This window comes from Helicobacter sp. (genome assembly GCF_022511165.1).
Classification (GTDB): Bacteria; Campylobacterota; Campylobacteria; order Campylobacterales; family Helicobacteraceae; genus Helicobacter_C.
Genome location: NZ_JAFLSB010000005.1, coordinates 1 through 50009, shown reverse-complemented (window position 1 = coordinate 50009; position 50009 = coordinate 1). Strand labels below are relative to the sequence as shown.

Annotated in this window: 47 protein-coding genes, 1 tRNA gene and 1 pseudogene; 20 read left to right on the top strand and 29 right to left on the bottom strand. The window is 38.7% G+C overall.

The window, feature by feature from the left end; all coding sequences use genetic code 11:
- From J1E28_RS01490 to J1E28_RS01480, 3 genes and pseudogenes are all read right to left on the bottom strand, one after another.
- Positions 1-146 (bottom strand): annotated as a pseudogene (locus tag J1E28_RS01490) (aminoacyl-tRNA hydrolase); the annotation flags it as partial.
- A complete protein-coding gene (locus tag J1E28_RS01485; RefSeq protein ID WP_291026166.1) occupies positions 146-682 on the bottom strand; it encodes a 50S ribosomal protein L25/general stress protein Ctc in 537 nt (178 codons plus the stop codon). The gene J1E28_RS01485 and the pseudogene J1E28_RS01490, both read right to left, overlap by 1 nt.
- Positions 683-745: 63 nt before the next feature.
- Positions 746-2029 carry a citrate synthase gene (locus J1E28_RS01480; protein ID WP_291026165.1) on the bottom strand — a complete coding sequence of 428 codons (1284 nt, stop codon included), beginning with the start codon at positions 2027-2029 and terminating at the stop codon, positions 746-748.
- A gap of 222 nt (positions 2030-2251) precedes the next feature.
- Between J1E28_RS01480 and J1E28_RS01475 the strand changes: the two genes are divergently transcribed.
- Complete coding sequence (locus tag J1E28_RS01475; RefSeq protein WP_291026164.1) at positions 2252-2596, top strand: hypothetical protein; 345 nt, start codon at positions 2252-2254, stop codon at positions 2594-2596.
- 60 nt (positions 2597-2656) lie between these two features.
- Here the strand turns inward: J1E28_RS01475 and J1E28_RS01470 are convergent, their stop codons facing one another.
- The 10 genes from J1E28_RS01470 to J1E28_RS01425 all read right to left on the bottom strand — a co-directional run bounded on the left by J1E28_RS01470 (position 2657) and on the right by J1E28_RS01425 (position 13919).
- Complete coding sequence (locus tag J1E28_RS01470; protein WP_291026163.1) at positions 2657-3253, bottom strand: YqiA/YcfP family alpha/beta fold hydrolase; 597 nt, start codon at positions 3251-3253, stop codon at positions 2657-2659.
- 19 nt (positions 3254-3272) lie between these two features.
- Positions 3273-6338, bottom strand: coding sequence for an efflux RND transporter permease subunit (locus J1E28_RS01465; RefSeq protein WP_291026162.1), 3066 nt, complete (start codon positions 6336-6338; stop codon positions 3273-3275).
- Entirely contained in the window at positions 6338-7426 is a 1089-nt protein-coding gene (locus J1E28_RS01460) for an efflux RND transporter periplasmic adaptor subunit (RefSeq protein WP_291026161.1), read from the bottom strand. The genes J1E28_RS01465 and J1E28_RS01460 overlap by 1 nt, the downstream gene beginning before the upstream one ends.
- Entirely contained in the window at positions 7423-8721 is a 1299-nt protein-coding gene (locus J1E28_RS01455; RefSeq protein ID WP_291026160.1) for a TolC family protein, read from the bottom strand. Before J1E28_RS01455 ends, J1E28_RS01460 begins: the two co-directional genes overlap by 4 nt.
- Before the next feature lie 80 nt (positions 8722-8801).
- Entirely contained in the window at positions 8802-9791 is a 990-nt protein-coding gene (locus tag J1E28_RS01450) for a hypothetical protein (RefSeq protein WP_291026159.1), read from the bottom strand.
- Positions 9788-10936, bottom strand: coding sequence for a dihydropteroate synthase (gene folP / locus J1E28_RS01445; protein ID WP_291026158.1), 1149 nt, complete (start codon positions 10934-10936; stop codon positions 9788-9790). The genes J1E28_RS01450 and folP overlap by 4 nt, the downstream gene beginning before the upstream one ends.
- Positions 10933-11553: a DNA polymerase III subunit delta' gene (locus J1E28_RS01440; protein ID WP_291026157.1), complete on the bottom strand. Its 621-nt coding sequence runs from the start codon at positions 11551-11553 to the stop codon at positions 10933-10935. The genes folP and J1E28_RS01440 overlap by 4 nt, the downstream gene beginning before the upstream one ends.
- A gap of 7 nt (positions 11554-11560) precedes the next feature.
- Complete coding sequence (locus J1E28_RS01435; protein WP_291026156.1) at positions 11561-12106, bottom strand: HobA family DNA replication regulator; 546 nt, start codon at positions 12104-12106, stop codon at positions 11561-11563.
- 15 nt (positions 12107-12121) lie between these two features.
- A complete protein-coding gene (locus tag J1E28_RS01430; RefSeq protein ID WP_291026155.1) occupies positions 12122-13327 on the bottom strand; it encodes an aspartate kinase in 1206 nt (401 codons plus the stop codon).
- Positions 13328-13409: 82 nt separating this feature from the next.
- On the bottom strand, positions 13410-13919 hold the full coding sequence (locus J1E28_RS01425) for an RNA pyrophosphohydrolase (RefSeq protein ID WP_291026154.1): 510 nt from the start codon (positions 13917-13919) through the stop codon (positions 13410-13412).
- A 95-nt stretch (positions 13920-14014) separates the two neighbouring features.
- Between J1E28_RS01425 and hemW the strand changes: the two genes are divergently transcribed.
- Complete coding sequence (gene hemW, locus J1E28_RS01420; protein WP_291026153.1) at positions 14015-15121, top strand: radical SAM family heme chaperone HemW; 1107 nt, start codon at positions 14015-14017, stop codon at positions 15119-15121.
- A gap of 216 nt (positions 15122-15337) precedes the next feature.
- Here the strand turns inward: hemW and pyrC are convergent, their stop codons facing one another.
- Together pyrC and J1E28_RS01410 are read right to left on the bottom strand one after the other, a co-directional pair.
- Positions 15338-16357 (bottom strand): dihydroorotase, encoded by a 1020-nt coding sequence (gene pyrC / locus J1E28_RS01415; RefSeq protein ID WP_291026152.1) that lies wholly within the window; start codon positions 16355-16357, stop codon positions 15338-15340.
- A 2-nt stretch (positions 16358-16359) separates the two neighbouring features.
- On the bottom strand, positions 16360-17781 hold the full coding sequence (locus J1E28_RS01410) for a phosphomannomutase/phosphoglucomutase (protein WP_291026151.1): 1422 nt from the start codon (positions 17779-17781) through the stop codon (positions 16360-16362).
- A gap of 353 nt (positions 17782-18134) precedes the next feature.
- On the opposite strand from J1E28_RS01410, the gene hisC reads away from it, so the two are divergent.
- From hisC to truA, 12 genes are all read left to right on the top strand, one after another.
- Positions 18135-19250, top strand: coding sequence for a histidinol-phosphate transaminase (gene hisC / locus J1E28_RS01405; RefSeq protein WP_291026150.1), 1116 nt, complete (start codon positions 18135-18137; stop codon positions 19248-19250).
- A gap of 8 nt (positions 19251-19258) precedes the next feature.
- Positions 19259-20980 (top strand): flagellar basal-body MS-ring/collar protein FliF, encoded by a 1722-nt coding sequence (gene fliF / locus J1E28_RS01400; RefSeq protein WP_291026149.1) that lies wholly within the window; start codon positions 19259-19261, stop codon positions 20978-20980.
- Positions 20981-20989: 9 nt separating this feature from the next.
- The gene (gene fliG, locus J1E28_RS01395; RefSeq protein ID WP_291026148.1) at positions 20990-22021 is read left to right on the top strand and encodes a flagellar motor switch protein FliG; all 1032 of its coding nucleotides are present in this window, start codon (positions 20990-20992) and stop codon (positions 22019-22021) included.
- Entirely contained in the window at positions 22008-22838 is an 831-nt protein-coding gene (gene fliH, locus J1E28_RS01390) for a flagellar assembly protein FliH (RefSeq protein ID WP_291026147.1), read from the top strand. Before fliG ends, fliH begins: the two co-directional genes overlap by 14 nt.
- The gene (gene dxs / locus J1E28_RS01385) at positions 22774-24720 is read left to right on the top strand and encodes a 1-deoxy-D-xylulose-5-phosphate synthase (protein ID WP_291026146.1); all 1947 of its coding nucleotides are present in this window, start codon (positions 22774-22776) and stop codon (positions 24718-24720) included. The genes fliH and dxs overlap by 65 nt, the downstream gene beginning before the upstream one ends.
- Before the next feature lie 44 nt (positions 24721-24764).
- Positions 24765-24849, top strand: a tRNA-Leu gene (locus J1E28_RS01380).
- Positions 24850-25055: 206 nt separating this feature from the next.
- Complete coding sequence (locus tag J1E28_RS01375) at positions 25056-26102, top strand: ribonucleotide-diphosphate reductase subunit beta (RefSeq protein ID WP_291026145.1); 1047 nt, start codon at positions 25056-25058, stop codon at positions 26100-26102.
- A complete protein-coding gene (locus J1E28_RS01370) occupies positions 26092-26835 on the top strand; it encodes a carbon-nitrogen hydrolase family protein (RefSeq protein WP_291026144.1) in 744 nt (247 codons plus the stop codon). The genes J1E28_RS01375 and J1E28_RS01370 overlap by 11 nt, the downstream gene beginning before the upstream one ends.
- Positions 26836-26851: 16 nt before the next feature.
- Complete coding sequence (locus J1E28_RS01365; RefSeq protein WP_291026168.1) at positions 26852-27463, top strand: protein-L-isoaspartate(D-aspartate) O-methyltransferase; 612 nt, start codon at positions 26852-26854, stop codon at positions 27461-27463.
- An 8-nt stretch (positions 27464-27471) separates the two neighbouring features.
- The gene (locus tag J1E28_RS01360; RefSeq protein ID WP_291026143.1) at positions 27472-28137 is read left to right on the top strand and encodes a prepilin peptidase; all 666 of its coding nucleotides are present in this window, start codon (positions 27472-27474) and stop codon (positions 28135-28137) included.
- Positions 28130-29149 (top strand): LptF/LptG family permease, encoded by a 1020-nt coding sequence (locus J1E28_RS01355; protein ID WP_291026142.1) that lies wholly within the window; start codon positions 28130-28132, stop codon positions 29147-29149. Before J1E28_RS01360 ends, J1E28_RS01355 begins: the two co-directional genes overlap by 8 nt.
- Complete coding sequence (gene truA, locus J1E28_RS01350; protein WP_291026141.1) at positions 29149-29877, top strand: tRNA pseudouridine(38-40) synthase TruA; 729 nt, start codon at positions 29149-29151, stop codon at positions 29875-29877. The genes J1E28_RS01355 and truA overlap by 1 nt, the downstream gene beginning before the upstream one ends.
- Before the next feature lie 96 nt (positions 29878-29973).
- On the opposite strand, the gene traF is transcribed toward truA, so the two are convergent.
- From traF to selA, 6 genes are read right to left on the bottom strand one after another with little or no spacing between them, the layout of a single operon-like run.
- Positions 29974-31614, bottom strand: a complete 1641-nt coding sequence (traF, locus tag J1E28_RS01345; RefSeq protein WP_291026140.1) for a conjugal transfer protein TraF — start codon at positions 31612-31614, stop codon at positions 29974-29976.
- A gap of 9 nt (positions 31615-31623) precedes the next feature.
- Positions 31624-32040, bottom strand: coding sequence for a universal stress protein (locus J1E28_RS01340; RefSeq protein WP_291026139.1), 417 nt, complete (start codon positions 32038-32040; stop codon positions 31624-31626).
- 14 nt (positions 32041-32054) lie between these two features.
- Positions 32055-33287, bottom strand: coding sequence for a molybdopterin molybdotransferase MoeA (locus J1E28_RS01335; RefSeq protein ID WP_291026138.1), 1233 nt, complete (start codon positions 33285-33287; stop codon positions 32055-32057).
- Positions 33288-33314: 27 nt separating this feature from the next.
- Positions 33315-34409, bottom strand: a complete 1095-nt coding sequence (locus tag J1E28_RS01330) for a cysteine desulfurase (RefSeq protein ID WP_291026137.1) — start codon at positions 34407-34409, stop codon at positions 33315-33317.
- The gene (gene selB, locus J1E28_RS01325) at positions 34409-36289 is read right to left on the bottom strand and encodes a selenocysteine-specific translation elongation factor (RefSeq protein WP_291026136.1); all 1881 of its coding nucleotides are present in this window, start codon (positions 36287-36289) and stop codon (positions 34409-34411) included. Before selB ends, J1E28_RS01330 begins: the two co-directional genes overlap by 1 nt.
- The gene (gene selA / locus J1E28_RS01320; protein WP_291026135.1) at positions 36279-37673 is read right to left on the bottom strand and encodes an L-seryl-tRNA(Sec) selenium transferase; all 1395 of its coding nucleotides are present in this window, start codon (positions 37671-37673) and stop codon (positions 36279-36281) included. The genes selB and selA overlap by 11 nt, the downstream gene beginning before the upstream one ends.
- A 95-nt stretch (positions 37674-37768) precedes the next feature.
- Between selA and msrA the strand changes: the two genes are divergently transcribed.
- On the top strand, positions 37769-38269 hold the full coding sequence (msrA, locus tag J1E28_RS01315) for a peptide-methionine (S)-S-oxide reductase MsrA (protein ID WP_291026134.1): 501 nt from the start codon (positions 37769-37771) through the stop codon (positions 38267-38269).
- Positions 38270-38318: 49 nt separating this feature from the next.
- On the opposite strand, the gene yedE is transcribed toward msrA, so the two are convergent.
- The 8 genes from yedE to J1E28_RS01275 all read right to left on the bottom strand — a co-directional run bounded on the left by yedE (position 38319) and on the right by J1E28_RS01275 (position 45681).
- On the bottom strand, positions 38319-39374 hold the full coding sequence (gene yedE, locus J1E28_RS01310; protein WP_291026133.1) for a YedE family putative selenium transporter: 1056 nt from the start codon (positions 39372-39374) through the stop codon (positions 38319-38321).
- 58 nt (positions 39375-39432) lie between these two features.
- Positions 39433-39894, bottom strand: a complete 462-nt coding sequence (locus J1E28_RS01305; RefSeq protein WP_291026132.1) for a PaaI family thioesterase — start codon at positions 39892-39894, stop codon at positions 39433-39435.
- A 9-nt stretch (positions 39895-39903) separates the two neighbouring features.
- On the bottom strand, positions 39904-40830 hold the full coding sequence (gene cmoB / locus J1E28_RS01300) for a tRNA 5-methoxyuridine(34)/uridine 5-oxyacetic acid(34) synthase CmoB (protein WP_291026131.1): 927 nt from the start codon (positions 40828-40830) through the stop codon (positions 39904-39906).
- Complete coding sequence (locus J1E28_RS01295; RefSeq protein ID WP_291026130.1) at positions 40827-41855, bottom strand: hypothetical protein; 1029 nt, start codon at positions 41853-41855, stop codon at positions 40827-40829. The genes cmoB and J1E28_RS01295 overlap by 4 nt, the downstream gene beginning before the upstream one ends.
- Before the next feature lie 20 nt (positions 41856-41875).
- Positions 41876-43810, bottom strand: coding sequence for a methionine--tRNA ligase (gene metG / locus J1E28_RS01290; RefSeq protein ID WP_291026129.1), 1935 nt, complete (start codon positions 43808-43810; stop codon positions 41876-41878).
- A 72-nt stretch (positions 43811-43882) separates the two neighbouring features.
- A complete protein-coding gene (locus J1E28_RS01285) occupies positions 43883-44134 on the bottom strand; it encodes a hypothetical protein (RefSeq protein WP_291026169.1) in 252 nt (83 codons plus the stop codon).
- Positions 44127-44966: a class 1 fructose-bisphosphatase gene (locus J1E28_RS01280; protein ID WP_291026128.1), complete on the bottom strand. Its 840-nt coding sequence runs from the start codon at positions 44964-44966 to the stop codon at positions 44127-44129. Before J1E28_RS01280 ends, J1E28_RS01285 begins: the two co-directional genes overlap by 8 nt.
- A 46-nt stretch (positions 44967-45012) precedes the next feature.
- On the bottom strand, positions 45013-45681 hold the full coding sequence (locus J1E28_RS01275) for a hypothetical protein (RefSeq protein ID WP_291026127.1): 669 nt from the start codon (positions 45679-45681) through the stop codon (positions 45013-45015).
- A gap of 148 nt (positions 45682-45829) precedes the next feature.
- On the opposite strand from J1E28_RS01275, the gene rpe reads away from it, so the two are divergent.
- The 5 genes from rpe to J1E28_RS01250 all read left to right on the top strand — a co-directional run bounded on the left by rpe (position 45830) and on the right by J1E28_RS01250 (position 49943).
- A complete protein-coding gene (gene rpe, locus J1E28_RS01270) occupies positions 45830-46468 on the top strand; it encodes a ribulose-phosphate 3-epimerase (RefSeq protein WP_291026167.1) in 639 nt (212 codons plus the stop codon).
- 5 nt (positions 46469-46473) lie between these two features.
- Positions 46474-47238: a 3'-5' exonuclease gene (locus J1E28_RS01265; protein ID WP_291026126.1), complete on the top strand. Its 765-nt coding sequence runs from the start codon at positions 46474-46476 to the stop codon at positions 47236-47238.
- Between the two features lie 355 nt (positions 47239-47593).
- Positions 47594-47890, top strand: coding sequence for a hypothetical protein (locus J1E28_RS01260; protein ID WP_291026125.1), 297 nt, complete (start codon positions 47594-47596; stop codon positions 47888-47890).
- Positions 47890-48600: an SDR family oxidoreductase gene (locus J1E28_RS01255; RefSeq protein ID WP_291026124.1), complete on the top strand. Its 711-nt coding sequence runs from the start codon at positions 47890-47892 to the stop codon at positions 48598-48600. The genes J1E28_RS01260 and J1E28_RS01255 overlap by 1 nt, the downstream gene beginning before the upstream one ends.
- Complete coding sequence (locus J1E28_RS01250) at positions 48597-49943, top strand: fatty acid--CoA ligase family protein (protein ID WP_291026123.1); 1347 nt, start codon at positions 48597-48599, stop codon at positions 49941-49943. The genes J1E28_RS01255 and J1E28_RS01250 overlap by 4 nt, the downstream gene beginning before the upstream one ends.
- Positions 49944-50009: the final 66 nt, after the last annotated feature.

The window sequence follows — 50009 nt, the reverse complement described above, 5'->3', positions numbered from 1 at the left end:
ACTTGGGCATTAAATTTCTTATCAAAGTCAAATGCGAGCTGAAGCTTTTCTAACAGAAAATCAAGCACCATAAAGCCAACATTATGCCGAGTATTTGCGTAATTGACACCCGGATTGCCAAGCCCTGCGATAAGGAGGCAGGACATTACTTGGCTTTAATCACTCCAACAACTGCCACAGATGGGCGGTTAATGATACTTACGCCATTTATCTGTGGTAAATCACGCACGAGAATAGAATCTCCTACATCTAAATCGCTCACATCAAGCTCATAGACATTAGGAAGATTTTCAGGGCTACACTTTACGCTAATGCGTTTAGTAGAGACAAAAAGCACCCCTTTATTTTTTAAGCCCTTTGCGCTCCCTTTAACGCGTACAGGCACTTTATATTTACTGACTATACCTTTTTGAGCCAAAAGCAAATCCACGTGGATAAGCGTGTTTGTTACAGGATCTTTTTGATATTCTTGAATCACCACATCTAAGGTTTTATTGCCAACTTTTACAGGGAAAATCAAAGTATTTTTATGTTTGATTGTCTTTATAAAGTCATTGAGCTTAAAGGCGCAGTGGATATTCTCCTGCCCTTTGCCATAGATGTTTGCAATTAGATAACCATCATTCCTCAAAGCTTTTGCTTGAGATTTGGAAATACTCTCTCTAATTTGTCCTTCTAGCATTGTGTTTCCTTTTATCAAATTTAAGGGTGGCATTATAGCCAAAAACCCTTAAATACACTTGAGTTAGTCTCCTATATATACTTGTCTTGGTCGTGTGATTCTTGTTGTAGGATCTTTGATATGCTCTAAAAGCTGTGCGCACCAGCCGGGCATTCGTCCAATCACAAAAATAGGAGTGAAAAGCGATACAGGGATTTTAAGTGCAGTAAGAATAATGCCAGAGTAGAAATCCACATTTGGATAGAGATTTCTTTCTACAAAGTAGCTATCTTTGAGCGCTACCTCTTCTACTTTCTGCGCCAAATCGCTTAGGCGTGAATCCATTTTAATGCCTTTTTTATCCAAATCATCTTTGAGTCCTTTAAGAATCTTTGCGCGTGGGTCGTAGTTTTTATACTCACGATGTCCAAAGCCCATAAGTCTAAATGGATCATTTTTATCCTTTGCTTTGGCGATGAATTTATCTACATTTTTTACATCACCAATTTCATTGAGCATATCAAGCACCTTTTCGTTTGCTCCTCCGTGTGCAGCTCCCCATAGCGCATTTACCCCCGCACTTAAAGCTGCATAGGGGTGTGCGCCTGTGGAGGCAACATTACGCACGGTTGTAGTAGAGGCATTTTGTCCGTGGTCAGCGTGAAGTATGAAGATTTTATCCAAAGCTTCTACTTCTAGGGTTGTGATTTCAGCTTCGCCCTTAAGCGTATGTTTCATTTTACCGCCCGGATATGCACGAAGCATATAGAGGAAGTTTTCCACATAGCCGCGCGCTACATCAGGGTAGATGTAGGGAATCCCCAAAGAGTGGCGATAAGCAAAGGCTACAAGCGTAGTGATTTTACCTATTGCGCGTCTTGCCATTGTTTGTCGCTCATTCTCATCAGCCATATTCAAGTGATGAAAGTGGAAAGTTGAGAGCGCAGCAAGGGCTGCGGAGAGATTTGCCATAGGGTGAGCAGTATCAGGGAATGCTTTAAAAATATTTACAAGCCCCTCGTGTAAGAATCCACGATGTATTAACTCAAGCTCAAACTCCTTTGATTCTGTCTTGTTTTTTGGGGCTTTGCTTGTGAGGAGGAGCTTACATACATCGGTGAAGCAATATTTTTCTACAAGCTCTGCCACAGGAATGCCTTTATAGAGGAGCTTGCCCTCTTTACCATCGATGTAGCTAATTGTAGATTTGCACCCAGCTGTTGAGCCATAGCCTGGATCATAAGAAAAAATATTTGTGCGTTCAAAAAGCTTAGAAAAATTCACGGCTTTTGGTCCTCTATTACACTCAATGAGGTCAAAATCAAAGCTTTCTTTTGTCTCGTTGTTAGTTAGCGTGATGGTTGCCATACTTTCTCCTTTGAAATGTGATTATGGATTGATTATGGCACAAATCTACAAATGTTTTGTTAAATAAAGAAATTAAATTTTGAGTTAAAATGCATCTAAAAAGTGCTAAACAAGATTTAGTATTTTCAACGATATATCATTATATCTCTATGGTTATTTTTGTAATGGGCTGTTAAATAAAGAGCGTGTATAATAGGCGCATAATTATGTAAGGAGGAGACTATGCCAAAAAAGATAACTTTAACAGATAAAGACAGAGGGGAACTCGCACCACTGCTTCATCTCACAGAAGCCGAACGTGCTTTATTGCCCGAAGAAATCTTACAAAAGCTTGATCTCCTTACTAAAGAACAAAGTGAGGGAGACTTTAAGAGACTTGAAGAGATTATTGAGAAAAGCATACATTCTGTGAGATCTTTTGAGTTGAATAAGGCATCTGAATCAAAGCTTACGCGAAGTCACAAAAAAGAGTATTTATGGTGGGCGATGAACTATCGCTTTTTTCTTGCACAGCGTAAGGCTCAACGCGCTCGCCGCAAAAGCAAAAAGAGTAAAAAACACAAATAACTTAAGTTTCTACTCATCATTTTGTTTTATAAAATGATGAGATTTTTTAACTTAGCTTGACTAAGAATCCTCCAAAAATGGGCGTAAATGTGGATAGAGTGGCGCAAAGTCAGCAATAATATGCCCTCCTTGTATATGAAGAATCTCGCCATAATGTTGCCAATAAGCTTGTGAAATATCCCTATCAATACGTTCATCATTATGAGCTAAACATACGATTGTGCGTATTTTTGGCATAGGTGTGCGCAGGGCAAGGGCATAGCTTTGCCAATGTGCAAGACTAAGAGTAAAGGTGGCATTTGTATTGCTGATGTGTTGGGGTTTGTCAATATATTTTTTAAGCTGACTAAGGGGTTCAAAAACAGGATTAAAAAGCACAAATGTGTGAGGTAATGATAATTCAAGCTCGGAGCTATGGAGAATAAGCTGCCATAGATAGAAAGCCCCCAAAGAATTGCCAATAAAACCAAAGGGTGCAGAAGATAAGGTTTGTTTGTGCATTTTAAATTGCGTGGCTAGATTGTGTAGATTTGTTACAAAATTCCCTCCATTTTCATATATAAGTTCTAAAGGTGCTATCTGTAACCCCTTACATATACGCTCATAGCTCAAAGATTGTTTTGAAGAATGAAAGCCGTGAGAATAAAAAAACTCCATTCTTTTCTCCTTTATTTACTTACACCCCAAATTTTCGAACAACTATTCTAAAGAGCGGGGGGAGTATAAGGAGGGTAAGCATCGAAGATGTTACAAGTCCGCCAAGGACCACGATAGCAAGAGGTTTTTGCACCTCACTCCCCACTCCTGTGGATAAAAGCATAGGAATAAGCCCAAGTGCAGCAATAAATGCAGTCATTAATACAGGGCGCAATCGCCTTTTTGCCCCAATCACAATCGTATCATTAAGGCTATATCCCTCCTTGAGGAGTTGTAAAAAATATCCAATCATTACCACGCCATTAAGCACAGCAATACCAAAAAGTGTAATAAATCCCACAGAAGCAGGGACAGATATATATTCTCCTGATAGGAAAAGTGAAATAAGCCCACCCGTAACTGCAAAGGGGATATTAAGCAAAATCAGCAAAGAAAGAGGAATGGATTTAAAGGTAAAGAAAAGAATAAAAAAGATAGCAAGGATACTTAAGGGAATCACGGTGGAAAGTCGCGCATTGGCGCGTTGCTGATTCTCAAATTGCCCCCCATAGGTAATCGAATAGCCATCGGGCAATTCCACTTGTGCGGCGATTTTCTCCTTTGCTTCCTGCACAAAGCTCCCTAAATCTCGCCCCATCACATTACTGCGCACGACACTATATCGCTTTGATTGCTCTCTTTGAATTTGCACGGGACCATCGATTTCTTGAATATCAGCTATGGAGCTAATAGGCACGGAATTGCCATCTAAAGAGCTCATTTGTAGGCTTTTGAGCTTTGTAATATCAGAGGCAATATCATTATCTTGGCGGATAATCACGGGGATTCTCGCAAAGCCCTGCGGTATATAGCTTACGATGATACCCTCAAGGCTAGAGCGCATAAACTTTGTAAATTCATCACTTGAAATGCCTGTATTTGCCATAATAGAATGCCAAGGCGTTACATACAAATAATTCACACCCTTATTGAGCGTGGTGAAAACTTCGGTTGAGCCTTTAATATCTTTAAGAATCTCCACAATTTGCAAGCTTAAATCATTGAGTTTTTCTATCTCTAGTCCAAAAATTTTAATCGCCAAATCCCCGCGCACACCAGTAAGCATTTCGGAGATTCTCATATCAATAGGCTGCACAAGCGCGATATTCATACCCTTAAATTCACTCGCTACCTCGCGTATTTTATTCTCAATTTCTGCCATATTTTTTGCTTGCCATTCTTTTTTGGGTTTAAAGGACACAAACGCATCGCTTTGATTAAATCCTGCCGGATCAAGCCCCGCTTCATCTGCACCTGTGCGCGTAACTATACTTTTTATCTCTGGTACTCTAGCAAGCAGTTCTTTTTGCATAAGCAGCATTACATCGCGGCTTTGCTCAAGCGAAATAGAAGGGCTAGATTCAACATTAAGCACCAAATCTCCCTCCTGCAGGGTAGGCATAAAGGCGCTTCCTATGAGAGGAAAAAGTGAAAAACTTACAACTAAAAAGCCTATCGCCCCACACAGGAGTATTTTTGTCTTTGTCAGTGCAAAATGCAGCATCGGCTCATAGATTTTATGAAAAAACTTTGTAAGTCTTGTTTCGTGGTGCTGTGTGGCTTTAAGCACAAAGGAGCTAATCACGGGAATAACCGTCATAGAAAGAATGAGTGAGCCAAGCAAGGCAAATACAATCGTTTGTGCGAGGGGGATAAAGAATTTGCCCTCTAATCCCTCAAGTGTGAGGATAGGCACAAAGAAAATAATGATGATAATAATCCCGCTAAAAACAGAGGTGGAAATTTCCTTACACGCACGATAAATTGTGTGTAATTTTGGGGAGTTTTTAGCAAGACTAAGTTTCTCAAAGGCATTTTCGACATTGACAACTGCAGAATCCACTAAGATTCCAACTGCAATAGCTAAGCCCCCAAGACTCATTAAGTTTGCTGAAATATCATAATGGCGCATCATTATAAAGGCTACGGCAATTGCAAGGGGTAAAATCACGCTTACTGCTACCGCTGCACGCACATCTCCAAGGAATAAAAAAAGCAAAATAATAATAAGCACCACCGCTTCTGTGAGCGTTTTAATAACATTATTCACTGCTTTTTGTGTCAGCTCGGAACGATCATAAAATACGCGCAATTCCAAATTATCTGGCAATTCTGGCTTGAGCTCTTCCATTTTTAGCCTAATCTCTTTAATGGCATCGCGTGAATTTGCGCCTTTAAGAGAAAGCACCAATCCTAGAGCAGTCTCCCCTTTGCCATCAATTGTTGTAAGTCCAAGCCGCGTCATATGGCTCTCAATCACATCACAAAAATTTCGTATAGGCACATAACCAAATTTTGTAATCATAGAGATATTTTCAATTTCTTCTATGTTTGCTGCGCCTGTTTGCACCTTTACAAGGAAATTTTCATTATCGCGTGTTACGCGTCCTGCACCATCATTTTTAAGATTGGCATTGAGTACATCTTCTAAGTCGCTAATGGTGATGCCAAGTCTTGCCATATCATCAAAATCAGGTACGACTACGATTGCCCTCGCATATCCGCCTAAACGATTGACATCAGCCACTCCTTTGATATTACGCAAGGCAGGGCGTATTGTAAAATCAAGCAATTCTCTTTTTTGCACTTCTGATATGGAATTATCGCTACTTTCAAGAGTAAACATAAACATATCACTCAAAGGTGTTACAATCGGTGCAAGTCCGCCATTTACTTCCGCAGGTAAATCTCCCAAGGTGGTGGAGAGCTTTTCATTGACCATATTACGTGCAAGATAAATATCTGTGCCGTCATTAAAATCAATAGTAATATCAGCAAGTCCGTATTTTGAGAGGCTACGCAAACTCTTTTGATTAGGCAAACCAAGCAGTTCTAGCTCCAAAGGACGCACTACACGATTTTCTACTTCTTCTGGTGCCATACCCGGAGCTTTGAGGATAATTTTTACTTGCGTAGAGGAAACATCAGGGAAAGCATCAATGGGGATTGTAAAAAATGAATATACACCAAAGACAAAAAGCATAATCGCACTAAGCACGACTATCATTCGTTGCTTGAGGGAAAATTCTATGATTTTAGCTAGCATTATTCTCCCCCAAGCCCGTCCATCATACCTTTGAGACTAATAATGTTGCCTGTGGCGATTTTCATTTGATTATTTAGTCCTTTTGGGTCAATCACAAAGCTATTATCTCTCTCTTCAACCTTAATAATTTTGGTAGGCTTAAAGCCCTTAGCGCTTTGCACAAAGATGAAATAGTCATTGCCATTTTTAATCACTGCTGATGAGGGGATAAGAATCGTGCCTTTGGGCAATAAGCCATCGATATAGACTTCTATCATCTCGCCCACTTTGAGGTTTGTATTATAGATATTTGCGGTAGCAAGAATCGTATTTGAAGCCTTATCAATCACAACAGAAATAGTTTCAATCTCACCGATTTTATTGCCATCATCATCAAACACAGGCGCACCTTTTTGGATATTATGCGAGAGATGCAAAGGAATCTTAATGCGCCCTAAGAAATTATTTGTTTCATTTTCATTCATCTTTGAGATTCTCACATAGGGCGTAAAAGCTTCTATTTTTTCTCCACTGCGCCTTGGGGCAACAGACAAAATCCCCGAAGTTTTTGCCACTACGGGGAATCCAGACTTGCCTTGTGAGCCATTTTTAATGAAATTTGGATCAATGCCAAGTAAATCGAGCTTAGATTTAATCTCATTGAGCTTTAAATATAATTCATTCATTGCAAGATAGCTTAATTGATACTCTCGCCTTGAAATCACCCCTGCCTTATAGAGAGCCTTATCTTTGGCTTCATTTTCTCTTACAATTTTTAGTCGCTCTTGCGTGTTGGTAAGCTCAAAAAAAAGCTCACTCAACTCATTTGAACTAATATCACAAATCAAATCCCCCTCTTTCACGCTCTCTCCCTCACGCTTATAGATATTAACCACGATTGTCTCAAAGCTTGAGCTTTGTGTGCTTGAGCTTCTATCATCAAAGTCAATAAGGGCATTAAAAGGCACTCCCTTAGTGTTAAAAGCTTGATTAAGTGGGATAATTTTAATACCATTTTTTGCAATCTCTTCTTGTGAAATCACAATCTCATCGGCACAAAACACAAAATGAGCGTATATAAGGGGGATAAGCCACAGATATTTTTTCACGATTTTTCCTTTGCGGGTGGGATAGCAGGGAGATTCAAAACCGAAGCTAAAGTCTCTTCAAGTTTAGCAAGGGTTAAAACATAATCTCGTTTTGCCTGTGTGGTGGCAACCATCGCATCTAAGTGTTCATTTTTGACACTCAAATATTCAAATGCGCTTATTTTACCCGCCTCATATCCAATGCGTGATATTGAACTAAGCTGGGCGCGATTATCTTCATTGTCTTTAGCAAGAGCGATAATTTCTTTTTTACTTTCAAGTTGGTCAATATAGGATTGTGCATTCATAAGGAGCGAATCTTTTAAAATCTCACTCTCGCGGATTGCCCCACTTTGCAGGGCAAGATACATTGCTTTTTGGTTACCATATTTTGTAGTGAGCGGGAGAGGGATTCTGACTTTAAATATCACACCATTGTTTGATTCAGCCCTACTTATACCCCCACCAATCTCAATAGCGTCAAATCGGTTTTGAGAGGCGAGAGAGGCATTATAGTGATAATCTTTAATATCAAGGCTCACAATATCAAGGTAAAGATTTTCGCTTAAGGCTTTCTCAAGGCGTGTATTATCAAAATTTAAATATTCAAAACCTAGTCCATTGATACTTATATTGCTATCTTGTGCAGTAATGCCAAGTATGACTTTGAGGGCATTAAGCGTGTTTATAAGCTCTGTGTGTAAGGTTCTTAGGGCTACTTTTGTGGCTAAAAAATCACTTTTAAAAAAGAGATATTGGGATTTACTGATGCGTCCGGCTTCATATTGACTCTGTGAGATTTTTAGCTGGTCTTTGGCATTTTCATAGCGCGTTGTGTAAATGTCGTGTTGCTCGTTTAGAACAAGATAGTCTAAATACAATCTTTTTGCGCTAATAAGGGCTAATCGCCTTGTGAGCTCATAGATTTTCTCCTGTCTTAGAATCTTGTTTTTATAGATTTGTGAAAGCGTATAGCTTACCCACGGCAAACGAGGAGTGAGCATTAATAAAAGTGTGCTTTCAAGCTCACTGCCCCCGCTTGGAGACTTGATGCGATTAAGCTCTGCCTCAAAATATGAGCTATTCCACGCGCGATTTGCCTTGCCCTCATAGACAAGAGCTTGTGCCATTGCGCTTTCTTTAGCAAGGTTGATAGAATATTTTTCTACTCGTGCGATAAATTCATCAATATTTATCGTGTGCGTATTGCTTGGGGTGTGGATATGAAATTCCTCTTCAAGTTTATTAAAATCTATAAATTCAGAATTTCCATACATCACACTTACATAGAATATAAGAGGAGCAATATACCTCATTACCACTATCCTTAACTTTAGGGTCTTGCTAATTGTTTTGCCACATTTGTGTTGCTATTATAAGGGCATTTTTTAAGTTTTTACTTAATGTTTGCCTTAAAATCACGCACAAAGCTGTTAAATCGGGTAGAATACACAGGATTTTTTGTATTCATATATTCTGAAATCATAAGAATGAGCTTTTGATTGAGATTGGTGCAGATTTTTGTACATACTTCAGAAAATTCTTGTTCATCAGCACCAAACATCGCTTCATCAAGCATTTGGACATAATAATTGTAGATTTTTTGATTATGCTCATCTTGTTTTTTATCTTCAAGCATTTTTTCTCGTATTTCCTCAAGCTCCTCTATGGGGAGATTTTTGAGATAGTTTTTAGAATACATACCTGTGAGAGAGAGTACTTCAGAGACAAGAGCAAGTTTTTCTGGCGTATTATTTAAGTATTCTCTGTAAGTATCATTAAATATATCTTTGGGCATAAAATTTTTGACAATAAGGAGTTTTAAATGCGCCATATCTAGAATCTGCTCTCGTTTTACATCGCTTGAAAGCTTAGTGATAGTGCTTTGCAAACGTGCTATATCATTACGTTTTTTCTCATAATAATTCATTATGGTTTTATATTCTTCGATAGGCAAATTTTTAAGTTGTATAGAGATTTGATGAAGTAGTATCTCTTGAAACTCGTGATAAGCAATGCGCAAGATTCTTTGCATTTTGCGAGCAGAAAAATTTCTAATATTAAGCGTTAAGGTATCGACTATATCAGAATAGCTAAAATCACTAAAAGCATCTCGTATGATGCCTATGAGCAAAAGTGTGTCGTGTAGATTTTCTTGTACTTTGACTTTAAAATCATTTATATCTGCCTCATCAAGCGAGCTTACTACAAATTCATCTTTATTCATATAGTGCAAAAAGCCCAATGTCTCCTCTCGTGTAGATTTTTCATAGAGCTTTATCACACTTTCTCTATCAAGCTTTTCTAGTTCTTGCTCGGTATGTCCGTGTCGTAACAAAAATGCTTTAAGAGGCTTTAAATCTCTTCTTTCATCTTGTATATTCATTGCATCTCCTTATAGATTCTAAGTATATCAATATGCTCATCTTCATCGTGTATGCGCAAGATATTTGCTCCATTTTGCAGAGCATACAAATGCAGTGCCAAAGTCCCAGCAAGTCGCTCACAAGTAGGCTTATTTGTAATCTCACCAATAGTATTTTTGCGGCTAGCCCCCACAAGTAGGGGAAATCCAAAATGCTCAAAATGTGATAAATGCTTGATGAGTGCGATATTTTGTTCTCTATTTTTGGCAAACCCAAAACCAATATCAAGGATTATATCTTTTACTCCTGCTTGAGTAAGTTGAGTGATTTTATCGGCAAAAAATGTATCTATATCATTAAAAAGATGCGTATAGGTATGTGTGAGATTCTGCATTGTTTTTGGTGTGCCTTTTGTGTGCATTAAAATCACTTGAGCCTTATATTGTGCAGCGATTTCTATCATTGCAGGCGCAGAAAATCCACTCACATCATTTATTATTTTGAATCCGCGGGAGAGAGCATAATTGGCAGTTTTTGGATTATAGGTATCAATGCTAAAACACATTGTATCATAGAGTTTATGTGTGGCGATGTATTCTATTATAGGTTCAAGACGCGCCATTTCCTCATCGGCATTAATGTGCTCACTGCCCGGGCGAGAGCTTGCTGCACCAATATCAATGATTGCTACTTCTTTTTGCATAAGCGCGTGGATTCTATCAATCGCTCCTTGCGTATCTTGTCTTGATGGTGCATAAAAGCTATCGGGCGTGATATTAATAATTGCCATAATAGCTTTTTGATGTGCAAAGGCTAAAGAATGGGGAGAGGGAGCAAGATGAGATTGAAGTGCTTTATGTAATGCTTTTAAGCCAAAAGGTTGCATTATGAGTTTAGGAAGCATTTTTTCAAGCTGGCTTTGTGTGCCAAAAAGTAGGGCGATATGTTCGCCTTTGTGAGTAATGCACCCTTTGGGTGTAGCGCACTCTCCCCCTGCGCTCAAGGCAATTTGTTTTAAGATATTCATCGCTTCAAAGCTCAAATCTTTGATTTCAAAGCCAAAAATTTGTGTTTTTTTATTCATAATTTTTTGTCCCATATTTTCTACGCCAATAGACTGCATTGCGTGTGAAAGAGAGAGGGGATTAAGCCTTTGGACTTTCATTGTTGCTTCTTTTGTTTTTGGTAGATGCGCAAAAGCAGAGGGAGAAAGATGTAGTTTTGTTTTTCAGTAGCATCATTTTGGTTAAGAGCTATGGCTTTATCAAAGAGGGCGAGTTCTTTTTGCGTGAGCGGAATCTGTGCTTCATATAGAGCAAAAAGAAGAGATTGAATACGCATTTTAATCTCCTCTTTGCTCTGTGATGAGGCATCATTTTGTTTGCAAAAATTATAAATGGATTCAAGATTGAGTTTTTTTAGCTCAAGCTCAAAGGGTGGAATCTGTGTTTTGTGTTTATGGGTGATAAGGCGCATACGAGAGCGAATAGTAGGAAGGAGAGCATTTTTATTTTTAGCAATAATGATAAATTGCGCCATTTCTGGCGGTTCTTCTATGATTTTTAGTAGTGCATTTTGTGCGGCGATATTGTATTTATTAGCACAAATAATAAGAAGCATTTCTTGTTCATAAGTAAGATAACTTTGCGCAATCACCTCTTTAGCATCATCAATCTTAAAATCTTCTCTTTCAAAGATTTGATACTCTTGCTCATTGCGCCCCTCTTTAAGCTCATCTATCAAGTCTTTTGCAAAGGGCGTGATATGGATAATGCCTGTCATTTTACGCCTATATATCAAGTGAGATTTGATTAAACATCGCAGCTAGAAGCGCCCTCTCAAAAACTTTAAAGAGGATAAGCAATTTATAATCAAGATATTCATCTGTGGATTTAAGAATCTCATTTTCATCAAATATTAAATACCACCCTCTGCCGTGCTCTTTTGCAAAATTTGAGCCTATACTTTTTTTGCCTATATACCAAAATTGATAGTTTGAAGATATCATATCAAGCATATTATAAATAAATTTAGGGCTTTTTGTATTTTCTTGCGTGTTGGAACTTATCATATCCTGTAAGTGTGTAATTTGTATGATAGGAAAAAATGGGCGTCCTTTATGGGGTTGATTAATATGATGAATAATATATTCCCCAAACCATTTTCGCATATTATCTGTGAGTATAATAACACTTCCGCCTTGCAAGATATGTGCAATAGTTTGTGCCATTTGTGGCAGAATTAAAAAACGTTTTTCCTCTATCCATCCACTCATTACACCTTTTTTTTCATCTTCGCGTATGGTGGTTAAAAGCCAATCATTAATATTTTGCATCTCACTCCCTATACTCTAATGTTCTAGTTTATAGACGCTATGGAGCTTACGCACAGCGTCTTCGGCGAATTCTGCATTAATAATCATAGAAATTTTAATCTCACTTGTGCTTATCATCATAATATTAATATTATCCTGTGCTAATGCTTTAAAAGCAGTGCTTGCCACGCCAGAGTGAGACTTCATACCCACGCCCACAATGGATACTTTGGCGATATTATTATCATATTCTATATTGCCAAAATCTGCTTTAAACTTCTCAAGTACTTGTTGGGTAAGCTGCACTTCTGTTTTTGGAATCGTAAAGTCAATATCGGTTTTGCCATCGCGCCCGATAGTTTGCACAATCATATCTACATTGATATTATTATCTGCTAAAAGTCCAAAAATATCTGCAGCGATTCCCGGGCGATCAAGCACATCAGCAAGACTTACTCGAGCTTGATTCTTATCAAGTGCCACACCGCTCACAATTGGCTTTTCCATTATATCCTCCTCTTTAGTAATAAGTGTCCCTTCTACTTGGCTAAATGAACTTGCGCAGAGCAAACGGACATTGAGTTTTTTAGCAAGCTCCACCGAGCGATTAAGAAGCACTTTTGCCCCCATAGACGCAAGCTCTAGCATTTCATCATAGCTAATTTTATGCAATTTTCTTGCTTCTTTGACAATGCGCGGGTCGGTTGTATAGATACCATCAACATCACTATAAATCTCACATTGTATAGCATTGAGCGCCCCTGCTAGAGCCACTGCGGAGAGGTCGCTCCCCCCGCGCCCTAGAGTTGTAACTTCGCCTTTTGTGGAAATACCTTGGAATCCCGCCACAACCACCACATAGCCCTCATTAAGCAAATGAAAAATCTTTGTTGTATCAATGTATTCTATTCGTGCCTTTGTATGAAAGGTATCTGTAACAATCCCAGCACCCCTCCCGCTTAGCGAAATAGCTTTGATACCCATAGATTCTAGGGCAATCGCAAGGAGTGCTGCGCTCACGCGTTCACCCGCACTTAGCGCCATATCAACCTCGCGTGTATTAGGCAAGGGTGTGAAATGCTGTGTGAATTGGATAAGTTTATCCGTCTCTCCACTCATTGCTGATACGACGATAACAAGGCTATGTCCTTGAGCCTTGCTTTCTTTAACGCGTTTTGCGACATTGTGGATTCTCTCACAATCCCCCATACTTGTGCCACCATATTTTTGCACGATGAGCATAGCAATCCTTGATGTGAAGTTTAGAGGTTGCAATCATAGAATCTTCTTGCTTAAGATTCTATTCTTATTTGAGATATTGTGCTTAGAGATAACCTTCTTTTTTAAAATGCCCCAAAATTTGCTTATAGACTTCTTTTTTAAAATGCGTAACGCGCAAAAAAAGCTCCTCTGCACTCACAAAGGCGTATTCATCAAATTCAGGGATAGGCGTTTTGAGATTAATTTCAGATTCATTTTTCAATCGCACCAAGAAATATTTTTGAATCTGCCCTGCAAAGCCTCTATACATTTTCTTTGCCATTGTTTTGGGGAAGTCATATTGCACCCAATGAGGGCACTCGCTGATAATTTCTACATTATTTGTGCCTATTTCCTCTTTAAGTTCACGCAAAAGTGCATCTTTAGGGCTTTCTCCTGCATCAATCCCACCTTGTGGGAATTGCCACGCACCTTTAATATCAGAACGTTGAGCGATAAAAAAGCGACATTCCTTAGGATAAGCACTTGAGAGAATCACAGCGCCCACATTAGGGCGATATTTTTTTTCTTGCGTTGTATCCTGCGTTGGTAACATAGATTGTATCAAAGCCATATTCTGCCTTTAGATTCTAAGTTTTGCCATTATACGCTACAATATATAATATTTTATTTAGCCTTAAAAAGAAAAGCGACAAGGGATTTTGAGCGATGCGATTGTATATCCATATACCTTTTTGTGCGAGTAAATGTGGATATTGCGCCTTTACTTCTTTTGTGGGGGAGGAAGCAAATTTTGAATCCTACATAGAAGCGTTGTGTGTGGATTTAGAGCAGAGCTTAAAGGCAAAATATTATCATTTAAACTCCATTTTTATCGGTGGAGGCACCCCCAATCTTTTAGATTCTAAGTTTTATCAAAAAATTTTTACTCTCATAGAGCAATATGCACATATTGAGCAAGATTGTGAGATAAGCCTTGAGGCAAATGTAAATCTCCTCAATAAACAATGGTGCAAGGATTTACGCGCTTTGGGGGCAAATCGATTGAGTGTGGGAGTGCAGAGCTTTTATGAGCCAAAGTTAGCATTTTTAGAGCGTGATCACAGCGTAAAAGATATTGCTTATCGTATGGAGAGTGCTTATAATGCGGGCTTTAGCAATCTAAGTTGTGATCTCATTATCACGCCACTTGATACGAGAACGATTTTAGAATCTGAACTCGTTAATGCCCTCAAACTCCCTATACAGCATTTATCAGTGTATGCTCTAAGCATTGATGAGGGTTCGCGTTTTGCTATAAAAAAGGACATCAATGAAAAAATGAATGAAAATAATGAAGAGGAGCTAAGCTTTTTTGCAAGAGATTTGCTTGAAGCGAGAGGGTTTAGGCAATATGAAGTTTCAAATTATGCAAAAAATCATAATGGCAAAAATTGCACGAATGAATGTGCGCATAACATAGGCTATTGGCAGGGCGAGGAGTATGTGGGGGCAGGTTTGGGGGCAGTTGGGCGCATAGGGCAGACGCGATTGAGGGCTTATACACATCTTAAACAATACTTACAAAATCCAACAGGGCGGTATGTAGAGCATTTAGAATCCACGCATTTACGCACAGAGGCAATTATGCTCGGGCTTCGATGCGTGAGGGGATTTGACATAGCATTTTTAGGCAAAAATGCACAAGAGCTTATTGCTTTGCTCATACAAGGGGAAAAATGCCACATCAAAAAGGCGCAAGAGAAGACATTTTTGTGCGCAAACGAGCTTTTTTTGGGCGATGAGATTGCTTTATGGATTCTCTCCCGTCTTTAACTTTTTGTTGGCTTAGAGAAATAAAAAGAATCGAATATATAAATATCATTGCAAGGAGATTCTAGAATTTCTTTAATAGAATCTTTTGCGCTTTTATATTGAATGCGTCAAAATGATTCTTAAAACATAAATCTTAATTATTAGATTATAGATACCAAATAATAGGCTTTTTTATATTCTCTAGAGATTAATCTTGCAATTTTAAGGTATTTTAACTTATTTAATGCGCCACGAGAGAGACTCTCCTGCCAAAAATGGCACGATTGCTCCAAGTGGGCTATTAATGTGCTGTGGGATAGTAAAAGGAGCTTTTTCAAGTGTGATAGTTTTAGGTGCGTAATCTTGCAAATCATAAATTGCTATCGCTCTATCGCTCACAAAGCTTTGCAAATAATCAAGGGCATTGTGCGATTCAAAAAGCTCTGCAAGGGCAGGGAGGAGTGCGGGTGCGCTAAAAATCCCTGCTGCTCCTTTGTGTGAGAGTTTTGCGCTCTTTAAATGTGGCGCACTATCTGAACCAAAGCTAATTTTTGGGTGTGCTTTGAGTGCTGCTTCAAGCAAGGCTTGTTGGTCTTTTTTGGTTTTAAGCATTGGTTTGCAGAAATGATGAGGATTAAGCATTCCACCACAGAGGTCATCAAGGCTTAAAGTGATATGATGAAGTGTGAGCGTGGCAAAAAGATTATCATATTTTTCAAGTAGCGCGAGGCTGCGCCTATCGCTTAAATGCTCAATAATAATGCGAAGTTTTGGAAAATGCTCGGCAATATAGGCAAATATAGGCAAAAACTCGAACTCGCGCTCCATACAAAAGCCATTGCTCTCGCCGTGTATAGAGAGTATGAATCCTAGCTCTTCTGCTAAAGCAAAAACTTGCAGTGTTTTATCGCATAAAATATCCTTTACTCCACCCTCACTTCCTGTGGTTGCACCTTTTGGATAGAGTTTTAGAATCCGCACCCCTGCTTTTTTAGCCGATACTAATTCCTCTTTTGTGAGTTCGGGAGTGAGAAAAAGTGTTACTAAAGGTGTAAAATCACAAGTGCTCAAGGAGAGAATATGCTCTTTGTAGGCAATAGCTAAGGCTGTGGTGGTGATTGGGATTTTGAGATTTGGCATCACTACTGCTGCGCTAAAAGGCTTTGCGCTAAAGGGTAGCACGGCTTCTAGCATTTCCCCCTCGCGTAAATGTAAGTGCATATCCATTGGATTATGAAGTGTGATATTTAAAGACATTTCTATCCTTTTTGGCAGGTTTCAAGAAGATGGAGCAGATGTGTTTTGTAGTTTTGACAATCTTTTTCGCTCACGCTCTCAAAACGCGTAACAAGCACAGGCGTAGTATTACTTGCTCTTATTAAGCCCCAACCATTTTCAAATACTACGCGCAATCCATCAATATCAATAATTTCTTTAATAAGTGGAAAGTCTGCAGGTGGATTTTGCAACGCTTTTTTTAATGCACTAATGAGGGCAAATTTTTGCTCCTCTGTGGTTTTAATTTTCTCCTCATCGGTGCTATACAATCGTGGCAGGGCAGATATGGTGGATTCTAGCTCTTCTGGGGTATAATGCAAAAATAGCTCAAGGGCGCGGAAAGAGGCATAGATTGCATCATCATAGCCAAAGTAGCGGTCATTAAAAAAAAGATGCCCGCTCATTTCAGCGGCAAGATGAGCATTCAATTCTTTAAGCTTCACTTTAAGGTTACTATGCCCTGTTTTATACATTACCGCTTTGCCGATTTTATTAATCTCATCATACATCACTTGAGAGCATTTGACTTCGCCAATCACGATAGGGCTTAAAAAATGCGCTTTCATTTCTTTGGCAAATAAAATCGCTAATTCATCGCCTTTGTAAAGATAGTGACTTGTCAGCAGGGCTAATCTATCTGCATCTCCATCAAATGCTATGCCAATGGGGATTTGCTCTTGGCGCATTTGCGTTTTAAGGGCGTTAAGATTCTCCTCCTCGCTTGGGTCTGGGTGGTGATTAGGAAAATTTCCATCTGGCTCAAAAAAAAGCGGTGTGTAGGTGATATTGAGATTTTTTAGAATCTGCTCAATCGCCACTCCTGCCACGCCATTGCCACAATCATACACAACAGGATAAGGAAAGTCTTTGAGATGTTCAAAATGCTTTGTGAGAAAATCAATATAGGCTTGTTTTGCATTGAGATGAGGGAAATGTGCCGCATCTAGGGGTTGTGCTTTTTGCGAAGATTCCATAATAGAGGGGAGGGCTTGAGTGAGCTTTGCTCCCAATGTGCGGATTTGCTCCCCATAAAAAGGAGCGCGGTTAAGGGTGATTTTAAAGCCATTATATTGTGGGGGATTGTGAGAGCCTGTAATCATCACAGAATTTGGACAAGTGATAGAATCTATGCTATTAAAGGTTGCAAAATACGCCACTGGTGTAGGAATAAGCCCAAGTGCATATACTTCAATATCTACGCTTAAAAATCCCTCTGCAAGCCAAGCAAAAAGTGTGGGGGAATGAGTGCGTGCGTCATAGCCAATATGTATGCAAGGAGGGAAAGAAGAGTGTTTGATAAACTTACCGAGCTCTTGCCCGATACCAAAAACAACCTCGCGCGTGAGATCTTCTCCAAAAATGCCTCGAATATCATATTCACGAAAAATGTGTTCTATGCGCATATTTTGCCTTTGTTTAGTGTAAGATTAGGTGGGATTGTAGCAAAAATTATTATTAAGTTCGCTTGATTGCGTTGTATTTTATCTTAGGCGTAGATATAAAGGCAAAATGTTTTTTAAAGAATCTAGAATTTTATTTTTGCCAAAAAAGCGATGTGATTTTAGCTGTGTGCGGAATCTTTAAGTCATATTACATCTTAATTTGAGAAATGATAGGGAGTTTATTATGGATATAACTATAGAAACTCTTAAGTAAATTGTAAAAATTATAAAATTTTTAAGACTTTTGAGGTAAAATAAAGGATTTTTGGTAAGTAAGGTGTGAGGATAAACATTAAGAATTTTAAGGATAGGCGGTGTTTAGGAAGGCATTAGATAGGGTTGTAACCTATGAGGCAGGGAAGCCAATCGAGCTTGTAATGCGTGAATATGGCATTAAACAAGAAGATGTGATTAAACTAGGAAGTAATGAAAATCCCTATGGCACATCTCCTTTAGTCGTAGAATCTTTACAACACAATGCACATAAGGCGTTTTTGTATCCTGATGATTCTATGTATGAGCTTAAAGATGCCCTTGCTTTACGCTTTAATGTCCGCCCAAAAGAAATTATTATCGGCGCAGGGAGTGATCAAATCATTGAATTTTGTATGCAGGCTTTGGATCATAACAATGCGTGTGTGTTAATGGCAAAAACGACTTTTGCAATGTATGAAGTATATGCAAAACTCGTGGGTGTAGAGATTTGCAAGATTCAAGATGATTTTCATAATCTTGCTGAATTTTTACAACTTTATAAGAATGTAAAGGGTGCAGGCAAAAAGATAAGCGCTATTTTTCTTTGTGTGCCTAATAATCCTTTGGGCGAGTGCTTAGACGCGCAAGCAATAGAAGATTTTATACATCAAATCGATAAGGATACGCTTATAATCCTTGATGGGGCATATCAGGAATTTGCCGCGTATAAAGACAAGGCAAAGGCACTCAATCCCGCTGCCCTTATCAAAGAGTTTGAGAATGTTATTTATCTTGGGACATTTTCAAAAGTATATGGCTTAGGTGGTATGCGCGTGGGTTATGGAATCGCAAGTGAGCGCGTTATTTCTGCGCTCTATAAGGTGCGCCCACCCTTTAATGTAGGTGCATTAAGCCTTCAGGCTGCGCTTATAGCCCTAGGAGATAAGGTATTTGTGGAGCAGTGTATTCAAAATAATGCTGCACAAATGCTACGATATGAAGCTTATGCGAAGCAAAATGGGCTTGTTTTTATCCCTTCTTATGGGAATTTTATTACATTTTCACATAAGGATATAGAATCTTCGCATTTATGTGAATGGCTTTTGCAAAGAGGTGTGATTGTGCGTAATTTGCGTTCATATGGGCTTAATGCCTTTCGTATTACCATTGGCACAGATGCGCAAAATACACGAGTATTTGAGCTCATACAGACATATTTACAAACTCATAGTTAGGGGCAAATGTGGATTTAAAACTGATTTATGAACAAGTTTCAAAGATTTTAAATAAGCTCAATAAGAGACAGCAAATCATTATACTCACAACTATCATTGTGTTGATTAGCTTTTTGACTTATCTTATACTCTTTCGCGTAGAGACAAAAGATGAATATGAAAACTATGAGGTGCTTTTTAGCAACCTAAGCCCAGAGGATAGCGCGGCGATTTTACAGAGATTGCAACAAGAGAAAATCTCATATAAAATTCCACAAGATAATGTGATTCTTGTGCCAAAGGATAAAGTCTATGAGCAACGCATTAATATGGGTTCGCTTGGGTTACCAAAGGCAAGTAATGGTGTAGGCTTTGATATTTTGCTTGAAAATAATGTGGGAGAAACGCCCTTCACACAGGATATGAAATATCTTATCGCTAAGCAAAATGAACTTGCAAAAACCATTGAAAGCCTCAATCCCATTGATAAGGCGATTGTTAATATCTCTATGCCTAAAGAATCGCTTTTTGTGCAGGGGGGATACCCGCCTTCAGCTTCAGTAAAACTCACTGTGCGTGATAATATGTTTCTTACTCCTGAACAAGTCATAGGGATTAAATACCTCGTGGCAGCAGCGGTGGAGCGACTTGTCCCAGAATCTGTAAAGATTATTAACCAAGATGGAGAGCTTTTAGGCGAAGATGATGAGGCAGCCCAGCAGAGTGCGCGTGCAAGACAAGCAGCATTTCAACGCAAATTTCAACAAAATGCAGAAAATGCTATGGAGGCAAAGATTATTAAATTTTTGCAACCAAGTGTAGGCGATGGCGTTCAAGCACAAGTAACAATGGATTATGATTTTAGTGTGCGCAAATCCACACAAGAAGCATTTGATCAGAATCCTGTGGTGCGCGGTACGAGAGAATATGAGAAAGAGCGCAAAGGATTCCGTCCTCCTCAAATTGGTGGTGTGCCGGGCGTAGTAAGCAATATAGGTCCTGTGCAAGGCTTAAAAGAAGATGAAATGATGGAGTGGGAAAAAGAGAGTGAAGTTGTCATCAATAATGAGATTGGTAAAACCGTGAGTAATATTGATGAACATTATGGAGTGCTAAAACGCGTAAGTGCCTCTGTAATGATTGATGGCATTTATAAAGAGGTTGAGGGCGAAGATGGTGAACCACGTCTTGAGTATTCTCCGTGGCCACAAGAAGATATGGATAAATTTTTAGAAGGGGTAAAAAAAACCATTGGCTATAATGAAGCGCGTGGGGATCAAGTAGAGGTTATTAATATGCCCTTTAGAAGCACACAGCTTGATTATCGTCCAAAAGATGCCTTAGAGGAATTTTCAAGCAAAGTGGAGCGATACCTCAGTCCATTTATGCCATTGCTAAAATATGTGATTGTTGCAGTAATTTTGTTTGTTTTCTACAAGAAAATCGTTGCACCATTTGCAGAACGTATGCTTGAAGTGCAAGAAGAGGAAGATGATGAGATTGAATCTTTAATGCAGCTTGATGATGATGAAGAAGATGTGAATAAATTTAGCGAGTTGCGCAAACGCGTGGAGGATCAGCTCGGGCTTGGATCGGGGCTTGATGAGGATAATATCAAATATGAAGTGTTGCTTGAGAAGATGCGTAATGTGATTAGTGAGCGACCCCAAGAGATTGGTGCATTATTCCAAACGCTTATTCGAGATGAGCTTGATTTGACTGCAGGCGTTCAACATAATACATCAGCATAAGGAGTAGATATGGCAATTACACTTAGCCCGCGTCAAAGAGCGCAATATGATGAACTATCAATGTCAGAAAAAATCGCTATTTTGCTTGTGCAATTAGGCGATGAAATTACTTCAGAAATTTTCCACCACCTTGATGTTGATTCTATTACTGAAGTGAGTAAATATATTGCTCAAATGGGTGGTATGGATAAAAGTATTGGTGCGGCGGTTTTAGAGGAATTTTATGTTATTTTCCAATCTAATCAATATATCAATTCCGGTGGTATGGATTATGCGCGTGAATTGTTGATTAAATCATTAGGACCAGATGCAGCCAAGGCGATTTTAGATAAACTCGCCAAGACGATGCAATCTCAAAAGAATTTTGCCTATCTTTCAAAGATTCGTCCTCAACAGCTTGCAGACTTTATTATCAACGAACACCCTCAAACAATCGCACTTATTCTTGCGCATATGGACGCAAGTGGTGCAGCAGAGACTTTAGGATATTTTTCAGATGAATTGCGCGCAGAAGTGGCTATTCGTATGGCAAACCTCGGGGATATTTCGCCAAGTGTGGTTAAACGCGTGAGTGCAGTACTTGAAAATAAACTTGAATCGCTCACAAGTTACAAAGTCGAAGTGGGTGGAACGCGTTCTGTGGCAGAAATTTTCAACCGCTTGGGACAAAAAGCCGCCAAGGCAACCATTGCACAAATTGAGCAAATTGATTCACAATTAGCCATAGAAATTAAGGAAATGATGTTTACCTTTGAAGACATTACTAAGCTTGATAATAACGCTATTAGAGAGATTCTTAAAATCGCAGATAAAAAAGATCTTACCCTTGCGCTTAAATCTGCACCCGATGAGCTTAAGCAAAAATTTATGGGCAATATGTCTCAACGTGCGAGTGAGCAGTTTATGGAGGAAATGCAATTTTTGGGCGCAGTCAAGGTACGTGATGTGGAAAATGCACAAAGAAAAATCGTTGAAGTGGTGCAAACACTTGCAGAGCAGGGCTTAGTCCAGCTAGGAGAACAAGACGATGTCATTGCTTAACCAAGACAACATCATCGGGCAGGAGCGATTAAAGAATCATAATATTAAAAAATACGAGTTTAAGACTATTACTTCCGAGATGATAGAAAATAGCACAAACCATATAGAATCATCTCCTATTGTCGCTGAAACGCCCATAATTGATAAGCAAGAGGAGGCACAGGATATGAGTCTTGCAGAATCTAATGCACAAAAGATTGCAAGTTTAGAGCAAGAGTTGGTTGAAAAACTCCTTCAAAAGACAGATGAACTCTCAAGCTCCCTTGCTAAATTACAAATTCAGTTTGAAAAGTTGCAAGTTGAGAGTGAGCAGCGTGTGGTGAGCGCGAGAGATGAGGGCTATAAAGATGGCTTTAGAGAGGCACAAGAGAAAGCAAAAGATGAGTTATTTACCGAAGTGAATGGACAAAAAAAGGCATTAGTAGATTCTATTATTACACTTGAAAATACCTTAAAATCAAGCCAAAAGCATTTAGAGGAATTAGAAAAGGAATTGAGTGCTATTTCGGTGGATATTGCTAAGGAAGTGATTGTGAGTGAAGTAAGTGAAAATGCCCAAAAAATCGCTCTTAATCTCACGCGAGAATTACTTAAATCCATTATGGACGCAACAAATATTAAGATAAAAGTCAATCCTAATGATTATTTATATCTCAAAGAGCATTTAGCAGATAATACAAAAGTAGAAATCATTTCTGATAGTGCAGTATCGCTTGGTGGTGTGGTGATTGTGAGTGATAAGGGGAATATCGATGGCACCATTATGTCGCGCTATAAGAATCTCAAGCAATCTGTGCTTGAGAATATGCGTGAATGATAGGGGCTATATGACTTCCCAAGTGCCTAAAGTATATGATTTTGAGAGCTTAAGCACTCTTTCTTTAGCAGAGTTGAATGTACTCGCTGCGCGCATTAGGCAGAGAATTTTAGCGGTGGTAAGCTCAAATGGAGGACATTTAAGTTCAACACTTGGCGCGGTGGATTTGATTGTGGGAATGCACGCGGTATTTGATGTCAAAAAGCACCCTTTCATCTTTGATGTTTCTCATCAAGCTTATGCACATAAGCTCCTCACAGGAAGATGGGAGGCATTTAGCACCTTAAGGCAATTTGGTGGCATTAGCGGATTTTGTAATCCCAATGAATCTGCGAGTGATTATTTTATCGCGGGGCATAGCTCGACTTCTTTGTCTCTTGCTGTGGGTGTAGGGAGAGCAAGAACGCTAGGGGCAAAGAGCGGAATGCCTGTGGTAATGGTGGGCGATGGCTCAATGAGCGCAGGACTTATATATGAAGCTCTCAATGAACTCGGGGATAAGAAATACCCAATGGTAATTATCCTTAATGATAATGAGATGAGCATTGCTAAGCCTATTGGGGCGATTAGTAATTATCTTTCGCAGATTCTTACTACATCTTTTTATCAAAAAACGCGCGATAGCATTAAAAAAATGCTCACAAAAATGCCTGATTCTGCAACTTATCTTTATCTTGCAAAACGTTTTGAAGAATCCCTCAAACTCATTACGCCGGGCATTTTGTTTGAGGAATTAGGGCTTGATTATATTGGACCCATTGATGGGCATAATATAGAGCTTATTATTGCAACTTTGCATAAAGCAAAAGAGATGAATAAGCCTGTGATTATCCACGCACAAACGCTCAAAGGCAAGGGATATGAAATTGCCGAGGGGCATTTTGAGCATTGGCACGGCGTAGGTCCTTTTGACATTGATACGGGTTCTATGCTTAAAAAAGCTACTACTCTATCGCCCACAGCAGTGTTTGCCCAAAGTTTGCAAACATATCTAGGAGATGAAAAGGTTGTTGGTGCAACAGCAGCGATGCCAAGTGGCACAGGTATAGATAAGCTTATAGAAAAAGCTCCGGAGCGTTTTATTGATGTGGCGATTTGTGAAGCACACGCTGTTACTTCAATGGCGGCGATGGCAAAGGAGGGTTTTAAGCCCTTTGTCGCAATTTATTCTACTTTTTTGCAACGCGCCTATGATCAAATTATCCACGATGTAAGTATTCTTAATCTTCCTGTGCGTTTTTGTATTGACAGGGCAGGGATTGTAGGCGAAGATGGTGAGACGCATCAAGGGCTTTTTGATATTGCTTATTTGCGCTCAATCCCCAATATGGTGCTTTTTGCGCCTCGCGATAATGAGAGTTTGCGCCAAGCTGTGGATTTTGCTTATCATCATAATACCTCTCCTTGTGCATTTCGCTATCCACGTGGTGCATTTGTGCTAGATGATGGAATCTTCCCTGCAAGTGTATTTGAGCTTGGTAAGGCAGAGGTATTAAAAGAAGGTGAAAAACTCCTTCTTATAGGTTATGGTAATGGCGTAGGCAGGGCGTATAAGGCATATGAGGAGCTAGTAAAAATAGGCTATAAGCCGACTTTGCTTGATTTGCGTTTTGTAAAACCGCTTGATAAAAACATCTTATTTAAACTTTTAAATACGCATAAATATATATGTGTATTGAGTGATAGTTATTATATGGGCGGCGTGGGAAGCGCGATTTTAGAATGTATAGCAGAAGAAAATGTGCAAGATGTAGCGCTTAAGAGCTTTGAGATTAAAGATGAGTTTATCCCACACGGCAATAGCGCAAAGGTTGAATCTAGCCTTGGTTTAGGCACAAAAGAGATTGTTTTGGCTATTCAAAAGTGGCTAGATTCTAAGTAGAGTTTAAAGAAAAAATAAGTAAAATCCACGCTCTATCCTTGCTTGCGGGAATGGCGAAATTGGCAGACGCACCAGACTTAGGATCTGGCGCCGCAAGGCGTGGAGGTTCAAGTCCTCTTTCCCGCACCACTTAAGCTTTTTATTTTATCAATCTTTTATTTTTATGCTTAAATTTCGTAGATTCTAAAAGGTTGGTTCTCTATGTTTTTAGAGGTTGAATTTTGAATGCAAAATTTTATTTACCTCATTAATATTATTAGAATTTAAGTCCTAAATCAATACAATTTCCCCGCATTTTTATATCAATTTTCTTAAAGTCTTCTTAAAGGTTTTTTATGGGTATATTAGAATCTCAAGCTATTTCACGCAAACTTATTTACAATCCCCAATCTACCGAGAGTGTTGTAGATAGACGCATCTTTGGAGGCAATCCTACAAGCATATTTGAACTCAATAAAATTAAATATCAATGGGCATATAATCTATGGCAGACAATGCTTAATAACACTTGGTTTCCTGCAGAAGTCAATATGAATCAAGACAAGCGCGATTATAATAGCGGCTTGACAGCCCAAGAAAAGCTTGGCTATGATAGGGCTTTGGCACAGCTTATTTTTATGGATTCTCTGCAAACGAATAATCTCATTGATAATATGAATCCTTATATTACAAGCCCTGAAATTAATCTCGTGCTTGTGCGTCAAGCCTTTGAGGAGGCTTTGCATTCTCAAAGCTATGCAGTAATGGTAGAATCTATCTCGGCAAACACAGAGGAGATTTATGATATGTGGCGCAGTGATATGCAGCTAAGAAGCAAAAATGATTATATCGCTAATGTCTATATCACTCTTGCTAAATCGCCCGATGAACAGAGCTTATTAAAGGCAATGTTTGCTAATCAAATCTTAGAGGGGATTTATTTTTATAGTGGATTTTCGTTTTTTTATACTCTTGCGCGAAGTGGCAAAATGCTTGGTTCTGCGCAGATGATACGATTTATTCAGCGCGATGAAATAACACATTTGGTTTTATTTCAAAATATGATTAATTCTTTGCGCAAAGAGCGAGAGGATTTATTTACTTCTGCGCTTGAAGAGGAAGTCATAGAGATGTTTAGAAAGGCAGTAGATATAGAATCAAGTTGGGGTGAATACATCACGCAAGGGCAGATTCTAGGGCTTACGCCAGATATTATACGCGAGTATATCCAGTATTTAGCAGATACGCGCCTTAGAGTGGTGGGATTTAAAGAGCTTTATCATTCTAAAAACCCTATTAAATGGGTGGATCAGTTTGCAAGTTTTAATCAGCAAAAAACAAACTTTTTTGAATCAAAAGTGGCAAATTATTCAAAAGGGAGTATTAGTTTTGATGATTTCTAAAAAATTGTATAGTATGCAGATTAAGACAGGGCAGGACTTTGCCCAAAATCTTAAGCAAGTGGAGGATTTTATCGCTCAATGTGGCAAAAATGCTATTATTTGCGCACCAGAGATTGTATTAAGTGGCTTTGTTTATCAGCATATGAATGAGGCGAGTGAGTTTTCACGATTTGCCACAGAGCGACTTTTAGAATGTAGTGCGAAATACAAAAATACGCTTGTTATTACGATGATTGAGCAAAAAAATAAAAAATTTTTTAATAACCTCAAAGTCTTTCATAAGGGCGAAGTGATACATAAGCAGAGTAAAAGCAAACTTTTTTCACTTGGCGATGAGCATTTGCATTTTACTGCGGGCAAAAAAGATGAAATTAGCATTTTTGAGATTGATGGGCTTAAATGTGCAGCATTGATTTGCTTTGAGCTACGCTTTGTGGAGCTTTGGGAGCAAATAAAGGGGGCAGATCTTATTTTTGTGAGCGCACAATGGGGTAAAGCGCGTAAGAATCAGTTTGAGATTCTCTGCACCGCCTTGGCTGTTGCTAATCAAGCTTTTGTGTTAGCAAGTAATAGCGCAAATGACATAATGGCTAAAGGAAGCGCAATTATTACACCCTATGGAGTTGTGTATAAAAATGATAAAAAACATTTTGTTGCGTGTGAAGTGGATATTAGCGAAACATCACGTATAAGAAAATACATCAATACAAATATAAAGATTAATAATGTATAAATTTGCCGCTAAGGAAATGTGTGATGAGATTCAAAAGAGCTTTCCTCTCTCCCCCAAAGTTATCAATGCTTTGTGTGCAGTAGATAGAGAGAAGTTCGTTCCTGCAGGTTTTGCGCAACATCTTGCTTATGATATAAAGGCTTTGCCTATGGTAGAATCTCAATATATTAGCTCTCCGCTTACTGTGGCGCAAATGACAGAATATCTCGCGCCAAATGGTGGAGATTCTGTGCTTGAGATTGGCTGTGGGAGCGGGTATCAGGCGATGGTGCTTTCTCATCTTTTTCGCCGCGTTTTTAGTATCGAACGCATTGAAAAGCTTTTAAGCCAAGCGCGAGAGAGGTTTCAGCTCTTGCAGTCGCATAATATTTTTACTAAGTTTGATGATGGGCAAAAGGGTTGGGCGGAGTATGCTCCATTTGATGCGATTTTATTTTCAGCTTGTGCAAAGACTATCCCCCAAGCTATTATTAATCAGCTCCAAGATGGGGGGGTGATTGTCGCTCCTATGCTTGAAAGTAATAAACAGATTGTCAAACGTTTTAGAAAGCATAATGGTATGCTGGATGAAGGTGAGAGTTTAGGAGAATGTCTTTTTGTTGATGTGCAAGATGGTGTAACGAGGTAAATAAAAAAATGGCGTCAATGTCAATTCTTATTATACTTTCTTTATGCTATGGCTTTGTGGGAGTAGTTTTGATTGCCTTATATGCAGGATATAATGAGGTGCAAAATACTTCTTTTCTTACTTCTATTTTTTCATCAAGACAACATCGAATCTATTTTATCCTTCTTTTTATATGTTCATTTGTTTTGCTTATGTGGCAGGATATAAGTGCTACCTATGTTATTTTATGCTTTTTGCTCCTTCTTGGTATCATCGATATTAAATGCCTTGCTTTGCCTGATATGCTCAATTTTTCTTTGCTTTTTATATGCGCTGTGTATGCGTTTTTAGAAAGCACTCTTACAGGGGAGAGTTTTATATATAGGGTGCTTTTGGGTTTTGGTGTAGGGGGAGTATTTTTTGCTCTTAAAATTTTTTATCAGTCCTTAAGCTCTAGGGATATTATTGGCGAGGCAGATATTATTGTTTTAAGCTCTCTAGGCATTGCTTTTGGTGCTTTTAGCGCCTTTGTAAGCGTTTTTTTGGGGAGCGTAGTAGCCCTTGTGTATGCGCTTTTTTTACATTTTTTTTTAAAGCACAATCTCTTTGGACTTAAACTCCCCTTTTGTTTTTTTATCTTTGTGGGTACGATGCTTCATTTTTTATGGTTGAGTTATGGGGATAGATATGCTTAAACGTTATCTTTTTATGTCTTTTGCGCAGGTGTTTTTTTCTTTTTTTCTCGTGCTGTTATTTATTGCTTCAATTGTACTACTTATTGATATTGCAGGGCGTACTTATGTGGTAAAGATGAGTTTTTTTGATTTGGGGACTTTATTTTTTTATCTTTTGCCAAGCAGCTTATTTTTTATTATACCTATTACCTTTTTTGCTGCTTTGGTGCTTAGTATATCGCGCTTAGCCTATGAATATGAGCTAATGGTGTGTTTTTCACTTGGAGGCAAGCCTTTTGATATAGTGCGCTTCTTTTTGCCCATCACATTGCTTGTTACAGCTATTTTATTTGTGTTTTCGCTTATTGTGCTTCCACTTGCTAATAGCGCTTCTAAAAACTTTGTGGCACAAAAAAGGGCAGATATTGATGTGAATATTAAGCCCGGCGAGTTTGGGCAAAAGCTAGGTGATTGGCTTGTATATGTAGATAGCGCACAAAATCGTGTATATAAGAATCTCATCTTGTTTTCAGAAAATGGTTTTGAAGGCGATACTTTGATAATCGCGCAAGAGGGGAAAACAAATAATAATCAAGGGCTTTTTGAGCTTAATCTCAAACAAGGCAGTGCGTATTTTGCTGCGATAGATGAGGTCAAGAGGGCGGATTATGAGCAAATGAGTGTGCGTCAAAATGTGGGTGAACCACAGCTTAGAAGCTATGATTTGCTTGAATATTGGGGTGATGCTTTTAATCCTAATGCCTCTCAAAAATCGCGCAAATTGGCTCAAGCTGTGCTTGTATCGCTTTTTCCTTTAGTTTCTCTTTTTCTTGTCCCCCTCTTTGGTATTGCCAATCCTCGCTTTAGCTCGAATCTATCTTATTTTTATGTGATTGGTGCAGTAACATTGTATTTTGTCTGTATGCATATTATCTCCGAGCAATTTCCACATATTGGTATGATAATTCTTCCATTGCTGTGGTTTTGTGTGAGCTTTGTGCTGTATAGGAAATTCATTGCTAAGTTTTACTGATGCATAAATATAAGGCGGTAATTGCCTATGATGGAAGCGTGTTTTGCGGTTTTGCCCTGCAAAAGCATAAAAAAAGTGTGCTGGGAGCATTGCAGGAGGCTTTTTCTCGTGTAGGAATAAGTGGAGAGATTCTAGGAGCATCTCGCACAGACAAGGGCGTGCATGCTACTGCTCAAGTGATTAGCTTTTGCAATGATTTTATTCATCGCTATGAGAGGGATTATGTGCTTTGGCTTTTAAACACAAAGCTCTATCCACATATCAAAATACGCTCGATTCATATTGTCCCTCCTCACTTTCACCCTCGTTTTGATGCTAAATGGCGTGCATATCGATTCTTGCTTACTTCTACGCTTCCCTCGCCTTTTGCTTCAGCTTATGTAAGCTATGAAAAAATTGGCGACATATCGCGTTTTCATAAGGCTTTAAGTCTTTTTAAGGGAGTGCATAACTTTGCATTTTTTAAGAAAAATGGATCATATACAAAAGATGATGTGCGCCATATTTTTGACATAAGGTATTATCAATATAGAGGGATAGATGTGGTTTATATGCGCGCAAATGGTTTTTTACGCTCTCAAGTGCGTTTAATGGTAGGAGCAGCTTTAAGCGTGAGTAGAGGTGAGATGAGCTGTAATGATTTGCAGGAGCAGATTCTCACACAAAAGCAACATTATCGTTATCCCATTGCCCCTCAAGGCTTGTATCTCTGTGGCGTGGGATATTAATTTTTTTATAAGCCTAATATTTTAGATTTATATTAGTGAGGATATTTTTACCATAGAGATTTTTATAGTCTCAATTTTTATTAAAAGCCTTCAATCCTAAAAACTAAAGCTTCCGCCCACGCGGACATTGAGGTATTGAGGAATAGGAATATTTTCTACCTTTGTGAATTTTGTGCTTGTCTGCAAAGCGACATCGAGGAATCCTAGCACATTAAGCCCACCTGTGAGGATAAGTCCTGTATCTTGTCTTAAATCATTCATTGCGCCAAGACGTATATCAATAGCTTTGAAGTCAAAACCTATCCCACCACCAATCATTTGGCTTTGTTGCTTAATATTGCTAAAGGCAATCATATCATTTGGGACTAAATCTGCATCAAAAGCAAGATTAATAATTTTTGAATTATAAGCCACACCAGCACGATATTGGGGCTTAAGCGTGATATTTGTGAGGGTAGATTCAAAAGTAGGTGAGTTAATATTTTTTGCCACAAGCCCAAAGGTGAGGTAACGAAACTCGGGAAAATCAATCTCATAGAGTGCGCCTACATCAATTCCAAAATTATTTGATGAAATCGCTCCATTAAGTGAGGCAAAATCAGTCAGCTCCTTTTTGCCAATATTTGTATTGATAGCGAGTTGATTTTGGGTACTCATAGCATTCATAAATTTACCAGCTATGCCTAGATTCAAATTACCATTTTTGAGATAGAAGGTGCGCGCATAGCCCACAGGTAATTCAGTCAGCACAAAACTTGTAGCAATGAGTTTATGCGCATCGCTATTGCCATCTATTGAAGCAAGAAGTGAGTATTGTTCATAATCAGCTTGGGTTGAGGTTTTGAAGCTAAAGCTATTACCATTATCTACAAGCTCATAATAAGTCCCTCCCCCATCGACAATAAGACGCATACGATTGGGGTCAGCTTTGATAGACATATTTGCATACACAGAGGCAAAGAGTGCTACACCCAAACTCCCCAACTTTTCATTCATTGTTTTGCTAGAGATTTGCAAAACAACACCATTTTGGCTACTCACATTGAGATTATTATCTTGAAAAATCTCCTTAAGAGCTGTTATATCATTGACTGCTTTATCAAGCCCTTTATCGCCACCTTTTGCGATAGTGATGTTTTGTAAAAGCCCAGCTACAGCCCCAGCTCCGCTACTAAAATCAAGATTATCATAATCAATGCTTCCTGCGATACTTCCAAGCAAGTCTTTTTGGTCTTGAGATAATCCATTGCTTTGCTGCACAGCATCAAGTACAGCTTGTATCAAATCGCTATAATCTCCACTTTGTTGTTTTTGTGCTAAGTAATCTTCCAAATCTTTCTGTACATTGCCAGTAGAACTAAATCCTAGATTTTTTAGCACATTATCAAGCGCCTTTTTGACTATATCTGTAATCTCGCCCGCGCTCGCTCCACTCCCACTAGCAGCAAAGGTATTTACTAATCGCTCGGCAGTGTTTGCTAGATTATTAACATCAAGCTTTGTAATTTTGGCAAGGTTTTGCTCCTTTAGCCCGACACCTAGGGAGTAGCCTATCTTCACGCGTGGGTCAGAGCTAAGGAGTGCAGGGTTATAATATAAGCCCCATACAGAATGCTTGAGTGCTACTCCTGCTCCTCCCATTGCCGCTGAAGTATTGCCCATTGAGCCAAAATCTAAGGCTGAGCTAAAGCTCACCCCTAGCATACTCAAAGCTGCAATCTTTTTGATTTCCCACATTTGTGTTCCTTATTTTGCCACCAAAACAGGGATAGGAGAAGAATTAATAAAACTATTTTGGTGAGAATTGAAGATTCTATGCAAAAGCGATGATTCACTTGCACCAATCACAAGCAAATCATATTCATTGATGATTTCAAGCACCACATCAACAGGATTGCCTGTTTTTAGAATTTTTTTGCAAGTAATACCTTCTTTGTTAAAGGTAGATTCAAATTCATCAAGGAGTTTGTTTGACTTTTCGTTTTCGATATTTTCTATCGTACCATAATCCACAATCCCACTTTCAGCATATACAACAATTTCAGGCGTTACATGTAAAAGAGTAAGCTCTATTCCTTCTCTATGTCCAAAAAAGCGGATAATAGTTGCTATTGCTCGGCGGCATTCTTGTGTATCGCTCACACCAAATAGAAGTTTTGTCATACATTTCTCCTTTGCTAATGATTGAGAAATTCTATTATATCACAAAAATCGGCATTGTAAGGAATAACCTTAATTTCGCTTCCTTTTGGCAAGAAAGTAGTATTCTCACAGAGAGCTATGGCATTATTTTGCCACATATGAACAAGTGAGCTTGAGCCGATTTTGCCATTTTTATAAAGTATGAAGTCTGCAGCCTCAATGTTGCCCAAAATCATATGTGTTGTCCCTGCTTTGAGCTTACAATCTTGGTTAAGTTTGAGGGTTTGGCTTTTGGGATAAAACGCATAAGAGCCTTGTAAAGATTCTAAAAAGCTAAGCACAAGCGTATGTGTGTGTAATAGCAATGCTAAAGGATTGCCCGGGAGCAAAATAATCAAAGTTTGTCCCAATATTGCACAAGCAAGATGCCTGCCGGGTTTGACATTGATACCATCAAAGAGAAACTTTGCTCCTTGCGCCCTAAGCACATCTTTGATGAGATCTGCCTCCCCCACACTTGCTCCTCCACTTGTAATCACCACATCATATTCATTAAAATGTGCAATTTTCTCACAAAGGGCATTTTTATCATCTTGCAAAATCCCTCCATAGCTACACTCATAGCCACGATGAGTTAAAAGCGTATAAAGACTTGTCGCATTTGTGTTATAGATTTGATGAGGTTGCGCTCTCTGGCTTGGCTCAATCACTTCATCGCCGCTTGAAAAAATAGCAATACGCAAAGGCACAAAGCTTTCAATCTTGTTAATACCCTGTGAGGCAAGAATGCTCAAATCTAAATGATCAAGTCTTTTTCCTTTGCGCAACAGCACAGAATCTGGCGCAATTTCCTCTCCCTTAAAGCGGATATTTTGTCCTTTTGTTATAGATGGAGCAGATTCTAAAGATGCTCCTATTTGCACCTTTGTGCCTTCTGTTTTTGTCCATTCAAACTGCACTACGGCTTGGGTATTATGTGGAAGCATCGCTCCTGTCATCACTTTATAAGTATGTGTAGGTTTGAGGCTTAAATGTGCTGCACTCTCACCCGCAAACACACTTCCCTCACATATACAGGTTTTACCATAATCTTGGAGTAAAATCGCATAGCCGTCCATTGCAGAATTATCAAAGGGGGGCAATGCTCTTGTGGCGATGATGTCTTTGCTTAGCACACTTCCATAAGATTCAAAAAGTGGCAATATGCGTGTGCGTGTGGTATGTGGCAAAGATGTGCCTAGGCGAAGAGCTTGTGTAAAATCTATCATTCTTACTCCTTTTTATTTTTAGAAATCTTATGAGAATTGTCGAAGTTGCAAATATGCAGAAGCTAGGCGCGTAGTGGTAGATTCTATATTTTCTAGTTTCGCATAGCTAATACTTAATAATTCTCGGCATTGCGCCTCTTCATAGCCCATAGATTCAAGCACAAAAGAGGGTTTTGCATTGCCAAAAAGACAATCCTGCCCATTAATAGCATAAATACCCTCTATTTGCAAACTTTGAATTAAAAGCCGTGCTTTTATGCGCTTTAAACGCAAAGCAAGCGTATTTGGCGCATTGAAAGCAAGAGGGGCAAAAAGTGCCACATCATCTTTAAGCTTGGCTTGAAGAGATTCAAAAAAATGCAGTTTAGAATCTGCGCTTTGAGGAGAGGCGAGTATATCTTCAAGAGCTTTAAGCGCAGCAGCAAAGAGATGTGGGCGCAAGAGTTGAGTATCATTATAGGCTTTGAGTGCGGGATTTAGAGTGTGCGTGTGGGTAAGGATAAAGGCGTTTTTACGCATTAAGCCTATGCTTTCGGCATTGCAGATAAAAAGCACAGATTCATTACAAAGAGAGCGCAAAAAATGCAGATTCTCTTGTGTGAGAGTGCTTGCAAAAAGTGAAATATCACAAAAAATAAGTGCATTTTTATAATGTGAGAGAATCTCATTGATGAGGCTTTGCAAGGGGTTAAGTGTGAGCAAGTCTTGGTTAAGCAGAGGGATAAAAAAAGCAATGTTTTCTAAGGCATTTTGTAATGGTGGGATATGCTCTATAATACCCTCTTGATTTAAGGGCAAAAAAGAGAGACATTGAGGCTTTATCGCGCAAAAACTCTTTGCTGCATAAAAGCTTTGTTGAGAGAGGCTAGGGGCTAGGGCGATATGGTATTGGTATGAGGAGAGTGTGCAAAAAAGCGATAAAAACTCCCCACAGCTATAATCAAAAGCAAGAGCGTATTCTGCGCCAAAAAAATGTGCCAAAGAGCAAGAATCTGCCTTAAATGCGGCAATAAAGGTGTTGTCAAAGGTGTTTGGATTGGCAAATGTATCAGTTAAGAGCGCATTGGCTGCTTGATTCTGTGGAAAATTAGCTAAAAAATCAAGGCGAACAGGGGATTGCATTAATTTCCTTTTTGAGCATATTTAAAAGTGCGCTTATTTTTAAAGCACTCTATATCATCAAATTGATCTAAATATTCGAGATAACCGATGAGATATTTACGAGAAAGTTTGGTGTGTTCGCGCAAAAGAGCCACATCAACATAGCCATATTTACTAATGAGTTCGCGCATAAGGCTTGTAATTTGCGTGAGTGCCTGTGCAGTGATAAAGAGATTATGGCTAATGCGCACTACTTTTTTAGCTAAACTCAAGGCTTTAAGCGCATTATCGCCGACTTTTTTGTCAATATCGAAAGATTCATAGATGTTATAGGGTGCGCTTGGGGCATAATGCGCCTTTGCAAGTTCATTATAGAGTAGCTCTTGGATAAAAGCATCAATATCTTTAATCGTGCAAAGTTTAGAGAGATAAAGCCCATTTTTATATATGATTTGTCCGCTTTCTGTCAATTCATCTAGGGCGGCTTGAGCGAGGGCTAAAGATACCCATTTGTGCTTAAGAGTAAAGCTTGAGGCAGAGAGGAGGGCAGAGGTATTACGAGTGAAAATCTCCATAATTGCTGATTTTACAGATGCAATTTGTGAGAGTGGATAGAGAATAAGAGATTTTTCATCGGCAAAGATAGATTCTATGCCTGTGGCGATAGCATAGCTTTGGGTATGACTTAAACCAAATCGTTGTGTAGAACTCACAAGCCCAAAGCCTTTTTTGTGAATCTGACTAAAAAACTTAAATGCACTTTCAAAGTCTTTTTTAGCTAGGGCTTGAAGCAAGGTAATTTTTGTGTGTTTTTTGATAGGATCGGCAATAGGATTTAAAATCACACCTCCACATAATTCGCCCTCATCATTGCGTAGGATAAAATGTTGTGCAAAGATGCCAAAGATGTTTTCATCACATTTAAGCGTGGCAAGAATGAGGGGTTTTTTGCTAAAAGCACAAGAAATCGGCTCTTTGTGTAGAATCTGCACTTTGGCATTGAGCTTTGAACTACCAATGTAGAATTGATATATGCCATTATGTTTTACTTCTCCAAAAATACCCACATCAATGCTATCAAAGCCTCTTAAATAGCCTTTTGGTGCAAGGAGATAGCCTCTTTTGAGTTCATTATGGCTCACTTGTGCAAGATTGAGCGCGACACGATGAGAAGGAGTGGCGATAGTGGCATCTTTATCGTGGATTTGTATGCCTCGCACAAGCACTTCTTTGTTTTTATGATATACATAGAGTTTATCTCCAAGTGTGCATTCCCCGCTTAGCACACTGCCTGTAACCACACACCCCACCCCCTTAAGGGCAAAGCTTCTATCTATATAATACAAAAAGAGACCAAAATCTGTTTTTTTAGGCTTTGGGAGAGAATCTAAAATATTTTTGAGATGCGCGAGTTCTTTTGTATTCTGTGCTTGTGGGTGCAAGGAAAGCGCGAGGCATTCTACAAGCTGCATATCTAGGCTTAAAAATTGCTTTTTGAGCGCAGATTCTAATTCTTTTAATTGCTCTTGTGGAGAGGCGAGCTTGTCGATTTTAGTTATTACGCACACACAAGTGCGAATGCCTAACATATCCGCAATTTTGATATGCTCAATGGTTTGAGGCATAATACCCTCATTTGCAGCTACAACAAGAAGCAAAATATCAATGCCAAATGCCCCTGCAATCATATTTTTGACAAGTTTTTCGTGTCCGGGAACATCAATAAATGCAACATTGCGAGAAGCAAGTTTGAGTGAAGAAAAGCTTAAATCCAAAGTAATGCCCCTTTGTTTTTCTGCTTCTAAACTATCGCCATCAAAGCCATTAAGTGCCTTTATGAGCGTGGTTTTTCCGTGATCTATATGCCCACTCAAGCCAACAATAATATCATTATTGTCCATTTTTATCCCCACTAAAAATATGGGTGAGTATTGTAAGGAGCGCATCTTCATCGCCTTCAAGTAATGTGCGCATATCAAAGAGGATTTTATTTTCTCTTATATAAGCTATGACGCCAAAAGAGCGTAGAGCGCACTCAAAATCCTCTATCGATTTATCTTTAGCTTGCAATGCAACCCCAAAAGAGGCAAATGTGCTATCAGGGAGTGAGCCTCCCCCAGCGACTGATTGTAGGGGCAAAACTTCAGCTTTTAGATATGGGGCAATACTTGAGGCGCAGATGCTTTTTTGAAAATGTATAGCCCTAGATTCTAAGGTTTTAGCATCTGCTAAAAGCAAGGCAAGAGTTGGAATCTTGTGATAGGCTTTGTCTTTATAGGCTTTAAGTGTAGCTTGAAGAAGGAGAATGCTACACTTATCTACTCTTAGAGCGCGCAGCAAAGGATTCTTCTTAAGTTTTGATATGAGGGCAGTTTTGCCACAGATAATGCCCACTTGCCCACCTCCTAAGAGTTTATCTCCACTAAAGCTAATTAAAGAGGGTTTATAAGCACATATTTCTTGCACACTTGGTTCATCAGGTAGATTTAAAACTCCCAAATGCCCACTCCCTAAATCATAATAATCAATGAGATGATATTTGCGCGCAAGGGCAACAAGATCTTTAAAATGGCAGGAACTCACAAAGCCAATTTGCCTAAAATTGCTTTGATGCGCTTTCATAATCATTGCGCTTTGTTCATTAATAGCGCTTTCATAATCACGCAAATGCGTTTTGTTGCTCGTGCCTACTTCGCGCAAAATACTTTGGCTATTTTCCATTACTTCAGGCATTCTAAAGCTCCCGCCAATCTCTATAAGCTCTCCACGCGAGATAATAACCTCTTTGTGTTTGGCAAAAGTATTGAGGATTAAAAACACAGCAGCAGCATTATTATTGACTAAAAGTGCGTCCTCACAACCACATATTTCACGCAAAAGTTGCACACAATGTATATATCGCTCTCCTCTTTTGCCTTCGCTCAAATCATATTCAAGCGTGTGATAGGAGTATAAAAAGGGCGTAATTTCTTCTATTATCTGCTTAGAAAACACACTGCGCCCAAGATTTGTGTGAATCACAACGCCTGTGGCATTAATGACAGGCTTTAATGTAGGCTCGCTCAAATGCTGCGCTTGAGCCTTAAGTGTGGGGATAATATCGTTTATGGCTTTTTTAAATGATTGCTCATTGATTGTGCTATTTTTAAGATTCTCGCGTAAAAGCTGCAGATGTGCAGTGATAAGAGGCAAAAGCAAGGCTTTATCAAAGTCCTTAAGCTCGTTATGATAAAGCAGTGCATCGACTTTGGGGATAGACTGAAAGAGTGTTGTATGTTTGGGCATTGTTCCCTCCGCGTCTGTTTTTCTTTTGTATAAAGATCCAAAGTAAGATTTAAGCCTCATTATACCACATACAGCAGAAAAAAATGGAGGCAAAAATGGCGGTAATTTATCTTGCAGGAGGCTGTTTTTGGGGATTACAGGGCTATTTTGATAAACTTTCAGGCGTGCTTTCTTCTCAAGTGGGCTATGCCAATAGTGATATAGCCTATCCCTCCTATGAAATTGTGTGCAGTGGCTTAAGTGGCGCGGTGGAGACTTTAGAGCTTTATTTTGATGAACAGATTCTACCTTTAAATGAGATTATCGGGCGGTTTTTGAGCATTATTGATCCAACTGCACTTGATTTCCAAGGCAATGATAGAGGCACACAATATCGCAATGGCGTGTATTTTACAGACGCAGAAAATGAAGAAGTGATTAGGCAATGCCTTAGAATCTGGGAGGAAAAGCATAATAAAAAGGCGGTTACAGAGGTTTTTGCCTTGCGTAATTTCTATCCCGCAGAAAGTTATCATCAAAAATACTTGCTTAAGAATCCGCACGGATATTGCCATATTGATATACAATCCGCGCTCAAGCCGTGGAATCCTGCATAAATTCAATGCTAAACCTTTATGCCAAATTAAGAGAGAATCTCAAAGGCATTTAGATGCGTTGTTTATTGGAGATTCCAATATAGATAGCAACAATAAATCCAAGCCCAACTGCCCAAGGTGCAAAGGCGGTAATTCCCGCAGGTGAGCTTGCAAGAAGAAAATTATGTGCGATTGCTCCTCCGGCTATCATACCTATGATAAAAATTGCTGAAGTGAGATTGCCTGTACCCATTTGCACAAGATGTTTGCCCGGGCAACCTTCACTCAAGCTCAAACAAAGCCCTGCCAAAACCATTCCTAAGAAATTCCACACTATATCATTATGAGCGATAGGTTGGGAGGTAAAGCCAAAATGATATTGCCCTAGGGCGAGATTGACTACACTTGCTCCTATAATAATAGCTATAATGCCCCAAAACATCGAGAAATCACCTCTAAATGCTTTTGAGAGCGCTCCCACAGAGCAAAATTTGCTCTTGTGCATTAGGATTCCTATGATTATTGAAGCAAAGAGTGAGAAAAGAATACTCGCGTGTTGTGAGGCAGGACCTTTGCTTGAGCTAAAAAATGCGCCATTATCAAATTTTAAGCCAAATATAAGTGCCAAAAGCAAAGCAATACAAAATATTACAGGCAAGATGCCTATGCTTTTACTTATAGGTAAGCCCTCTTGCACGACATAGCCTTTGCGCTTAAAAAACATACCTATAAGCACCCCACCTCCTAAGCCAAGCACCCCAGCTATTGCTGTCATATCGCCACCCCCAAGTCGCAAAAATGCTCTCCAAGGACAGCCTAAAAACACAAGTGCGCCAATCATTGCAAATATGCCAAGAAAAAAATGTGAAAAAGCCATAGGGGAGGATTTGGGAGCAAATTCTTTTGTCCAAAATAAACTTGCTAAGAATCCACCAAGCACAAGCCCCATAATTTCAGGTCTTAAATACTGCAAACTCTCTACGCGATGAAAGCCAAATGCACCACTTGTATCACGCAAAAAACAAGCCGCGCATATACCCATATTGCCGGGATTGCCAGCATAAACTAAAAAAGCTGCAAGCATACCAAGAGCTGCCCCAGAGATAATAAACCATTTTATGCTCATATTCACTCCTTTTGTGATTTAGCCAAACTGACTTTCAAGTGAGATTCTAGTGCAAAACTTATTTGTCCTCCTCGTCCTTAAAACGCAATTTGAAGATTTTTTTATCAAATACAGCAATATGAAAGATTGAATCAAAGATTTTAATATCAAGCAAATAGCCCTCAACCTTGACTTCGCATTTTTTCGTTTCATTTTGAATCGCTTCTGCTTTAAAGGTAATCTCGTGCCCTAGTTCAATGGGAGCTAAAAACTTCACATCAGCAGCAATAAGCACACTATATTTTTTATTAATTGCTGCCATAGCGGCAAAACTTGCAGAATTGAACACAAATCCCGCGTGAATCATCTTGCTTTGATCCATTGTCATACGATCTGTGGGGGTAAATCGCACCACTGCCTTATTATGATATAATTCAAGTAGCTCTCCTACAATATTTGGAGACATCTCTGTGCAAACGATTAAGTCATCATTCTCAAGTGGTATATCAACACTTTCTTCATTTAATCCATCATCTACCATATGCGTCCTTTAATGTTTTTTAATCTTAAAATACCCTCGTATAGGAGCTTGATAGCCCTCTATGGTAAGTGTTTGAGTAGGATTCAAAAATGCACTTAGGCTTTGAGAATCTACCCACGACGTTTGTCTTTGCTCTTCTGTTGTTGTGGGCTTAAAGCCAAGTATCTCAAAAGAGCTAAACTTCGCCCTCTCGCACCAGCCTTGAAGCGTAGCAACACTTGGGATAAAATAGACATTTGACATTTTAGCATAGCTTTGTCTTGGGCAGAGACAAATTTCATCTTCACTTTCATAAATGAGTGTATCTAAAATGACTTCTCCCTCACTACTTAGGGATTGGTAGAGGTTACGCAAGGTGCTTATAGGATCGAGGCGATGATAGAGTACCCCAAGGCAAAAAATCACATCAAAATAGCTTTTGTGCGCTTGAGTAAAGGCACTTAAATCCTCCACCCCAAGCAATTCAAAATGCACAGGAGCTTGGATAAAGTGATTAATGAAATCAAATTGTGCTTTGAAAATCCCGCTTGGATCAAAGCCCGTGATGCTTTGGGGTTGAGAGCCAATTGAGAGCATTTCAAACATATAATAGCCATTATTGCAGCCCACATCAGCTACTTTTTTGCCTCCTAAATCACAATGAGGTTCAAGAGTCTGCCATTTTATGAAGCTCTGCCATTCACTATCAATATGCACATCAAATAAAAAAAAAGGTCCTTTGCGCCAAGGCTTAAGCTTATGAGCAAGAGTGTTGATTGCGTGGTGGTGTGGCGTATAGAGAGATTTGTCTAAGGCGCGGATATGGATTCCATTATCGCTATGAAAAGTTGTGGGGATTAAAGGCAAATTTGCAATTTCTGCTAGAAGTGGAGCTATATTTTTTGCTTGAGCGATATGCTTTGCTTTTTTTGCAGCATAATCAAAAAAATCACTCAAACCCCTTCCTCGCTCAATAATGGAAATAAGGTAGGCTCAATAATGCGCCTGTGGTTGGTATTAAGCGCATACACAAGCTCATTATCACTTATGCCTAAAATAAGGGCAAAGTTAAAATTCTCATTGTGAATATGCCCACATAGCTCCTCTTGCGTATTATAGGCGAGGGTTTGAGCAATTTGGCTAAAAAGATCTACATATACAGAAGGCACGAGAAAGAGAACCTTCCCCCAAGTCGCGTTATTAGCAATATAAGCCATATAACGTTTAAATTGCTCAATATCCTCTTCGGCAATAGCTACCTTTGAGGCTTGCCCATACTCTATGATTTTGCCAAAGGCATTGAGGAAATTGGGCTTAAAGAATGGAATCTGTTTAAAATGAGCTAGAGAATAGCCTAGGCCCTCCTGCTCACACAGATTCAACACAACGCTTAATTCATTAAAAAATAATTTAGGGAGATTGATGCGATAATGCGCGTCTTTATGGAGAATCGTGCTGTCAAAAAGTGTATGTGAAAGCACTAAAAAAGGACGCTCTTTAGGTTTATTTGCTTCAATGGTATGGAATCCTAGCTTCGTAATATGCTCATTATGTGTAAAAATAAAAGCAATCTTTTCATCATTTAAAAGCTCAATAAATGCACTTAAATCGCTATTGAAAAAACACACCCTTTCATCATCAACAATATTTTGAGCAATAGATTCTTCAATAGGGGAGAGCGAAGCAATAAGCGCAATATTTTTTGCCAAAAGCTTATAGCGAATGAGGCGTATAAGGCAATCTTGCATATCCTCAACATAAATATATGCTATCTCCTTATCTTCAATGCTTACTTTTTGCTTCACAATCACCCCATATGCTCCTGCTTCAATGGCTTGTGTGATATGAGAATTTGTGAGCGCGATAAACAAATCACCTTTTTGCACTTGTTCTACATCGCAGATTATGCGTGAAAACATTGCAATAGATGGTTTATTAAGAAGTGTGCCTCTTGTAATCTCCACAACTTCATTCACCCTCATTTGACACCTTTAATAAAAGATTAGCTTATCTTACTCCCATTATCTTGTGCTTTATCTACACCAAGCAGAGATAAGCCGTTTTTATCCTCACTAGCAAGTATCATTCCCTCACTTATCTCGCCCATAAGCTTAGCAGGTTTGAGATTTATAATTACACATACTTGTTTGTTGAGTAGGGATTCTGGGCTGTAATGTGGTGCGATACCCGATAGAATCTGTCTTGGTTTATCCTCGCCAATATCTACAAGGAGTTTGAGCATTTTATTGCTTTTTTCTAAAGCAGAGCATTGTATAATTGTGCCTACGCGTATATCAAGTTTTTTAAAGTCTTTTATATCAATAAGCTGCATAGAATCTGTGTTTTTTGATTTATTGGATTCTGCTTTTGGAGGTTGATGCGGAGAATCTGCCAAAGATGATGTTTGTATGCGCGGGAAAAGTGGAGGGATTTTCTCTAAAGTTAAAGGAAGCAAGAGTTGCTTTTGAGTAATAAAGCTATCAAAGCTTTGCGCATTAATATTAAATTGAAGTGCATAAGCAATCTTAGACGCACTTTGGGGCATAATAGGATAGAGCAAAATTGCACCTTTAGCAAGAATATTTGCGATTAAGCCAAGTAAAGCCATTGCGCGTTCATCTTGGTGAGATTTGATGAGATTCCACGGCTCATATTTACTAATGGCATTATTGCCAAGTGCGTAAATTTTCCATAGCTCTTCAATAAAGCGATGAGGTTGCATAAGGCACATTTTTTCATAGGCATTGTCTATGTGTATATGAAGCTCATCAAGTTCATTTTGAAAGTATTTCACCACATCTTTAGAATCCACGACTAGCTCAAAATATTTTTCACTCATTCCGCAGAGGCGATTTAAAAGATTACCCACATCATTACCCAAATCAGCATTAATGCGTTCAATCAAGGTTTTTTCGCTAAAATCTCCATCTTGTCCAAAAGGCATTTCGCGTAAAAGGAAATAACGCAAAGATTCTACGCCATAAGTCGCTGCCATTTCTTTGGGATTGACTACATTGCCAATGCTTTTGCTCATTTTTGCGCCATCTCTTGTCCACCACCCGTGTGCATAAATGTGTTTGGGCAAGGGGAGTTCTAGGCTCATTAAAAATGCTAACCAATACACTGCGTGAAAGCGTAAAATATCTTTGCCCACAAAATGTATAGCATTCTCCCAATAGGGCATTTTGGCATTGTTTGAGAGATAGCCTAGAGGGCTTAAGTAGCTTAAAAGTGCATCAAGCCACACATACATCACGTGTGCCTTGTCGTCTTTGCGTGCAGGATTATGAAGGAGTGGCACACCCCATTCAAAGCTTGTGCGCGTGATTGAGAGGTCATTTAAGCCTTCGCTTACAAATTTGACAATATCATTTTGATAAAAAGTAGGGGCTATCATTGAGGGATTTTGAGCAAAATGTGCCAAAAGCTTTTCTTGATATTTGCTTAGGGCAAAAAAATAACTTTCTTCTTGAACAAGCTGTGTTGGCTTACCACAATCAGGGCAAGATTGATTTGTGCCAAGTTGTTTTTGTGTAAAAAAACTTTCACAGGAGATGCAGTAATGCCCCTCATAAGTGCCTTTATAAATATCTCCTTTTTTAAACATTATTTCAAAGGCTTTTTGCACACTTATGCAATGCGCCTCATCTGTGGTGCGCACAAAAATATCATAATCTATATCAAATTCATTCCATAGCTCCCTGAATCGTCCGCTAATTTTGTCTGCATAATCTTTGGGACTTAAGTTGTGTTTTTGTGCAGATTGCTCAATTTTTTGCCCGTGCTCATCTGTGCCGGTAGTAAAAAGCACATCTTGTCCCTGAAGTTGATGGAATTTTTTGAGCATATCACAAAGAAAAGTCGTATAAGAATGCCCAATATGTGGCACATCATTGACATAATAAATAGGTGAGGTGATGTAGGTTTTTGTCTGCATAAAATTCCTTTCAAATCAAGTTAAAATAAAAACTTTGCTTTTTAATCTTTAAGCTAGATTCGCTTAAAGCATCTAATTAAAATCAAAGCTTCCTTGTTGTCCTTTTGACATACTATTATATACGGCTTTCACATAGCTATTACGCACTTCGCAACCAATAAGAGAGGCACACATTGAGCAGGTTGCAAGGGCTTTATTGCGTTGGCATTGCTGCAAAAGGAGCATTTTTTCTTGTAAGTCCTTTTCAAATTCATCACTTGGCTCTCTTATAGATTCTAGATTCTGCGCATTTGTAGTGTGTATTGTTTGTGCATTTTCATTCATAAATTTTCCTTACAAGCTCCATTTCTTCTTTGCTCCCAAAAAAACACGCGCAGCTCTCGTGTATATGTCCTACATTAAGTTCAAGAAGCCTTTGTGTGCCATTTGTAGCAAAGCCCCCAGCTTTTTCATAGATAAAGGCAAAAGGAAATACCTCAAAGAGTTTGCGTAATTTGCCTTGTGGCGCATCACTTGTTGCAGGATAGCTAAAAAGTCCCCCGCCTTTAACAAGAATCTGATGTAAATCAGGCACCATACCGCCTGAATAGCGCAAACGATAGCCTTGTGCAAAAAGAGATTCTATCATTGTCTTATGTTTGCTCTCCCAATGCTTTTGTGTGCCTCCGGGTGCATTAATGCGCCCTTTACTTTGAAGTTGTAATGCCCCTAGAGTTCGCCATTGTGTGCCATCATAGCGATAATGCAAAACTTGCTCTTGGGCGATGACCATTTCAAGTCGCGGTCCATATACAATATAACCGCTTGCAATAAGCGCAGAGGGCTTTAGCTCTTCATTATAAATGCCAAAAATGCTACCTATGCTCAAATTACTATCAATGAGCGAAGAGCCATCAAGAGGATCATAGGCGATAATATAAGGCGCATCGGTATTTACTGAAGGGCATATCTCTTTTTGCTCTTCACTGCAGATTGCTTTCACACAGGGCAATTCAAGCAGGGCTTTTTGGAAGATTCTATCTGCTTCTACATCGACTTCAAGCTGTCTATCTCCACTTGCATTATTACTTTCAAGATAGCTACCATTTTGTTGATGAAGCAATGTATCAATATGTAAAGCACACTCTCGCAGAGTTTCTATAATTACACTTATCATTTTATTCTCCAAATGCGGATTGGCTTAAGATTATAGCATTTTAGTATTAAACTCTTATGATTCTTGTAAGAGTGGAATAAAATTGTGTTGATTCAATCATTTGATTGATGCTTGCGTGGTGATTTGGCTTTTGCAAAGCGATATTATAATCACTCACATCAAGAGCATTCCACGCTCCTCCTATGAGTGCGGCGATATTGGGGCGGCGCAAATGTGTATGTTTTGCAGCAATATAGACATTTTCCCAGAGCTTTATATGAGGCGGACGCGTTTTTGGCACACAAATGCCCACAGGATCAAGTGTGAGGAGATAATGTAGGGCTACTTGATGTGCATTTTGATTGAGATTGTTGAGAGCTTTATAAAAATTATTCGCACCCCACGAGTGGGCAATCACAAAAAGTGGCAGGTGGGATTTGGCTAAAAGTGGTAGCCACGCGCTAAAAAGAGTTTTGGAATTAAAACTCGCATATATTTTAAGGCAAGATTCTTCGTTAAATATTATGAAGTTTTTAAATACAGCGCACATTATCGTATCGCAAAATCCTCCTATAAAAATCACAATTGCCTTAGGATTATGTGGAGATTCTAGGTTTTGGGCGGGAATCTTAAAGCCATAGGGGATAAAGGGTGTAGGGGGCTTTGGCAATATGGCAGGATAAATAAGGGTGGGAAGAGAAAGTTTAAAAAGTGGCACAAAGTGGGATAGAGGCATTGATGTTCCTTGAAATTGATATGAGATATTATAGCTATGGAGTGAAAATAAGGGCGATTATGATACAATAGTGTAAAGATTTTTAGATGTAAAGAATTCTTTATGTGAGTTTGCATTGTAAAAACAAAGGGGAATAATGGCAAAAGAAGTGCTTGTCGCACCAAGTGTGCTTTCAGCTGATTTTTCGTGTCTTGGTAAAGAGGTAGAGAGCGTTTGTAAGGCAGGCTGTGATTATGTGCATATTGATGTAATGGACGGGCATTTTGTGCCAAATCTCACAATGGGTCCTTGTGTGGTAGAAAGCATAGCTAAAGTTGCCTCAAAGCCCCTTGATATTCATCTTATGGTGAAAAATGTGCCTTTTTTTGTGGATTTATTTATGCCCTTAAAACCCGCATTTTTAAGTGTGCATATTGAGGAGGTTACGCATCTGCATCGCCTCATTTGGCATATTAAAGAGAGTGGTATTAAGGCGGGAGTAGTGCTAAATCCCTACACGAGTGAGCAGCTTTTAGAATATATTTTGCCTGAAATTGATTTGGTGCTTTTAATGAGTGTGAATCCGGGCTTTGGTGGGCAGAGCTTTATCCCTTTAGCCCTTGAAAAATTGCGCAATCTCAAAAAAATGCGTGATAGATTAAATCCCCAATGTTTGCTTGAGATTGATGGGGGGGTAAGTGATAAAAATATTGAGGCTTTAAAAGAAGCGGGGATTGATATGGTTGTGGCAGGAAGTTTTATTTTTGGCTCACAAGATTATGCAAAATCCATAGCCGCACTGAAATAGAATGAATGACTTACCCACAGCTTTTTGAAAAATTACGCACAGCTCCTATGAGCCAGAAGCAGTTTTATATGTATGTAAAAAATATCGGTGGGCTTTATGCAGATATAGAATCTGAACTCGAGCTTCTTAAGGGTGCAGGTGCGCCCTTGCTTAGAGAAGAAAGAGAGAATGAAGTTATTTTTAGCCTCTCAAGTAGCAAAAAAATGTGGCAAGAGAGTGATTTGGTTTTTGTAGATATTGAGACAAATGGTGCAAAGCCCCAAAGTAGCGATATTATAGAGATTGGTGCAATTAAGATGTGCGGGGGGGAGATTCTTGAATCTTTTGAAAGCTATATTTATGCACCTTTTGTGCCAGAAAATATTACCGAGCTTACAGGTATTACCGAAAGTGATATTGCCTCTGCACCGAGCAAAAAAGAGGTGCTTGGGGCATTTAGGGCATTTTTGGGTGAGGGTGTGTTTGTAGCGCATAATGTAAATTTTGATTATGGTTTTTTGGATTATCACTTGCGTCAATGCGGATTGTTTGGTGTGCTTAATCCTAAGCTTTGCACGATTGAACTTGCTAAAAAAACTATTCTCTCTAAGCGATATGCACTCTCTTATCTTAATGAGTTTTTAGGCATACATACGCCTATTTCACATCGTGCGTATGCTGATGCGCTTACAAGTCTTAGAATCTTTGAGATTGCGATGATGATGTTTCCCTCTTCTGTGCAAAGTGTGCAGGATTTGATTGATTTTTCAAAGGGGAGGTTGAGGCTTTAGCGCCAAAGAATCCTTATGAAAAAAGGGAGATTTTAGAATCGGTAAGACTGGGATATTAAAATTTTATTTTTAAAGCTAAGTAATTAAAGAGAGGGTTTTTTAGGGGAAAGTCAGAGAATATTCTCAAACCCAGTTGTAATCTTTATTTATTTCCCTCTTTCTAAATTCATAGATATAGAATCTCTATTGAAAATAGAAATTTTCAAGACTTTATTGTATTTAATTTTTCTTTAAATATCGCAAAATCTTTCATAAAAATATTTAAGACTCCCTTTTAAAAAACTCTTGTAAATTCCTTATTTGCGTAAATTTTGAGTTTGAAAACTTCTATTTTCAAACTCAAAAAGGAGCAAAAATGCAAGAAAAAATTGAAGAACTTATTATCAAGCATTTAAGAGAATCTGCAGAGGATTATGATGTTTTGGAGCTAAAAAATACAAATGCACAAACCAAGCTTTACACAGGGCTTGGTGGGGTTTTGGATTCTTTAGCGCTTGTTTCTTTAGTTTCTGATTTAGAGGAGCTTTTAAGCAAGGAGTTGGGCAAGGAAATTATTTTGGCTGATGAAAAGATGATGAGTGCAAGAAATTCACCTTTTAAAGATGTTAAAACTCTAGCAGAATATATAACCAAAGCTTTGGAGAAAGATTAATGCAAAAAGTCTTTGTCATTACAGGCACAAGAAAGGGTATTGGCAAATTTTTAAGTGAGTATTATTTAAAGCAGGGGTTTGTGGTGTGTGGCTGCTCGAGAAAAGAAGCAAGCATCAATCACAAAAATTATAGGCATTTTGAGCTTGATGTGAGTGATGAAAAAGCTGTTGTGTCAATGATTCGTCAAATCAAAAAAGAGTTTAATCGCATTGATACGCTCATTAATAATGCAGGCATTGCGGCGATGAATCATATTCTCACTACGCCAAAATCAAGCGCACAGAGCATTTTTCAAACCAATGTCATCGGCTCGTTTTTGTTTTTAAGAGAGGTTGCAAAGGTGATGATGAAGCATAAAGACACTAAGAATCTTAATATCGTGAATTTTTCAACCATAGCCACGCCTTTAAGATTAGAGGGTGAAGCTATTTATGCTGCTTCAAAAGCAGCAATTATCAATCTTACACAAACTTGTGCTAAAGAGCTTGCTCCCTTTAATATAAGAGTCAATGCCATTGCTCCAACACCCATAAAAACGGATTTAATCAAAAATATCTCACAAGAGCAAATTGACAAACTTCTTGCTAAACAAGCTCTACAAAGACTTGGAGAATTTAAAGATGTAGTCAATGTGATTGATTTTTTTATCGATGAGAAAAGCAATTTCATAACAGGACAAACACTTTATCTCGGGGGAGTGTTTGAATGAATTTTACCCACCCCTTTTTGCAAAAACTAAGCTCACATAATCTCCAAGTTAAGGCTTTGATTTATGATGATAAAGAAAGCTCTTATAAGGATTTGCTTTTAAAAACCAAAGAGAAATTAGAGCTTCTTAAAACAATCCCGCACAATCAAATTTTAGGTATTTTAGGGGATTTTGATATAAATTCCATAGCTTTTTTGCTTGCTTGTATTGAGTGTAAAAGAATTGTTGGGCTTTTTAGTGATGAAAATGAGCTAACTAGTAAGATAAATGAAGCAAGCATTAGTGTAATTTTTAAAGATAATACCCTCTCTTATGCACAAAATGACGCCCAAAAAGCCTCATCCACAAATGCACTTTTGCAAGATTTGCAAAATAAGGGCAGCTCGGGACTTATTTTATTTTCAAGTGGGAGCACGGGTAAGCCAAAGGCGATTTTACACAATCTTGATACACTTTTAGAATCTTACCTTGATAAAAAGCCCAAAAAAATGAATATTTTGCTTTTTTTGATGTTCGACCATATTGGCGGGATTAACACACTCTTTAATTGTCTAAGTATGGGAGCTTGTGGGATAGCCCTTAAGGAGAGAAAAAATGTGGATATTTTGGCTCAAAACATAGAAAAATACAAAATTGCTTTGCTTCCCGCAAGTCCTAGCTTACTTAATCTTATGCTTCTTGCAAAAGTTTCTTTAAAGTATGACTTAAGCTCTTTAAGGCTCATTACTTACGGGACTGAAAAAATGCCTGATATTTTGCTTGAAAAGCTAAAAGCCGAATTTAAGGGTGTGAGATTTCATCAAACCTTTGGCACAAGCGAGATAGGAATCACTCAAACCAAAACACACAAAAACTATATAAAACTTGAAAATATAGATTACAAGATTGTAAATAACGAGCTGTATTTGAGAAGTAAAACGCAAAGCTTAGGTTATTTGAATGCTTCAAATGAGGCTTTTAGAGATGATGGCTATTTTGCCACAGGTGATTTGGTTGAACTTATAAATATTGATGGCGAGGAATACCTTAAAATCATAGGTAGAAATAAGGAGCTGATTAATGTCGGTGGTGAAAAAGTGCTACCTAGTGAGGTTGAGGGGGTATTATTAGGGTTTGAATCTATTGTAGATTGTTTAGTTTTTGGCATTGCAAATCCTCTTACGGGGCAAAGTGTAGGAGTAAAAGTTGTCTTAAAAGAAGGGATAATTTTAAGTGCTTTGGAGCTTAAAAAACAAATCAAGGCTTTTTGCAAAGATAAACTTGCTGCTTATAAAATCCCAACCAAAGTGGAAATAGTAGAAAAGCTAGAAATTAGCACAAGATTTAAAAAGGTGAGAAAGTGAAGCATATTGTTGTAATGGGGGCTTCTAATTCAAGAATGCCAAATTCTTTTTATGCGGGAATTTGTG

Coding starts and splice junctions, on each gene's coding strand:
- J1E28_RS01365 (WP_291026168.1), top strand. CDS start 26,852: ATGTGTGATGAGATTCAAAAGAGCTTTCCTCTCTCCCCCAAAGTTATC.
- J1E28_RS01260 (WP_291026125.1), top strand. CDS start 47,594: ATGCAAGAAAAAATTGAAGAACTTATTATCAAGCATTTAAGAGAATCT.
- J1E28_RS01340 (WP_291026139.1), bottom strand. CDS start 32,040: ATGACAAAACTTCTATTTGGTGTGAGCGATACACAAGAATGCCGCCGA.
- J1E28_RS01275 (WP_291026127.1), bottom strand. CDS start 45,681: ATGCCTCTATCCCACTTTGTGCCACTTTTTAAACTTTCTCTTCCCACC.
- J1E28_RS01295 (WP_291026130.1), bottom strand. CDS start 41,855: ATGAGGGTGAATGAAGTTGTGGAGATTACAAGAGGCACACTTCTTAAT.
- J1E28_RS01250 (WP_291026123.1), top strand. CDS start 48,597: ATGAATTTTACCCACCCCTTTTTGCAAAAACTAAGCTCACATAATCTC.
- J1E28_RS01440 (WP_291026157.1), bottom strand. CDS start 11,553: ATGACAGGCATTATCCATATCACGCCCTTTGCAAAAGACTTGATAGAT.
- J1E28_RS01470 (WP_291026163.1), bottom strand. CDS start 3,253: ATGGAGTTTTTTTATTCTCACGGCTTTCATTCTTCAAAACAATCTTTG.
- J1E28_RS01430 (WP_291026155.1), bottom strand. CDS start 13,327: ATGCTCATCGTGCAAAAATATGGTGGCACAAGTATGGGGGATTGTGAG.
- J1E28_RS01410 (WP_291026151.1), bottom strand. CDS start 17,781: ATGCGCATAGAACACATTTTTCGTGAATATGATATTCGAGGCATTTTT.
- fliG (WP_291026148.1), top strand. CDS start 20,990: ATGGCAATTACACTTAGCCCGCGTCAAAGAGCGCAATATGATGAACTA.
- yedE (WP_291026133.1), bottom strand. CDS start 39,374: ATGAGCATAAAATGGTTTATTATCTCTGGGGCAGCTCTTGGTATGCTT.
- J1E28_RS01435 (WP_291026156.1), bottom strand. CDS start 12,106: ATGCAAAATATTAATGATTGGCTTTTAACCACCATACGCGAAGATGAA.
- J1E28_RS01305 (WP_291026132.1), bottom strand. CDS start 39,894: ATGGTAGATGATGGATTAAATGAAGAAAGTGTTGATATACCACTTGAG.
- J1E28_RS01355 (WP_291026142.1), top strand. CDS start 28,130: ATGCTTAAACGTTATCTTTTTATGTCTTTTGCGCAGGTGTTTTTTTCT.
- J1E28_RS01450 (WP_291026159.1), bottom strand. CDS start 9,791: ATGAATATACAAGATGAAAGAAGAGATTTAAAGCCTCTTAAAGCATTT.
- traF (WP_291026140.1), bottom strand. CDS start 31,614: ATGTGGGAAATCAAAAAGATTGCAGCTTTGAGTATGCTAGGGGTGAGC.
- J1E28_RS01265 (WP_291026126.1), top strand. CDS start 46,474: ATGACTTACCCACAGCTTTTTGAAAAATTACGCACAGCTCCTATGAGC.
- J1E28_RS01255 (WP_291026124.1), top strand. CDS start 47,890: ATGCAAAAAGTCTTTGTCATTACAGGCACAAGAAAGGGTATTGGCAAA.
- J1E28_RS01285 (WP_291026169.1), bottom strand. CDS start 44,134: ATGAATGAAAATGCACAAACAATACACACTACAAATGCGCAGAATCTA.
- J1E28_RS01455 (WP_291026160.1), bottom strand. CDS start 8,721: ATGAGGTATATTGCTCCTCTTATATTCTATGTAAGTGTGATGTATGGA.
- metG (WP_291026129.1), bottom strand. CDS start 43,810: ATGCAGACAAAAACCTACATCACCTCACCTATTTATTATGTCAATGAT.
- folP (WP_291026158.1), bottom strand. CDS start 10,936: ATGAAAGTCCAAAGGCTTAATCCCCTCTCTCTTTCACACGCAATGCAG.
- msrA (WP_291026134.1), top strand. CDS start 37,769: ATGGCGGTAATTTATCTTGCAGGAGGCTGTTTTTGGGGATTACAGGGC.
- truA (WP_291026141.1), top strand. CDS start 29,149: ATGCATAAATATAAGGCGGTAATTGCCTATGATGGAAGCGTGTTTTGC.
- dxs (WP_291026146.1), top strand. CDS start 22,774: ATGGCACCATTATGTCGCGCTATAAGAATCTCAAGCAATCTGTGCTTG.
- fliH (WP_291026147.1), top strand. CDS start 22,008: ATGTCATTGCTTAACCAAGACAACATCATCGGGCAGGAGCGATTAAAG.
- J1E28_RS01330 (WP_291026137.1), bottom strand. CDS start 34,409: ATGCAATCCCCTGTTCGCCTTGATTTTTTAGCTAATTTTCCACAGAAT.
- J1E28_RS01370 (WP_291026144.1), top strand. CDS start 26,092: ATGATTTCTAAAAAATTGTATAGTATGCAGATTAAGACAGGGCAGGAC.
- hemW (WP_291026153.1), top strand. CDS start 14,015: ATGCGATTGTATATCCATATACCTTTTTGTGCGAGTAAATGTGGATAT.
- J1E28_RS01335 (WP_291026138.1), bottom strand. CDS start 33,287: ATGATAGATTTTACACAAGCTCTTCGCCTAGGCACATCTTTGCCACAT.
- selA (WP_291026135.1), bottom strand. CDS start 37,673: ATGCCCAAACATACAACACTCTTTCAGTCTATCCCCAAAGTCGATGCA.
- J1E28_RS01475 (WP_291026164.1), top strand. CDS start 2,252: ATGCCAAAAAAGATAACTTTAACAGATAAAGACAGAGGGGAACTCGCA.
- J1E28_RS01375 (WP_291026145.1), top strand. CDS start 25,056: ATGGGTATATTAGAATCTCAAGCTATTTCACGCAAACTTATTTACAAT.
- selB (WP_291026136.1), bottom strand. CDS start 36,289: ATGGACAATAATGATATTATTGTTGGCTTGAGTGGGCATATAGATCAC.
- J1E28_RS01485 (WP_291026166.1), bottom strand. CDS start 682: ATGCTAGAAGGACAAATTAGAGAGAGTATTTCCAAATCTCAAGCAAAA.
- J1E28_RS01425 (WP_291026154.1), bottom strand. CDS start 13,919: ATGGCTTTGATACAATCTATGTTACCAACGCAGGATACAACGCAAGAA.
- J1E28_RS01280 (WP_291026128.1), bottom strand. CDS start 44,966: ATGATAAGTGTAATTATAGAAACTCTGCGAGAGTGTGCTTTACATATT.
- J1E28_RS01480 (WP_291026165.1), bottom strand. CDS start 2,029: ATGGCAACCATCACGCTAACTAACAACGAGACAAAAGAAAGCTTTGAT.
- J1E28_RS01465 (WP_291026162.1), bottom strand. CDS start 6,338: ATGCTAGCTAAAATCATAGAATTTTCCCTCAAGCAACGAATGATAGTC.
- J1E28_RS01360 (WP_291026143.1), top strand. CDS start 27,472: ATGGCGTCAATGTCAATTCTTATTATACTTTCTTTATGCTATGGCTTT.
- pyrC (WP_291026152.1), bottom strand. CDS start 16,357: ATGTCTTTAAATATCACACTTCATAATCCAATGGATATGCACTTACAT.